Here is a 55,298-nt window from a genome sequence, read left to right on the forward strand (position 1 = left end):
GGCTATCCTTCCACCCCTGGTCGCTCCGGGCCATGCCCGGCGGACGGCACGTGCCGCTGCGCTCGCCGGGCATGGCCCGGCGCTACCGTTCGGGTTCCGGCTCGCCCGGCACGATCGCAGCTTCACCATCCTCGGCCCCCGGCGAACGCACGTCCGCCGTGCGCGCACGCGGCCCGCGCGGCATGTCCAGCTCGTCCTCGTGCTGCAGGCGCGCACGCACCTGTGGTAGCGACTGCGGATGTTCGCGGGCAAGGAAATCGAGCATCCGTTCGCGCACCAGGCAGCGCAGGTCGAACGCATCACCAGAACTGCGCGCACTGACCAGCAGGCGCACCTGGATCGCACGCTCGCTGGTGTCGGTCACCTGGGTCACGCACACGCGGCCATCCCACAGCGGCTCGCCCCGGCAGATCCGCTCCAGCTCGGCGCGGATGGCCGCGATGGGCGCGCGGTAATCCAGCCAGAAGAACGCGGTACCCAGCAGGTCAGCGCTGCGCCGCGTCCAGTTCTGGAACGGGTTTTCGATGAACCAGGTCAACGGCACCACCATCCGCCGCTCGTCCCAGATGCGCACCACCACGTAGCTGCTCCCGATCTCCTCGATGCGCCCCCACTCGCCCTCAACGATCACCACGTCATCCAGGCGGATCGGCTGGGTCACCGCGATCTGCAGGCCTGCAATGAGGTTGCCGAACACCGGCTTGGCGGCGATACCGGCGACGAGGCCGATCAGGCCCGCCGACGCCAGCAGCGCCGAACCGATCTTGGCCACCATGTCGAACTGCAGCAGCACCAGCGAGGCGCCGAGCACGATGATGCCGCCCATGATCACCCGGCTGAGCACACGGGTCTGGGTCTGGATGCGGCGCGCTTCCAGGTTGTCGGCCACGTCGATGGGATTGCTGCGCAGGATCGCGCGCTCGATGGCGCCGACACCACGTACCAGCAACCAGATGAAGCAGGCCACCAGGCTGATGTGCAGGATGCGCTGCAGATTGCCCAGCAGCGGATCCTGCAGCGGCGTCGCCTGCAATGCGGGGATCAGCAGCAGCAGCGGCAACGCCGTGGCCAGCGGCAGGCCAAGCACGCGACCGATGCGCGCACGGCGCCTGTCGCGCCCTTTCAGCCGGTGATAGACCCACAGGATCACCCATGCACCGATGCCGCCGATCACCAGCGCCAACCCCAACGGCCATGCATAGGCCTGCATGTGCTCCCAATGCACTCTTGCCACCTCCACTCGAACACGCGAGTGGACAGGGTCGCGCATGAGGCATGAGTGTGTTGTATGCAGGGCTGATGCCCTGCACCCGCAGAGGCAACGTCAACGTCAACGTCAACTTCAGGAGCCGGCTTTCCGTGGGATGGCGGGGTGGGCCCGGTTGAGGGGGACGCTGCAAGTACGTCCATGTAAGCTCGGTCGCCGCATCCATGCGGCTCACGCCCCCTCAACCGGACCCACCCCGCCTTCGACAGTTCCCTCGATCTGACGGTACGGCACGGGGTCGGAGCCCGTTGCTGCGCAACGGGCTCCGACCCCATTTTGAATATTGATATCTGACAGAAAAATCGTGTCGACCAACGGTCGACACCTACCAACAGCCGCGAGAAACAACCGTCGCCGTTACCAACAGCCGCGCGAACCTGTTGAAGGCGGGGCGGTGTCGGATTGCGGGGTGTCCGCGGCATGGATGCCGCGGCCAAGCCTACAAGGACGTACTTGCGGCGTCCCCGCAATCCGACACCGCCCCGCCATCCCACGGAATGCAGGCGTTTGACGTTGCTTCGGCAGGTGCAGGGCTGCAAGCCCTGCAGAAAAAACCTACCTCGCCTGCTCCTGCTTGCGCACGATCGCCATCGCAATCTCCAGCGACTGCTCATAGTTCAACCGCGGGTCCACCGTCGACCGGTACGCACGCTCCAGGTCACGCTCGGTCAACTCACGCGCACCGCCGGTGCATTCGGTCACGTCCTCACCGGTCAACTCCAGGTGCACGCCACCCAGCCGCGTGCCCGCCGCCGCATGCAGGTCGAAGGACATCTCCACTTCGCCGCGCACGTTGTCGAAGCGACGCGTCTTGAAGCCGTTCGCCGTGCTCTCGGTATTGCCGTGCATCGCATCGCACACCCACAGCACGCGGCGGCCATCGCGCTTCACCGCGTCCAGCAACGGCGGCAGCTTCTCGGCAATCTGCGCCGCACCCATGCGGTGAATGAAACTCAGGCGGCCGGGTTCATCGTCCGGGTTCAGCACGTCGATCAAGCGCAGCAGCTGGTCCGGCTGCACCGACGGGCCCACCTTGATCGCGATCGGATTGCGCACGCCACGCAGGTACTCCACGTGCGCGCCATCCAGCGCGGCCGTGCGCATGCCGATCCACGGGTAATGCGTGCTCAGGTTCAACCAGCCCTGCTGGCGCGGCACCTGCCGGGTCAGCGCCTGCTCGTACGGCAGCAGCAGCGCTTCGTGCGAGGTGTAGAAGTCGATGCGGTTGAGGTTGTGCACGCGGGCCCCGGCCAGGGTCTCCATGAAGTGCACCGCGTCGCCGATCGAGGCCACCATCTTCTGGTACTCGGCGGCCAGCGGCGAATGCCGCACCCACTCCAGGTTCCAGTATTCGGGGTGGTGCAGGTCGGCGAAGCCACCATCGATCAGCGCCCGCACGAAGTTCATCGTCATCGCCGAATGCGCGTGGGCCTGCAGCATCCGCTTCGGGTCCGGCAGGCGCGCGGCCTCGGTGAACGCCGGCGCATTGATCACATCGCCCCGGTAGCTCGGCAGCGTCACGCCATCGCGGGTCTCGGTATCGGCCGAGCGCGGCTTGGCGTACTGGCCGGCGAAACGGCCGACGCGGATCACCGGCTGGCGCAGGCCGTGCACCAGCACCAGGCTCATCTGCAGCAGCACCTTCAGCCGGTTGGAGATCGTGCCCGATTCGCAGTCGCTGAAATTTTCCGCGCAGTCACCGCCCTGCAGCAGGAAGCGCTTGCCTTCCTGCGCGTCGGCCAGCTGCTGCTTCAGCGCCAGGATCTCCCACGAGGTCACCAGCGGCGGCAGCCGCTTCAGCTCATGCAGGGCGGCATCCAGCGCGATGGGATCGGGATAGGTCGGCATCTGCAGGGCGGTCTTGCCACGCCAGCTCTCCGGCGACCAGCCAGCGCCGGCGGCGGTCGCAGCGGGATCGGAGACGGGCGGAACGGCGGACAGGCTCATTGCAGGATTCCGGGGTGGGGGGCAGTCATGGTCGCAGAGCCGGCCGCTGTCGCAAAGGCCCGGCCGCCGTCTGCACATGCCTGAACACCGGAGAAAGAGCAACGCGATCGGCCACAAACCGCATGACCACACCCGCCCGGACAGGCGCATGATTCGCCACGCAGTGTTACGAAGTAACAAACCCATCCCCTCTTCCGGCCCCTTCCACAGCCCATCCGCCATGAAGCCCTCCCTGCTCGCTACCGGCATCACCTTCGCCCTGGTCCTGGCCAGCCTGCCCTCCCTCGCCCTGGCCGCCGATGCCGCCACTGACGCCGCCCCGGTGAAGGACCTCGACACGGTCACTGTCAGCGCCCAGCTCGACCAGGCGCGCAACGCGCTGTCGCCCGACATCGGCAGCAGCCAGTACCAGATCACCGCCGAGGACATCCAGAAGCAGCCGCTGGGCGCGTCCGCGCCGCTCAGCCAGGTGCTGCTGCAGGCGCCGGGCGTGGTCCAGGATTCCTACGGTGGCGTGCACGTGCGCGGCGACCACGCCAACCTGCAGTACCGCATCAACGGCGTGCTGCTGCCCGAGTCGATCTCCGGCTTCGGCCAGACCCTGGACGCGCGCACGATCAAGAGCATCCGCCTGATGGACGGCGCGCTGCCGGCACAGTTCGGCGAGCGCACCGCCGCGGTGGTCGACATCACCACCCGCAGCGGCGCCGACCTTGGCAATGGCGGCAGCGTCGGCATCACCACCGGCTCGTTCGGCAAGGTCAATCCGAATGCCTCCTGGTGGGGCTCGCAGGGGTGCTGGAGCTGGTTCCTGACCGGAAACTACGACCAGAACGACGTCGGCCTGGAAAACCCGACCCGCTCGCGCAGGCCGGAACATGACGACACCCATCAGGGCAAGGCCTTCGCCGACCTGACCTACCTGGTCAACGACACCACGCGCCTGAGCGTGTTCGCCGGCTTCGCCAACAACCGCTTCCAGATTCCGGTCAACCCGGGCCAGACCCCGCAATTCGGCTACCTGGACACCACCACCTTCGATTCCAGCCAGCTGGATGAGACCCAGCGCGAGACCACCCGCTTCGGCATGCTGGTGCTGCAGGGCACGCTGGGCGAGACCGCGTACCAGGTCTCGGCCGGTCAGCGCTACAGCGATGTCGGCTTCAATCCCGACGTAGCCGGCGACCTGGTGTTCAGTGGCGTCGCCTCGCAGGTCCAGCGCAGCAACCGCGCCAACACGCTGCAGGCGGACTTCTCCACGCCGCTGGGCGACAACCACACCCTGCGCTATGGCGTGTACGGCAACCAGGAGCGTGCCCGCGCCAGCAACAACAGCTGGGTGTTCCCGGTCGACGACGACGGCGCACAGACCAGCACCACGCCGCTGCAGATTGCCGACAGCAGCGCGTTCAAGGCCACCACGATGGCGGTCTACGTGCAGGACGAGTGGAAGATCGGCGACGACTGGACGGTCAACTACGGCCTGCGCGGTGACCGCTACAAGGCCTTCGGCCAGACCGAGGGCCAGCTCAGCCCGCGCCTGGGCGTGGTCTGGACGGCCAGCGACAGCACCACCGTGCACGCCGGCTACTCGCGCTACTTCACCCCGCCGGCCAGCGAGCTGATCGCCACCAGCGACATCAGCCTGTATGACGGCACCACCAACGCGCAGCCGTCCGGTGGCAACAACATTCCGCTGGCCGAGCGCAGCGACTACTACGACATCGGCGTCTCCCAGCAGGTCGGCGAGCACCTGACCCTGGGCTTGGACGCCTATGACCGCCGCGTCTCGCGCCTGCAGGACGAAGGCCAGTTCGGCGCCGCCTACATCTACTCGACGTTCAACTACCGTCGCGGCCACATCCGCGGTCTGGAATTCAGCGCCGACTACAGCAACGGTCCGTTCAGTGCCTACTTCAACGCAGCCCTGAACAAGGCCATCGGTACCGACGTCATCACCAGCCAGTACAACCTCGACCCGGAGGCCCTGGCCTATGTGGCCGACCACTGGATCCACCTGGACCACGACCAGAAGCTGACCTCGTCGGGTGGCTTCAGCTACGCCTTCGCCGGCCACAACCGCATCGGTGCGACCTACGTGTTCGGCAGCGGCCTGCGCTCGGATACCGATACGGTGCCCAACGGTGGCGAGCTGCCGTCTTACCTGCAGGTGAACCTGAGTGCCGGCCACGACTTCAACGCCGACAGCGGGCATCCGCTGCACGTGCAGGTGGCGGTGATCAACGCACTGGATCGCAGCTACCAGCTGCGTGATGGCGGCGGTGTCGGCGTGTTCGCGCCGCAATGGGGCCCGCGCCGCGGTGCCTACCTGAGCCTGCAGCAGGACTTCTGAGAACGCTCGGCGTGTGGACCGGCAGGTAACCTGGGTAACCTGTAGAGCCGAGCCTACGCTCGGCTGAACTGTCGGACGCTTGGCGGAGCCGAGCATGGGCTCGGCGCTACAGCATCGGTTTCATGAAACGGGGTCGGACCCTTTGCCATGCAAAGGGATCCGGCCCCGTTCTGCTTTCAGCGCTTGACCTTGCGCAGCGACACCACCAGCGCCCACAGCGCCAGCAGCGCGAACCACACGCCGGACCACATCGGCATGGTCATGCCCAGCAAGGTCCAGTCGATGTTGCCGCAGTTGCCGGTACCGGTCAGCACGGTGCGGAAGACTTCCATCGGGCCCATCGTCTCGCTCAGGAAGGCCAGCGGCGGGCCACAGGTGGAGCCCATTTCCGGCGGCAGCATCTGCACGTACACGTGGCGCGCGGCAATGCCGAAGCCGACAGCGGCAGCGATGAAGGCGAGGATGCCGTAGGTCGCGCGACCCGGGCGGTTTGACGGGCCGTGCACGGCACCGATCAGGAACAACAGGCCGAGCGCGGCGAACGCCAGGCGCTGGAAGATGCACAACGGACAGGGCTCCAGGCCCATCTTCAGCTGCAGGAAGATGGCGAAGCCGAGCAGGCCCACGCAGATCAGGAAGCCCAACAGGAACTGGGCGCGGAAGGGCCAGCGCAAAGGATTCATCGTCAACGCTCGAACGGATCAGGCGCCAAGCGTAACCGAGAGCGCGCCCCGTTCGAACTGCCACACGGCACGCCTGTCGGAACGGTGTGGGTCAGATCCCTTTGTCGGTAGCGCCTGGCCACGCCCGGCGAGCGCAGCGGACATGGAAACGCCGGGCATGGCCCGGCGCTACCAGAACGCAAAAGCCCGGCAGAGGCCAGGCTTTCGCTGTGTCGCGTTGGAGCGGTCCGATTACTCGGCCACTTCCTCGGCTACGGCCGGACGGTCGACCAGCTCGACGTAGGCCATCGGAGCGTTGTCGCCGGCGCGGAAGCCGCACTTCAGCAGACGCAGGTAGCCGCCCGGACGGTTCGCGTAGCGCGGGCCCAGGATGGTGAACAGGTTGCCCACGGCTTCGTTGTCACGCAGACGGGCGAAGGCCAGACGGCGGTTGGCGACGGAGTCGACCTTGGCCAGGGTGATCAGCGGCTCGGCAACGCGGCGCAGTTCCTTGGCCTTCGGCAGGGTGGTCTTGATCAGCTCGTGCTTGAACAGCGAGGCGGCCATGTTCTTGAACATCGCTTCGCGGTGGGCGCTGGTGCGGTTGAACTTACGGCCAGACTTCATGTGACGCATGGTGATATTCCTTGGTTAATGATGAGGCTGTGTGGATCGTTGTCGCCATCCTGGCGTTGCTGCGCGGACTGCGGTTGGTCCTGGCCATCCGTCCTGGACGACCTGCCCGCGAACCTGCGGTTCGTCATGGCGATGTGTTGCTGCGTTGAAGGCCCCACCGCGAACGGTGGAGCCTCCACGCCTTACCGATATCAGCCCAGCATGCCGTGGCTGGCGACACCGGCCGGCGGCCAGTTCTCCAGCTTCATGCCGAGGGACAGGCCGCGCTGAGCCAGCACTTCCTTGATCTCGGTGAGCGACTTCTTGCCCAGGTTCGGGGTCTTCAGCAGCTCCACTTCGGTCTTCTGGATCAGATCGCCGATGTAGTAGATGCTTTCGGCCTTCAGGCAGTTGGCCGAACGCACGGTCAGCTCCAGATCGTCGATCGGGCGCAGCAGCACCGGATCCACGCCGTTGTTGGCCGGCTTGGCTGCACCGCGGTCGCGGTGGGTGAAGTCACCGAACACCGACAGCTGGTCGCTGAGGATGTCGGCGGCGGTGCGCACGGCTTCCTCGGCGTCGATGGTGCCGTTGGTCTCGATATCGATGACCAGCTTGTCCAGGTCGGTACGCTGTTCGACACGTGCCGCTTCCACGGCATAGGCGACGCGGCGGACCGGCGAGAACGAGGCATCCAGGACCAGGCGGCCGATGGCACGGGTTTCTTCGTCCGGACGACGACGCGCGGCAGCCGGCTGGTAGCCGAAACCACGTTCGATCTTCAGACGCATGTTGATCGCCGTATCCTTGGTCAGGTGGCAGATCACGTGATCGCTGTTCAGGATCTCCACATTGTGGTCGACCTTGATGTCAGCGGCAGTGACAACGCCCGGACCCTGCTTGGACAGGGACAGGGTGGCGCTGTCGCCGGAATGCATACGGATGGCCACGTCCTTCAGGTTCAGCAGGACTTCGAGCACGTCCTCCTGCAGACCTTCGACCGTGGTGTACTCGTGCAACACGCCGTCGATTTCGACTTCCGTGATGGCGAAGCCCGGGATGGACGACAGCAGCACGCGACGCAGGGCATTACCCAGCGTATGCCCGTAACCCCGCTCCAAAGGTTCGATAACGACCTTTGCACGGGTGTCGGTAAGGCGTTCGATCTGCGGACCGCGAGGACGCAGAACCTGGTTGGCGGTAACCGTCATGTTGCGGGTTCTCCTAGTGAACCCCCGGCCGTCGCCGGGGGCTCTCCAATGTGAATTACTTCGAATACAGCTCGACGATCAGCGCTTCGTTGATGTCCGCAGGCAGATCCGAACGATCCGGAACAGCCTTGAAGATGCCGGTGAACTTGCCGGAATCCACTTCCACCCACGACGGGCTCAGGTCATGCTGGGCGGCGACGGTCAGGGCTTCCTGGACGCGCAGCTGCTTGGCAGCCTTTTCAGACAGAGCGATGGCGTCGCCAGCCTTGACCTGGTACGAAGCCAGGTTGACCGACTTGCCATTCACGGTGACGCCGCGGTGCGACACCAGCTGACGGGCAGCCGGACGGGTCACGGCGAAGCCCATGCGGTAGACGACGTTGTCCAGGCGGGTTTCCAGCAGCTGCAGCAGGTTCTCGCCGGTGTTGCCCTTCTTGGTCGAGGCCTTCTTGTAGTAGTTGCGGAACTGACGCTCCAGCAGGCCGTAGATACGCTTGACCTTCTGCTTTTCACGCAGCTGGGTGGCGTAGTCGGACAGCTTGCCCTTGCGGGCAGTGGCGCCGTGCTGGCCGGGCTTCTGCTCCAGCTTGCACTTGGAGTCCAGCGCACGCGCCGGGCTCTTCAGGGACAGGTCGGCGCCTTCGCGACGGGCGAGCTTACAGGTAGGACCGATATAACGAGCCATTTCTTATCGCTCCCTTTAGACGCGACGCTTCTTCGGCGGACGGCACCCGTTGTGCGGGATAGGCGTCACGTCGATGATGTTGGTGATCTTGTAGCCGACGTTGTTCAACGAACGCACGGCCGACTCACGGCCCGGACCCGGACCCTTGATGCGGACTTCCAGCGACTTCACGCCGTAGTCCAGCGCAGCACGACCGGCCTTTTCAGCAGCCACCTGGGCAGCGAACGGGGTCGACTTGCGCGAGCCGCGGAAGCCAGCGCCACCGGAGGTCGCCCACGACAGAGCGTTGCCCTGGCGGTCGGTGATGGTCACGATGGTGTTGTTGAACGAAGCGTGGACGTGGGCAACGCCGTCGGTGACGACGCGCTTGATCTTCTTCTTGGTCTTAGCAGCAGGCTTAGCCATTTATAGGTCCCTTACTTCCTGATCGCCTTGCGCGGGCCCTTGCGGGTGCGGGCGTTGGTACGGGTGCGCTGGCCACGCAGCGGCAGGCCGCGACGGTGACGCAGGCCGCGGTAGCAGCCCAGGTCCATCAGGCGCTTGATCGCGATGCCGATTTCACGGCGCAGATCGCCTTCCACGATGTACTTGCCGACTTCGGCGCGCAGGCGCTCGATTTCCGGCTCCGACAGATCGCGGATCTTGGTGGTCGAAGCAACGCCTGCGACTTCGCAGACCTTCTTCGAACGGGTACGGCCGATGCCGTAAATGCTTTGCAACCCGACCCAGACGTGCTTCTGGGCTGGCAGGTTGACGCCTGCAATACGCGCCATGACGCGGTTCTCCAGCTGAGTGATGGCCGACAGCGCGCCTCGGGCACGCCAATCCGGCAGGATGGATCAAAAAAGTGAACTAGCGATACTAACAAGGTTCCGGTTTACATGGAAGCCCGTGAAACATTGAAGTTTCATGGACCCGGCCTGGGGAGTGTGCCCAGGCTCCGGCGCCGGACAAGGTTGGACCTGGGTTTCCCCGGGGCCGCCCGCGCTACTCCAGCGCAGGACCACCTCGCCACACCCCCACCCGGAACCGCTGCGGGGGCCGCCCTTCGTTTGTGTGGCCAGAGTCCGCGAAGCGGAGGACCATCACGTCAGGAAGACGAAAGTATAACAGGCTTATCAGCCGCGGGCAAAACCGCCGCGGTTGCCGCCCTTCAGGTTGGCCTTCTTCAGCAGGCTCTCGTACTGGTGGGACATCAGGTGCGCCTGCACCTGGGCGATGAAGTCCATCACCACCACCACGACGATCAGCAGCGAAGTGCCACCGAAGTAGAACGAGGCGTTCAGCTGCGTGCGCATCAGTTCCGGCAGCAGGCAGACGATCACCAGGTAGGCCGAACCGGCAGCGGTCAGGCGGGTCAGCACGCCGTCGATGTAGTCGGCGGTGGCCTTGCCCGGACGGATGCCCGGAATCAGCGCGCCCGACTTCTTCAGGTTGTCGGCGGTTTCCTGCGAGTTGAACACCAGCGCGGTATAGAAGAACGCGAAACCGGTGATCAGCGCAGCGAACACGATCATGTGCAGCGGCTCGCCCGGGCCCAGGGCGTTGGCGACCTTCTGCAGGGTCTGGCCGACGGCGCTCTGGTTGGCGGCCTGGCCGGACCACATGGCCAGGGTGGCCGGGAAGGCCAGCAGGCTCGAGGCGAAGATCGCCGGAATGACGCCGGCCATGTTCAGCTTCAGCGGCAGGAACGAGGTCTGGTTCATGTACGCGTTGCGACCGCCCTGGCGGCGCGCGTAGTTGACCGTGATCCGGCGCTGGCCGCGCTCGACGAACACCACGAAGAAGGTGAAGGCGAGGACGACGATGGCGATCAGCAGCAGCTGGATGAACTGGATGTTGCCGTCGCGGTAGGCATCGAAGGTGTGGATGACCGCACCCGGCAGGCCCGCCACGATACCGGCGAAGATGATCAGGGACACGCCGTTGCCGATGCCGCGCTCGGTGACCTGCTCACCGACCCACATCAGGAACATGGTGCCGGCGGTCAACGCAACCACGGCGGTGAGCACGAAGCCCATGCCCGGTGCGTAGACGACCGGAGCGCCCGACGGTGCCACCTGGTTCTGCAGCGCCAGGGCGATCGAACCGCCCTGCACCACCGCCAGCAGCACGGCGCCGATGCGCGAATACTGGGTGATCTTGCGACGGCCGGACTCACCTTCCTTCTGCATCGCCTTCAGGGCGGGGAAGATGTGGGTGGCCAGCTGCATCACGATCGATGCCGAGATGTACGGCATCACGTTGAGCGCGAAGATGCTCAAACGGTGCAGGGCGCCGCCCGAGAACATGTTGAACATGTCCACGATGCCGCCGCCCTGCTGTTGCATCATGGCAAGCATGGCATCGGGATTGACGCCCGGCACCGGCACATAACAGCCGATGCGATAGACGATCAAAGCCCCGACGACGAACAGCAAACGTTGGCGAAGTTCAGTGAACTTGCCCATTCCGCCCGCGAGGTTACCGATGCCAGCTTGCGCCATGATTTTCTTACTCCGTCACGCTGCCGCCGGCAGCTTCGATTGCAGCCTTGGCACCGGCCGTGGCAGCAATACCCTTCAGGGTGAACGCCTTGGTCAGTTCGCCCTTGAGGACGACCTTGGCCTTCTTTGCAGTGCTCGGGACCAGCTTGGCAGCACGCAGGGCGGCGAAGTCGATCTCACCGGCCGGCAGCTTGTCCAGCGCGTACAGCAGCACTTCAGCGGTGTCCTTGGCGATCGGCGAACGGAAGCCGATCTTCGGCAGACGACGCTGCATGGGGGTCTGGCCGCCTTCGAAGCCAGCCTTGATCTTGCCGCCACCCTTACGGGCGAACGAACCCTTGTGGCCGCGGCCGGCAGTCTTGCCCAGGCCCGAGCCGATACCACGACCGACGCGGGTACGCTCGGTGCGCGCGCCCGGTGCCGGGCTCAGTTCATTGAGACGCAGAGTCATGATCGATTACTCCTCAACCTTGACGAGGTAGTGAACGGTGTTGATCAGACCGCGAACCTGCGGGCTGTCCTTCAGTTCACGGACATCGTTGAGCTTGTTCAGGCCCAGGGCACGCACCGACAGGCGGTGACGCGACTGGGTACCACGCAGGCCGCGCACCAGGCGCACCTTCACAGTCTTGTTGGACTCATTAGCCATGGTTGAGTTCCTCCACCTTCTTGCCGCGCTTGGCCGCGATGCGCGCCGGCGACTGCGCAGCAGACAGGCCCTTCACGGTGGCACGCACCAGGTTGATCGGGTTGCGCGAACCGGTGGCCTTGGCCAGCACGTTCTTCACGCCAACCGCTTCCAGCACGGCGCGCATGGCACCGCCGGCGATGACGCCGGTACCTTCGGAAGCCGGCTGCATGAACACGCGGGCTGCGCCGTGACCATCCTTGATGGTGTGCCACAGGGTGCCGTTGTTCAGGTCAACGCTGACCAGGTTCTTGCGAGCCTGTTCCATCGACTTCTGGATGGCGACCGGCACTTCGCGCGCCTTGCCATAACCGAAACCGACCTTGCCTTCGCCGTCGCCGACCACGGTCAGGGCGGTGAAGGTGAACTGGCGGCCACCCTTGACGGTCTTGCTGACGCGGTTGACCGCGACCAGCTTTTCGATCATGCCGTCGTCGACTTTCTCTTCGCGGTTACGGTCGCGATCGCGACCCCGCTGCTGACGTTCTTCTGCCATCTTGATTCCTTGGTAGTTTGGGTATGTACGGCTCGAGGCCGCTTATGGTTGTGGAGTACCGCGTTGGTGCGGTGGGCCGCTGCAGAAGAGCGGCGCCGCCCCGCCTCACTCAGGCGGGCGAGCAGGCGGACAGGGGACGCGAGGTCCCCTGCCCTTATCCCTTAGAACTGCAGGCCGGCTTCGCGGGCGGCTTCTGCCAGGGCCTTGATGCGGCCGTGGTAGCGGTAGCCCGAACGATCGAAGGCAACCTTCTCGACGCCGGCGGCCTTGGCGCGCTCAGCAACGATACGGCCAACCTTGGCGGCGGCATCGGCGTTCTTGCCGTTCTTCAGGCCTTCCATGACGTCGGTCTGGGTGGTGTTGGCGGCAGCCAGCACCTTGGAACCGTCGGCGGTGAAGACCTGGGCGTACAGGTGCTGGCCGGTGCGCAGCACCGACAGGCGGGCGACGCCGAGCTCACGGATGTGGGCGCGGGTCGACTTGGCACGACGCAGGCGGGCGATGTTCTTGTTCATTTTGATTGTTCCTTGAAAGCTGAAGGAGAGGCTTTTCCCTGAGGAGTCCGCACAGGGATGTGCGGGCTCTTGCGAGGGACTCGCACTTACGCCTTCTTGGCTTCCTTACGGATGATGACTTCGTCGGAGTACTTCACGCCCTTGCCCTTGTACGGTTCCGGCTTGCGGAACGCACGGATCTTGGCGGCGACTTCACCGACGACCTGCTTGTCAGCGCCCTGCACCAGAATTTCGGTCTGGGTCGGGGTGGTGATGGTGATGCCTTCCGGCGCCACGAACACGATCGGGTGCGAGTAACCGAGCGACAGGCTCAGGTCCTTGCCCTGCATGGCAGCACGGTAACCCACGCCGACCAGCTCCAGCTTGCGCTCGAAGCCTTCGGACACACCCTTGACCATGTTGGCCAGGATCGCGCGGACGGTGCCGGTCAGCGGGACCAGGTCAGCGTTCTCGGTGCTCAGGGTGGCAACGCCGTTGTCGACGTTGATGGCAATGCCGGCCGGCTTCGGCAGCGACAGGGTGCCCTTCGGGCCCTTGACGGTGACGGAATCGGCCTGGACGTTCAGTTCAGTCTTACCCAGGGTGACGGGCTTCTTGGCTACGCGGGACATAGTATTACTCCTTTCGCCTTAGGCCACGAAGCACAGGACTTCGCCGCCGACGCCCAGCTGGCGCGCCTGCGCATCAGTCATGATGCCCTTGGAGGTGGAAATGATGGAGATGCCCAGGCCGTTCATGACCTTCGGCAGCTCGCTCTTGCCGCGGTACTGGCGCAGGCCCGAACGCGAGAAGCGCTTCAGGGTCGCGATGACCGGCTTGCCTTCGAAATACTTCAGCACGATTTCCAGCTCGGACTTGTTGTTTTCCAGCTGGGTCACGCGCAGGTCGGTGATGTAACCCTCGTCCTTCAGGACCTGGGCGATCGCAACCTTGATCTTGGACGACGGGGCTTTCACCGTCTGCTTGCCAACTGCGGCCGCATTCTTGATGCGGACCAGCAGGTCGGCGATGGGATCAGTCATGCTCATATGAGTACCTTTGAGTGCACCGATATCCGCTTTCGCGAAAATCTGTTGTCTCCTGGAAACGGGCCAGGTCCCTTGTTGCGGCAGGCCACTGGCCTGCCCTGCTACCCCGTTTGCACAGAGCAAGACGCGGGAGTATACGCCAAAAGAGCCCGGCTTGCGCCGGGCTCCCTGGTTTTTTTGCGTCGGGGAAGCTGAATGCCTCCCCTGCCCGGTTCAGGAACCCCCGAAGGGGCTCCTGATCACAGGGCCGGCTGGGATTACCAGCTGGCCTTGCGCAGACCCGGGACGTCGCCACGCATGGTGGCTTCGCGCAGCTTGTTACGGCCCAGGCCGAACTTGCTGTAGACGCCACGCGGACGACCCGACAGTTCGCAACGGTTGCGGTGGCGGCTCGGCGACGAATCGCGCGGCAGCTTGGCCAGCTTGGTTGCGGCGTCGATCTTCTCTTCGTAGGTCGCGTCCACGGAGGACACGATCTTCTTCAGAGCCGCACGCTTTTCAGCGTACTTCTTTGCCAGCTTTTCCCGCTTGATGTCGCGGTTGACCATGGAGGTCTTTGCCATTTCGGATTCCTCGACGGATCAGTTACGGAACGGGAACTTGAACGCTGCCAGCAGCGCCTTCGCTTCCGCATCGGTCTTCGCAGTGGTGGTGATGGCGATATCCATGCCGCGGATCGCGTCGACAGCGTCGAAGTCGATTTCCGGGAAGATGATCTGTTCCTTCACACCCATGTTGAAGTTGCCGCGACCGTCGAAGGAACGACCGGACACACCACGGAAGTCGCGCACGCGCGGCAGCGAGATGTTGATCAGGCGATCCAGGAACTCGTACATCTTGTGGCGACGCAGCGTGGTCTTGCAGCCGATCGGCCAACCATCACGGATCTTGAACGACGCAACCGACACACGCGACTTGGTGACAACCGGCTTCTGGCCGGAAATCTTGGTCATGTCGCCGACGGCGTTTTCCAGGATCTTCTTGTTGGTGGCCGCTTCGCCGACACCCATGTTCAGGGTGACCTTGACAAGCTTCGGCACTTCCATCGGATTGGTGTAACCGAACTGCTTCATCAGCGCCGGTACCACTTCTTCCTTGTAGAACTTTTCGAGACGGGAACTCATCTTCTCATTCCTCAGGCGTCAAGCGCCTCACCGCTGGAGCGGAACACACGCAGTTTGCGTCCATCCTCCAGCACCTTGAAGCCAACGCGTTCGCCCTTGCCCGAAGCCGGGTTCAGCACATTCACGTTGGAGATATGGATCGAAGCTTCGCGCTCGACCACGCCGCCGGCAACACCTGCCTGCGGGTTCGGCTTGGTGTGGCGCTTGACGATGTTCACGTTGCCGACGACCACGCGGTCGCCGTCGACGCGGACGACTTCGCCCTGCTTGCCCTTGTCCTTGCCAGCGTTGACGACAACCTGGTCGCCCTTCTTGATACGGTTAGCCATGATTATCTCCTGTCGCTCACAGCACTTCGGGAGCGAGCGAGACGATCTTCATGAACTTCTCCGAACGAAGTTCACGAGTCACCGGCCCGAAGATACGGGTGCCGATCGGCTCCTGCTTGTTGTTCAGCAGGACGGCAGCGTTGCCGTCGAAGCGGATCAGCGAACCGTCGGCGCGACGCACACCCTTGCGGGTACGCACCACGACGGCGTCATACACTTCACCCTTCTTGACCTTGCCGCGCGGAATCGCATCCTTCACGGTGACCTTGATGATGTCGCCGATGCCGGCGTAACGGCGCTTGGAACCACCCAGCACCTTGAAGCACATCACCTGCTTGGCACCCGAATTGTCCGCGACGTCAAGGTAGCTCTGCATCTGGATCATGATTCAGCTCCTTATTCAGCCGCGCGCGTGATGACTTCCACCACGCGCCAGTTCTTGGTCTTGGACATCGGAGCAATCTCGGTCACGCGGACGACATCGCCTTCCTTGCAGGCGTTGTCGGCATCGTGGGCGTGCAGCTTCGTCGAGCGCTTGATGTACTTGCCGTACAGCGCGTGCTTGACCTGACGCTCAACCAGGACGGTAACCGTCTTGTCCATCTTGTTGCTGACGACACGGCCTTCGACCGTGCGCAGCGCTTTGTTTTCGATATTGTCGCTCATAGCGGCCGTCCTTACTTCGTGCTGCCGAGCAGCGTCTTGACGCGAGCGATCTCGCGACGGACGCGGCGGATATCGTGAGTCTTCGGCAGCTGGCCGGTGACCTGCTGCATACGGACAGAGAACTGTTCCTTACGCAGGTCGATCAGGTGGGCCTTCAGTTCGTCAGCCGACTTTTCACGGAGAGTTTTCAGTTCCATCAGCGCACCGTCCGGGTCACGAAAGTGGTGGTGACCGAGAGCTTGGCGGCGGCCAGGCGGAACGCCTCGCGTGCCACTTCCTCCGAGACACCCTCGATTTCATAGATCATGCGGCCGGGCTGGATCTGGGCCACCCAGTATTCCACGTTGCCTTTACCCGAACCCATTCGAACTTCGATGGGCTTCTTGGTGATGGGCTTGTCGGGGAACACACGGATCCACATCTTGCCGCCGCGCTTGACGTAGCGGCTGATCGAGCGGCGGGCCGCTTCGATCTGACGCGCGGTCAGCTGACCGTGGGCGGTTGCCTTGAGGCCGTATTCGCCGAAGCTGACAGCGTTGGCGCTCCAGCTCAGGCCGTCGTTACGGCCCTTGTGCACCTTGCGGTACTTGGTTCGCTTGGGTTGCAACATTGTCGTTACCTCGCTTCACGAGCCGGGCGCTGACGGTCACCGCGGTCGCCGCGATCGTGACGATCGTTGCGCGACGGGGTGTCGTCCTGCTTTTCCTGGCCAACCTGGGAGAAATCGAAGACCTCGCCCTTGTAGATCCAGACCTTGATGCCGATGATGCCGTAGGTCGTCTTGGCTTCAGCGAAGCCATAGTCGATGTCGGCACGCAGGGTGTGCAGCGGCACGCGGCCTTCGCGGTACCACTCCGAACGGGCGATTTCTGCACCGTTGAGGCGGCCACCCACGTTGACCTTGATGCCCAGGGCACCCAGGCGCATCGCGTTGCCGACCGAGCGCTTCATGGCGCGGCGGAACATGATGCGGCGCTCCAGCTGCTGGGCGATCGACTCGGCAACGAGCTGAGCGTCCAGTTCCGGCTTGCGCACTTCGGTGACGTTGATGTGCGCCGGGACGCCCATCATCTCGCTCACTTCCTTGCGCAGCTTCTCGATGTCCTCACCGCGCTTGCCGATCACCACGCCCGGACGGGCGGTGTGGATCGTCACGCGAGCGGTCTTGGCCGGACGCTCGATCAGGATCTTGCTGATGCCGGCCTGAGCCAGCTTCTTGCGCAGCATTTCGCGCACTTTCAGGTCGGCTGCCAGGTAACCAGCGAACTCGGCCTTGTTGGCGTACCACTTGGAGTTCCAGTCCTTGGAAATGCCGAGGCGGATACCAATCGGATGAACTTTATGACCCATGGTCTTTTCCTTATCCGCTTACTTGGCGGCGCCCACAACCACAGTGATGTGGCTGGTGCGCTTGAGGATGCGGGTACCGCGGCCTTTCGCCCGCGCCATGAAACGCTTCAGGGTCGGACCTTCATCAACCATGATGGTCTGAACCTTCAGCTCGTCGACGTCGGCGCCCTGGTTGTTCTCGGCATTTGCAATAGCCGACTCCACCACCTTCTTGATCAGGTGGGCAGCCTTCTTGTCCGAGAACTTCAGCAGGTTGACCGCACGTTCGGCCGGCAGACCGCGCACCTGGTCAGCGACCAGACGAGCCTTCTGCGGGGAGATGCGCGCAGTGCGCAGGATGGCTTTCGCTTCCATTGTCATCTCTCCTTACTTGCCCGACTTCTTGTCACCACCGTGACCCTTGAAGGTCCGGGTGATGGCAAATTCGCCGAGCTTGTGGCCGACCATGTTCTCGTTGACGAGAACCGGGATGTGGTTCTTGCCGTTATGCACGGCAATGGTGACGCCTACCATGTCAGGCAGGATCATCGAACGACGCGACCAGGTCTTGACCGGACGCTTGCTACCCGCAGCGGCAGCCACCTTAGCAACCAGGTGGTGATCGACAAACGGGCCCTTCTTGAGTGAACGTGCCATGGTCGATTAGCCCCTACGATCGCGGACGATGAACTGCTGAGTGCGCTTGTTATGGCGCGTCTTGTAACCCTTGGTCGGGACACCCCACGGGGTGACCGGATGCGGATTACCCTGGCCGGCCTTGGCCTCACCACCACCGTGCGGGTGGTCAACCGGGTTCATGGCAGCACCACGAACGGTCGGGCGGACGCCGCGCCAACGCTTGGCACCGGCCTTGCCCAGCTTTTCCAGGCTGTGCTCGTCGTTGCCGACTTCACCGATGGTGGCGCAGCACTCGACCGGAACCTTACGCATTTCACCCGAGCGCAGGCGCAGGGTGGCGTAGATGCCTTCGCGGGCAACCAGCTGCACGGCCGCACCAGCGGCGCGGGCGATCTGAGCGCCCTTGCCGGGCTTCAGTTCGATGCAGTGGATGGTGGTACCGACCGGGATGTTGCGCAGCGGCAGGGTGTTGCCCGCCTTGATCGGGGCATCCGAACCAGCGATCACCTGATCACCAGCCTTCAGGCCCTTCGGGGCGATGATGTAGCGACGCTCGCCGTCGACGTAGCACAGCAGGGCAATGTGGGCGGTGCGGTTCGGATCGTATTCGATGCGTTCCACGCGCGCCGGGATGCCCAGCTTGTTGCGCTTGAAGTCGATGATGCGGTAGTGCTGCTTGGCACCACCACCGACGTGACGCACGGTGATGCGGCCATGGTGGTTACGACCACCCGAGCGGCTCTGCGACTCGACCAGTGCGGCGTGCGGAGCACCCTTGTGCAGGTCGGGGGTAACCACGCGCACGGCCGAACGGCGGCCGGGGGAAGTGGGCTTGAATTTCATCAATGGCATGGGATGTACCTCAGGCCTTGGCCGTTACATCGATCGACTGGCCGTCGGCCAGGCGAACGTACGCCTTACGCCAATCGCCGCGGCGGCCAGCACGGTTACGGAAGGACTTGTTCTTGCCCTTGACGTTGACCACGTTGACAGCCTCGACCTTGACGCCGAACAGCTGCTCGACCGCGGCCTTTACATCGGCTTTGGTGGCTTCGTTCGAAACTTCGAAGGCATACTGGTTGGAAAGTTCCTGAATGCGAGCGGTCTTTTCGGAGACACGCGGGGCACGCAGCACGCTGAAGATTTTTTCGTTGCTGTTCATGCCAGCCACTCCTCGACCTTCTTGACCGCATCAGCGGTGATGACGACCGTGTCGGCACCGACCAGCGACACCGGGTCCAGACCCTGGACGTCACGCACCTGCACGTACGGCAGATTGCGAGCGGACAGGTACAGGTGCTCGGAGGCTTCTTCAGTGACGATCAGCGGGCGCTTGCCCACTTCCAGGCCGGCCAGCTTGGCGATCAGACCCTTCGTGTTGGTCACTTCGACATCGAAGGACTCCACGATGGTCAGACGGCCCTGACGGTTCAGCTCGGACAGGATCGCGCACATGGCGGCACGGTACTGCTTACGATTGACCTTCTGCTCGAAGCTGCGCGGCTTTGCCGCGAAGGTGACACCGCCGCCGACGAAGATCGGAGCCGTCAGTGCGCCATGACGCGCGCCGCCGCCCTTCTGCTTCTTCGACTTCTTGGTGGTACCTGCCACTTCGGAGCGAGTCTTCTGCGCCTTGGTGCCGGCGCGACCGGCGTTGCGGTAAGCAACGACGACCTGGTGGACCAGATCTTCGCTGAAATCGCGACCGAACACGGCGTCGGAGACCGAGACCTTGTTGTTGCTACCCGTGATAACGAGTTCCATCGTCATCTCTCCTTATGCCTTGCTCGCCGGACGGACGATCACGTCGCCACCCGCCGCACCCGGAACGGCGCCGCGAACCGCGATCAGACCGCGCTCCACGTCGACCTTGACCACTTCCAGGTTCTGCGTGCTCTGCTGCACTGCGCCCATGTGGCCCGACATCTTCTTGCCCGGGAAAACGCGACCCGGGGTCTGGCGCTGGCCCAAGGAACCCGGCGCGCGATGCGACAGCGAGTTACCGTGGGTTGCATCGCCCATACGGAAGTTGTAGCGCTTGATGGTGCCCTGGAAGCCCTTACCCTTGGTGACACCCTGGACGTCGACGATCTGGCCGACTTCGAAGATGTCCGCCTTGACTTCGCCGCCAACGGCGAAATCGCCGAGCTGCGCGTCTTCAACGCGGAATTCCCACAGGCCACGACCCGCTTCCACCTTCGCCTTGGCGAAGTGGCCGGCTTCCGGCTTGTTGACCAGGGCAGCGCGACGAGCGCCGACGGTCACCTGCACGGCGCTGTAGCCGTCGGTTTCGACGGTCTTGATCTGCGCGATGCGGTTGGGGGTTGCTTCGATCAGGGTCACCGGGATGGAGCGGCCATCTTCGGTGAACACGCGGCTCATGCCAGCCTTGCGGCCCACGAAGCCCAACGAATACTTCTTCGTCATGGTCGTAGTCCTCAGGTCAGCTTGATCTGAACGTCGACGCCGGCAGCCAGTTCGAGCTTCATCAGCGCGTCCACGGTCTTGTCATTCGGGTCAACGATATCGAGCACGCGCTTGTGCGTGCGGGTCTCGTACTGGTCACGCGCGTCTTTGTCAACGTGCGGGGAGACGAGGATGGTGTAACGCTCGATCTTGGTCGGCAGCGGGATCGGGCCACGCACTTGCGCGCCGGTCCGCTTGGCCGTCTCAACGATCTCGCTGGCCGAACGATCGATCAGACGATGATCGAACGCTTTCAGCCGGATCCGGATCTTTTGGTCCGCCATGGCGGTAGGTTCCTTCGTTAAAAGAGCGACAGACAAAGCCTCTGGGTTGCTTTGTCCCATGAAATCCCTGAATACGGACGGCCCGCACTCCTGCAGGCCGACAAGGTCAATCCGTAGACCTCAAAAACGTAGGCAGACCTAGAAACAGGCCTGCCCAGACGACGAAGCATAATGGCACACAAGGCAGCTGTCAACAGCTTCCTGTTGACGCCGCCTGAATGGCATTGACCCTTCCTGGTCCGGGGAACACAAGGCACATCCTGTGCCTACTTTCCCGTTTGATACGCCCCGATGCCCTACCCAGGCAACATCGGGGCGCAGAGTGTAGCAGATTACTCGAGGATGCTGGCAACCACGCCGGCGCCGACGGTACGACCACCTTCGCGGATTGCGAAGCGCAGGCCGGCGTCCATTGCGACCGGGTTGATCAGGGTGACAACCATCTTGATGTTGTCGCCCGGCATCACCATCTCGACGCCTTCCGGCAGCTCAACCGCACCGGTGATGTCGGTGGTACGGAAGTAGAACTGCGGACGGTAGCCCTTGAAGAACGGGGTGTGACGGCCACCTTCATCCTTCGACAGCACGTAGACTTCGGCGTCGAACTTGGTGTGCGGCTTGATCGAACCCGGCTTGGCCAGGACCTGGCCACGCTCGACGTCGTCACGCTTGGTGCCGCGCAGCAGCAGACCGGCGTTGTCGCCTGCCTGGCCCTGGTCCAGCAGCTTGCGGAACATTTCGACGCCGGTCACGGTGGTCTTCTGCACCGGACGGATGCCGACGATTTCGATTTCTTCGCCGACCTTGATCACGCCGCGCTCGATACGACCGGTCACCACGGTGCCGCGGCCCGAGATCGAGAACACGTCTTCCACCGGCATCAGGAACGGCTTGTCGACGTCACGCTCCGGGGTCGGGATCCAGCTGTCGAGAGCTTCGACCAGCTTGATCACGGCCGGCACGCCGATGTCGCTCTGGTCGCCTTCCAGCGCCAGGCGGGCCGAACCCGAGATGATCGGGGTGTCGTCGCCCGGGAAGTCGTACTTGCTCAGCAGCTCGCGGACTTCCATTTCGACCAGTTCCAGCAGCTCGGCATCGTCAACCATGTCGGCCTTGTTCAGGAACACGACGATGTACGGCACGCCGACCTGACGCGACAGCAGGATGTGCTCGCGGGTCTGCGGCATCGGGCCGTCAGCGGCCGAGCACACCAGGATCGCGCCGTCCATCTGGGCAGCACCGGTGATCATGTTCTTGACGTAGTCAGCGTGGCCCGGGCAATCGACGTGGGCGTAGTGACGGGTGGTGGATTCGTATTCGACGTGCGCGGTCGAGATCGTGATACCACGAGCCTTCTCTTCCGGAGCGGCGTCGATTGCCGAGTAATCCTTGAATTCGCCACCGAAGCGCTCGGCGCCGATCTTGGTCAGCGCGGCGGTCAGCGTGGTCTTGCCGTGATCGACGTGACCGATGGTGCCGACGTTGACGTGCGGCTTGGTGCGCTCGAACTTACCCTTTGCCATTGTTGTATCCCTTGATTGTCGTAAGTGGTTTCACGAGAGGCTGAGCGAGGCTCAGCCCTTCTTCATGACGGCTTCGGCGATGTTGTTCGGCGCCGGCTCGTAATGGTCGAATTCCATGGTGAAGGTGGCGCGGCCCTGGGTCTGCGAACGCAGAGCCGTGGCGTAACCGAACATTTCACCCAGCGGGATCATCGCGTTGATGATCGAAGCGGAGCCGTCACCGGTGGTGTCAGAACCCTGCAGCACGCCGCGACGACGGCTCACGTCGCCCATCACGTCACCCTGGTAATCCTCCGGGGTCACGATCTCGACCTTCATGATCGGCTCCAGCAGAACCGGCTTGGCCTTGGCGAAGCCCTGCTTGAAGGCCATCGACGATGCCAGCTTGAACGCCATTTCCGAGGAGTCGACGTCGTGGTACGAACCGAAGACCAGCTTGACCTTCACGTCCACCACCGGGAAGCCAGCCAGCGGACCGCTGGTGATGGTTTCGCGCAGGCCCTTTTCGATCGAAGGAATGAATTCCTTCGGAATCACGCCGCCGGTGATGTCATTGACGAACAGGAAGTCGTCCTTGATGTTGGCCGACAGCTTGGCATCGGCACGGTCTTCAGCGGTCAGCGGCGACAGCTCGATCACGACGTGACCGTATTGACCCTTACCACCGGACTGCTTGGCGTGCTTGTAGTCCGACTTGACGTCGGCCAGGGTGATGGTTTCGCGGTAGGCAACCTGCGGCGCGCCGACGTTGGCTTCAACGTTGAACTCGCGCTTCAGGCGGTCGACGATGATGTCCAGGTGCAGCTCGCCCATGCCCGAGATGATGGTCTGGCCGGATTCTTCGTCGGTCTTGACGCGGAACGACGGATCTTCCTGCGCCAGGCGGCCCAGGGCCAGACCCATCTTTTCCTGGTCCGACTTGGTCTTCGGCTCGACAGCCATCGAGATCACCGGCTCCGGGAACGTCATGCGCTCCAGGATGATCGGCTGGTCGACCGAGCACAGGGTGTCACCGGTGGTGGTGTCCTTCAGGCCCACGGCAGCGGCGATGTCACCCGCCAGAACTTCCTTGATTTCTTCGCGGTTGTTCGAATGCATCTGCAGGATGCGGCCGATGCGCTCCTTCTTGCCCTTCACCGAGTTCAGGACGGTGTCGCCACCGTTCAGGGTGCCCGAGTAGACACGGAAGAAGGTCAGCGCGCCGACGAACGGGTCGGTGATGATCTTGAAGGCCAGCGACGAGAACGGAGCCTTGTCGTCGGACTTGCGGCTCATGGCGACGTTTTCGTCATCCACGTCGGTACCGGTCACGTCCGGCACGTCGACCGGCGACGGCAGCAGCTGGATCACGCCGTCGAGCATGGCCTGCACGCCCTTGTTCTTGAACGCCGAACCGCAGTACATCGGGACGATTTCGGTGGCCAGGGTACGGGTACGCAGCGCGTTGATGATTTCGGACTCGGCCAGCTCTTCGCCGCCCAGGTACTTTTCCATCAGCTCTTCACTGGCTTCAGCCGCCGCTTCGATCATGAAGGTACGGGCTTCTTCAGCCTTTTCCTGCAGGTCGGCCGGGATGTCGCCGTATTCGAACTTCATGCCCTGCGAGGCTTCATCCCAATGGATGGCCTTCATCTTCAGCAGGTCGACGACGCCCTTGAAGCCGTCCTCGGCACCGATCGGCAGCTGCATCGGCACGGCGACAGCGCCGAGCTTGGCCTTCAGCTGGTCACGGACCTTGTAGAAGTTGGCGCCGGTGCGGTCCATCTTGTTGACGAACGCAATGCGCGGCACCTTGTAACGGTTGGCCTGGCGCCACACGGTTTCCGACTGCGGCTGCACGCCACCGACGGCACACAGCACGAACACCGCACCGTCGAGCACGCGCAGCGAACGCTCGACTTCGATGGTGAAGTCGACGTGCCCGGGGGTGTCGATGATGTTGAAGCGGTGCTCCGGCAGGGACTTGTCCATGCCCTTCCAGAACGCGGTGGTGGCAGCGGACTGGATCGTGATGCCACGCTCCTGCTCCTGCTCCATCCAGTCCATGGTGGCGGCGCCGTCGTGCACTTCACCGATCTTGTGGCTCTTGCCGGTGTAGAACAGGATGCGCTCGGACGTGGTGGTCTTGCCGGCATCGATGTGAGCCATGATGCCGAAGTTACGGTAACGCTCGATGGGAGTGGAACGGGCCACGGGGAGCCTCTCAGATTTCTTGGATTTCGGATGGCCGAACGCCGCCTTGCGGCGGCCTTCGGATTGGCGCAGCCCTTCCGGGGCCGCGAGGCAGCACCGATGTGGTGCTGCCCTGCCTGTTTTACAAGGCCGTCAAACTCACCAGCGGTAGTGGGCGAAGGCCTTGTTGGCTTCGGCCATGCGGTGGGTTTCTTCGCGCTTCTTGATGGCGCCGCCACGGTTTTCCGAGGCGTCGATCAGTTCAGCAGCCAGCTTCTTCGGCATGGTGTTCTCACCACGCTTGCGCGCGGAGTCGATCAGCCAGCGCATGGCCAGAGCCATCTTGCGCGATGCACGCACTTCGACCGGCACCTGGTAGGTGGCACCACCGACACGGCGCGACTTCACTTCGACCGACGGAGCGACGTTGTCCAGAGCCTTCTGCACCAGCTCGATCGAGTTGGCGTTCTTCTCGGAGATGACGTCCATGGCACCGTACACGATCTTTTCAGCGACGGACTTCTTGCCGCTCAGCATGACCATGTTGATGAAACGGGCGATGGTTTCGCTTCCGTGCTTCGGATCCGGCAGGACGGAACGCTGCGGAGTATTACCCTTACGCGACATAGTGGTCTCTCCTTATGCCTTCGGACGCTTGGCGCCGTACTTGGAACGGGCCTGGCGACGCTTGGCAACGCCGGCGGCGTCGAGCGAGCCACGAACGGTGTGGTAACGCACACCCGGCAGATCCTTGACGCGACCGCCACGGATCAGGACCACGGAGTGCTCCTGCAGGTTGTGGCCTTCGCCGCCGATGTAGGAAATGACTTCTTCCTGGTTGGTCAGGCGGACCTTGGCAACCTTGCGGAGAGCCGAGTTCGGCTTCTTCGGGGTGGTGGTGTAAACGCGCGTGCAGACGCCACGGCGCTGCGGGCACTTGTCGAGCGCCGGCGAGGCACTCTTGTACGTGGTAGCTTGCCGCGGCTTGCGGACCAGCTGGTTGATCGTCGCCATCAGTAGGTTCTTCTGATTGGTGGCCGGAAATCCGGCCAGAGATGCGGAAATGTTAAAGCAGGCCAAAATTCTGGCCTGCTGAGACAGACGATTGTAGCAACCTGTCAGGAAAGCAGTCAAACGCCTCCTGTCAAGCCCGTTCCTGATCCTGGAGCGTTACTGGGGAGCCTCCGTGCACCCCGTTCAGGTTGGTCGGGTGGATCGCGGACGATCCCCCCTGCCCTTTCCCAAAGGCCGACCGGTGCAGTCGAGCAAGCTCGACTCTACCGACCGGACCTGATACCTCATTCTTCGCCAGACGCCGGTTCAGCTTCGGCTTCGACGGCCGGGGCTTCGACGGCTGCCGGGGTGCCGGTCAGGGCCTGCATCTCCGAGTCGGTGAGACCCGAAGCGCCGCGGCGGCGGCTGCTGTGGTACGACAGACCGGTACCGGCCGGGATCAGGCGGCCGACGATGACGTTTTCCTTCAGGCCGCGCAGGTTGTCCTTGGTGCCGCGGACGGCAGCTTCGGTCAGCACGCGGGTGGTTTCCTGGAAGGAAGCGGCCGAGATGAACGATTCGGTCGCCAGCGATGCCTTGGTGATACCCAGCAGGACCGGATCGAAGCGCGCCGGCAGCTCGTTACGGGTCGACAGGCGCGCATTCTCCTCGATTACGCGCTGGCGCTCCACCTGTTCGCCGTTCAGGAACTTGCTGCTGCCCTGGTCGGTGATCTCGACCTTGCGCAGCATCTGGCGGGTGATGACCTCGATGTGCTTGTCGTTGATCTTCACGCCCTGCAGGCGGTACACGTCCTGGATTTCCTTGACCAGGTAGGCAGCCAGCGGTTCGACACCCAGCAGGCGCAGGATGTCCTGCGGGCTCGGCTCGCCGTCCACGATGGTTTCACCCTTGGTGACATGCTCGCCTTCGAACACGATGACCTGGCGGTACTTCGGGATCAGCTCTTCGTGTTCCGAACCATCGGTGTCCTTGATGATCAGGCGCTGCTTGCCCTTGGTGTCCTTGCCGAAGCTGATGATGCCCGAACGCTCGGCCAGCACCGCCGGATCCTTCGGCTTGCGGGCTTCGAACAGATCGGCCACGCGCGGCAGACCACCGGTGATGTCGCGGGTCTTCGACGCTTCCTGCGGGATCTTGGCGACGACGTCGCCCACGCCCACTGCGGCGCCGTCCTGCAGGTTGACGATCGAACGCGGCGGCAACAGGTACTGTGCCGGCAGATCGGTGCCCGGGATGGTCAGGTCGTTGCCCTTGGCGTCGACGATGCGCACGATCGGGCGCAGGTCCTTGGCCTGGGTACCACGACGCTTCGGATCGGTGATTTCGCGCGACGCCAGGCCGGTCAGCTCATCGGTCTTCTCGATGACGGTGATGCCGTCGACGAAGTCGATGAAGCGGATGAAGCCGGCAACTTCCGACACGATCGGGTGGTTATGCGGATCCCAGTTGGCCACGGTCTGGCCAGCCTTCACTGCATCGCCATCCTTGGAGGCGATCATCGAACCGTACGGCAGCTTGTAACGCTCACGCTCACGGCCGTGGGCATCGAGCACCGAGATTTCGCCCGAGCGCGACACTGCCACCAGCGAGCCATTGGCGTGCTCGACCGACTTGAGGTTGCTGAACTTGACCGAACCGGTGGTCTTGACGGTGATGTTGTCGACCGCAGCAGCTCGCGACGCCGCACCACCGATGTGGAACGTACGCATGGTCAGCTGGGTACCCGGCTCACCGATGGACTGGGCGGCGATGACGCCGACCGCTTCACCGATGTTGACGATGTGGCCACGGGCCAGATCGCGGCCGTAGCAGCGACCGCAGACACCGAAGGCCGATTCGCAGGAGATGGTCGAACGGACCTTGATGGTCTGCACGCCGGCATCTTCCAGCTTGGCCACCCAGGCTTCGTCGAGCAGGGTGTTGCGGGTGACGATCGGATCTTCGTCGTTGCCCGGCAGGAACACGTCCTCGGCAACCACGCGACCCAGCACGCGATCCTTCAGCGGCTCGACCACGTCGCCGCCTTCCACGATCGGGGTCATGATCAGGCCTTCGGTGGTACCGCAATCCACCTCGGTGATGACCACGTCCTGCGCGACGTCGACCAGACGACGGGTCAGGTAACCCGAGTTCGCGGTCTTCAGTGCGGTATCGGCCAGACCCTTACGGGCACCGTGGGTGGAGTTGAAGTACTCCTGCACGTTCAGGCCTTCGCGGAAGTTCGCCTTGATGGGCGTCTCGATGATCGAGCCGTCCGGACGCGCCATCAGGCCTCGCATGCCGGCCAGCTGACGGATCTGCGCCTGCGAACCACGCGCACCGGAGTCAGCCATGATGTACAGCGAGTTCATCGACTTCTGGTCGATGGTCTCGCCCTTGGCATTGACGACCTTCTCGGTACCGATGGTGTCCATCATCGCCTTGGCGATGCGCTCATTGGTGCGCGACCAGATGTCGACCACCTTGTTGTAGCGCTCGCCGGCGGTGACCAGGCCCGACTGGTACTGCTCCTGGATTTCCAGCACTTCGGCTTCGGCCTCGGTGAGGATGCCCTTCTTCTCGTCCGGGATCAGCATGTCGTCGATGCCGATGGAGACGCCGGCGCGGGTCGCGTAAGCGAAGCCGGTGTACATCAGCTTGTCGGCGAACACGACCGTGTCCTTCAGGCCCAGCTGGCGGTAGCTGGAGTTGATCAGGCGGCTGATGTTCTTCTTGGTCAGCTCGGTGTTGGCCAGCGCGAACGGCAGGCCTTCCGGCAGGATTTCAGCCAGCAGGGCGCGACCGATCGTGGTGTCCACGATCGAGGTCTTGTTCTGCTTGTTGCCTTCTTCGTCGGTCACCACTTCGGTGATGCGGACCTTGACGCGTGCGTGCAGTTCCACCACGCGGTTGTCGTAGGCGCGCTTGACTTCGGCGATGTTGGCGAAGGCCATGCCCTCGCCCTTCTTGTTTTCCAGCGAGCGGGTCATGTAGTACAGACCCAGCACGACGTCCTGCGACGGCACGATGATCGGCTCGCCGTTGGCCGGCGACAGGATGTTGTTGGTCGACATCATCAGCGCACGCGCTTCCAGCTGGGCTTCCAGCGAGAGCGGCACGTGGACGGCCATCTGGTCACCGTCGAAGTCGGCGTTGAACGCGGTGCAGACCAGCGGGTGCAGCTGGATGGCCTTGCCTTCGATCAGCACCGGCTCGAACGCCTGGATGCCCAGGCGGTGCAGGGTCGGCGCACGGTTCAGCATGACCGGGTGTTCGCGGATGACCTCTTCCAGGATGTCCCAGACTTCGGCTTCTTCGCGCTCGACCAGCTTCTTGGCGGCCTTGATGGTGGTGGCCAGGCCACGACGCTGCAGCTTGGCGAAGACGAACGGCTTGAACAGCTCGAGCGCCATCTTCTTCGGCAGGCCGCACTGGTGCAGGCGCAGGTACGGGCCGACCACGATGACCGAACGGCCCGAGTAGTCGACGCGCTTGCCCAGCAGGTTCTGGCGGAAGCGGCCCTGCTTGCCCTTGATCATGTCGGCCAGCGACTTCAGCGGGCGCTTGTTGGTGCCGGTGATGGCACGGCCGCGACGGCCGTTGTCCAGCAGCGCATCGACCGATTCCTGCAGCATGCGCTTTTCATTGCGCACGATGATGTCCGGCGCGCTCAGTTCGAGCAGGCGGCGCAGGCGGTTGTTGCGGTTGATGACGCGGCGGTACAGGTCGTTCAGATCGGAGGTCGCGAAGCGGCCGCCATCCAGCGGGACCAGCGGACGCAGGTCCGGCGGCAGCACCGGCAGCACGGTCATGACCATCCATTCCGGACGGTTGCCCGATTCCAGGAAGGCTTCGATCAGCTTGATGCGCTTGGTGAGGCGCTTCAGCTTGGTTTCCGAACCGGTAGCGGCGATTTCCTCGCGCAGGCGGGTCATTTCCGACTGCAGGTCGATGGTGCGCAGCAGTTCGTACACGGCCTCGGCGCCCATGGCGGCGTCGAAGTCGTCACCGTGTTCCTGGCGGGCGGTCAGGTATTGTTCTTCGGTCAGCAGCTGGCGGCGCTCCAGGGCGGTCAGGCCCGGCTCGGTCACCACGTAGGCTTCGAAGTACAGCACGCGCTCGATGTCACGCAGGGTCATGTCCAGCATCAGGCCGATGCGCGACGGCAGCGACTTGAGGAACCAGATGTGCGCGACCGGCGAGGCCAGATCGATATGGCCCATGCGCTCGCGGCGCACCTTGGCCAGGGTCACCTCGGTGCCGCACTTCTCGCAGACCACGCCGCGGTGCTTCATGCGCTTGTACTTGCCGCACAGGCACTCGTAGTCCTTGACCGGCCCGAAGATGGCGGCGCAGAACAGGCCGTCACGCTCCGGCTTGAAGGTACGGTAGTTGATGGTTTCCGGCTTCTTCACTTCGCCGAAGGACCACGAACGGATCAGGTCCGGCGAGGCCAGCGCGATCTTGATCGCGTCGAAGTCCAGCGTCTGGCGCTGCTGGTTGAAGAGGTTGAGCAGGTCTTTCATGGTGTTCTCCAGAAGGAGGAATGCTGTGTCGATGGGCTTTCAGTTGACTGCCAGCGGCGCGGCGGCGGACCGCCGCGCCGGCATGGATCAGTTGTCTTCCAGTTCCATGTTGATGGCCAGCGAGCGGATTTCCTTCACCAGCACGTTGAAGGATTCCGGCATGCCCGCGACCATCTCGTGCTCACCGTCGACGATGTTCTTGTACATCTGGTTGCGGCCCTGCACGTCATCGGACTTCACCGTCAGCATTTCCTGCAGGGTGTAGGCCGCGCCGTAGGCTTCCAGCGCCCAGACTTCCATTTCACCGAAGCGCTGGCCGCCGAACTGCGCCTTGCCGCCCAGCGGCTGCTGGGTGACGAGCGAGTACGGACCGGTCGAACGGGCGTGCATCTTGTCGTCGACCAGGTGGTTCAGCTTCAGGTAGTGCATGTAACCGACGGTGGTGTGGCGGTCGAAGGCTTCACCGGTGCGGCCGTCGTACAGCTGGGTCTGGCCACTGCTCGGCAGGTCGGCCAGTTCCAGCATGCGCTTGATTTCCGCTTCGGTGGCGCCGTCGAACACCGGGGTGGCCATCGGCACGCCGTCGGTGAGGTTACGGGCCAGGCGCAGCAGTTCCTCGTCGCTGAACTGCGAGAGGTCGACACGGTTGGCCACGTTGGTGTCGTCGTGGTTGTAGATGTCGTCCAGGAACTTGCGCAGGTCGGCAACCGCAGCCTGGGCTTCCATCATCGCCTGGATCTTGCGACCCAGGCCCTTGGCTGCCCAGCCCAGGTGCACTTCCAGGATCTGGCCGATGTTCATGCGCGACGGCACGCCCAGCGGGTTCAGCACGATGTCCACGGTTTCACCCGAGGCCATGTACGGCATGTCCTCGACCGGCACCACGTTGGAGACCACACCCTTGTTGCCGTGGCGGCCTGCCATCTTGTCGCCCGGCTGGATGCGCCGCTTCACGGCCAGGAACACCTTGACCATCTTCAGCACGCCCGGGGCGAGGTCGTCGCCGGCGGTGATCTTGCCGCGCTTGTCGGCGAAGCGACGCTCGAATTCCTTCTCGTGCGCCTGGATCTGCTTCTGGGCGCGCTCGATGGCTTCCGAAGCGTCCTCGTCCTTCATGCGCAGGGCGAACCAGTCAGCCTTCTTCAGGCCGTCCAGGTAGGCGTCGGAGATGACGTCGCCCTTCTTCAGGCCTGCACCACCGTTGACCACCTTGCCCACGATCTGCGAACGCAGACGCATGTAGATGGCGGCTTCCAGGATGCGGAACTGGTCGTCGAAGTCCTTCTTGACGCGCTTGATTTCAGACTCTTCGATCTGGCGGGCGCGCTTGTCCTTCTCGATGCCGTCGCGGGTGAAGACCTGCACGTCGATGACGGTGCCGTCCATGCCCGGCGGAACGCGCAGCGAACTGTCCTTAACGTCCGAAGCCTTCTCGCCGAAGATCGCGCGCAGCAGCTTCTCTTCCGGGGTCAGCTGGCTTTCGCCCTTCGGGGTGACCTTGCCGACCATGATGTCGCCGGCGCGGACTTCCGCACCGATGTACACCACGCCGCTTTCGTCCAGGCGGTTCAGCGCCTGCTCGGAAACGTTCGGGATGTCGGCGGAGATTTCCTCCGGCCCCAGCTTGGTGTCACGCGCGACGCAGGTCAGCTCTTCGATGTGGATCGTGGTGTAGCGATCCTCTTCCACCACGCGCTCGGAGAGCAGGATGGAGTCTTCGAAGTTGTAGCCGTTCCACGGCATGAACGCGATCAGCATGTTCTGGCCCAGGGCCAGTTCGCCGATGTCGGTGGACGGACCGTCGGCCAGCACGTCGCCGCGGGCGATGACGTCACCCACCTGGACCAGCGGACGCTGGTTGATGCAGGTGTTCTGGTTCGAACGGGTGTACTTGACCAGGTTGTAGATGTCGACGCCGGCGTCGGTGGCACCGACGATTTCTTCCTCGACCACCTTGACCACGATGCGCGCGGCGTCGATCTGCACGATCTCGCCACCACGACGGGCGTTGACGGTCACACCGGAGTCACGCGCCACGGCGCGCTCGATGCCGGTACCGACCAGCGGCTTCTGCGCACGCAGGGTCGGCACGGCCTGACGCTGCATGTTCGCGCCCATCAGTGCGCGGTTTGCGTCATCGTGCTCCAGGAACGGAACCAGCGCGGCCGCGATCGATACGGTCTGCATCGGCGAGACGTCCATGAAGTGGACTTCCGCCGGCGGCTTCAGCAGCGATTCGCCCTGGAAACGGCAGGGAACGAACTGCTCGGTCAGCACGCTGTCGGCATTGGTCAGGGCGTTGGCCTGCGCAATGACGTACTCGTTTTCTTCGATGGCCGACAGGAACTCGACTTCGTCGAAGACCTTGCCGTCCACGACCTTGCGGTACGGGGTTTCGAGGAAACCGTACTTATTGGTGCGGGCATACACGGCCAGCGAGTTGATCAGGCCGATGTTCGGGCCTTCCGGCGTTTCGATGGTGCAGACGCGGCCGTAATGGGTCGGGTGCACGTCGCGCACTTCGAAGCCGGCGCGCTCGCGGGTCAGGCCGCCCGGGCCCAGGGCCGAGACGCGACGCTTGTGGGTCACTTCCGACAGCGGGTTGTTCTGATCCATGAACTGCGACAGCTGCGAGGAGCCGAAGAACTCCTTGATGGCAGCGGCAACCGGCTTGGCGTTGATCAGCTCCTGCGGGGTCAGGCCTTCCGACTCGGCCATCGACAGGCGCTCCTTGACCGCGCGCTCGACGCGGACCAGGCCGACGCGGAACACGTTCTCGGCCATTTCGCCGACCGAACGCACGCGACGGTTGCCCAGGTGATCGATGTCATCGACCACGCCGCGACCGTTGCGGATCTCGGTCAGGACCTTGATCACGTCCAGGATGTCGGAGCTGTCGCCGTGGGCACCGACCAGGCGCTTGGACTCTTCGTCGTTGCGCTCGCCGAAGTACTTGCTGTCATACAGCACGGCTTCGCCGGTGGTTTCCTTGCGGCCCACGCGACGGTTGAACTTCATCCGGCCGACCGCGGACAGGTCGTAGCGCTCGAAGGTGAAGAACAGGTTGTGGAACAGGTTCTGCGCGGCATCCTTGGTCGGCGGCTCGCCCGGACGCATCATGCGGTAGATCTCGACCAGGGCTTCCAGCTGGGTCTTGGTCGGATCGATGCGCAGGGTGTTGGACAGGTACGGGCCACGATCCAGGTCGTTCACCCACAGGGTGCCCACCGCATCGACGCCGGCCTTGCGGAAGTTCTGCAGCTGCTCGTCGCTGATCTCGTCGTTGGCCTGGGCCAGCAGTTCGCCGGTCGAGGCATCGACCACGTCGTGCGACAGGATGCGGCCGACGATGTAGTCGTCCGGCACGGCCAGGGCGGCAATGCCCGAGGCTTCCAGCTGCTTGATGTGACGCGCGGTGATGCGCTTGCCGGCTTCCACGATGACCTTGTCGCCGTCGGCGAGGTCGAAGCCCAGGGTTTCGCCACGCAGGCGCTCCGGCACCAGCTCCAGCTGGACGCCTTCATCCGGGTTGATGTGGAAGGTGTTGATCTCGAAGAACTCGGCCAGCATCTCTTCGTTGCTGTAGCCAAGCGCGCGCAGCAGGATCGACACCGGCAGCTTGCGGCGACGGTCGATACGGGTGAACAGCGCGTCCTTCGGGTCGAACTCGAAGTCCAGCCAGGAACCGCGGTAAGGAATGATGCGGGCGCTGTACAGCAGCTTGCCCGAGCTGTGGGTCTTGCCACGGTCGTGGTCGAAGAACACGCCCGGCGAACGGTGCAGCTGCGAGACGATGACGCGCTCGGTGCCGTTGACGATGAAGGTGCCGTTCTCGGTCATCAGCGGGATTTCGCCCAGATAGACCTCCTGCTCCTTCACGTACTTGATGGCCTTGGTCGACGACTCGCGGTCGTAGATGACCAGGCGCACGGTCACGCGCAGCGGCGCACCGTAGCTCATGCCACGCTGACGGCACTCACGCTCGTCGAAGACCGGCTCGCCCAGCTTGTAGCCGACGTATTCCAGGGCGGCATTGCCGCTGTAGCTGGCGATCGGGAAGACCGACTTCAGCGCAGCGTGCAGGCCGTAATCGGCGCGCTTGGCCGGATCGATGTTTTCCTGCAGGAAATCACGGTAGGAGTCCACCTGGATGGCCAGCAGGAACGGCACTTCGAGGATCGAGCGCTGCTTGCCGAAATCCTTGCGGATACGCTTTTTTTCGGTGAACGAATAGGACGTCATGAGGTCTTCCACCTTGTTGTGCGGGCCGTGCGCCCACGACCCGAAGGAAACTTGAAATTGTCAGTTGGAAGTCGCTGGTATTGCCGGCACCAGCACGCCTTCTCTTGCTACTTCCAACTGCCAACTCGTCTGCATCTACTGCCCTGCTGCCGCGCGAGGCGCTGGCTGGCGAGGTTGTGACCGCAGCCCGTGTTGGGCTTTTTTCCGCATTTACATCGTGTATTGCATGAAACGACCAAAGGCCGGGGGCTTACGCCCCCAGCCTTGGCTGCATCGCCGTGAATCGATGACGATGCAAGGGAAGTGCTTACTTGACTTCGACAGTCGCGCCAGCAGCTTCCAGGTCCTTCTTCATCTTCTCGGCTTCGTCCTTCGAAGCGTTGTCCTTCAGGACGCCGCCGGCTTCGGCCAGGTCCTTCGCTTCCTTCAGGCCCAGGCCGGTGATGGCGCGGACGGCCTTGATGACTTCAACCTTCTTGTCGCCAGCGGACTTCAGGGTGACGACGAATTCGGTCTGCTCTTCAACGACGGCAGCCGGGCCAGCCACAGCGGCGGCAACCGGAGCAGCGGCGGAGACGCCGAACTTCTCTTCGATGGCCTTGACCAGCTCCATCACTTCCATCAGGGACTTCTCGGCGATGGCGTCGACGATCTGTTCGTTGGTAAGGGACATGATAATTACCTTTGGATGATTTTCTGGGATGAGGTTCCGCGAGGAACCACTAAATAGTCGAAACTCAGGCGGTCTCGGCGGCCGGTTCAGCAGCTTCAGCGGCTTCGCCACCGTTCTGCTTGTCACCGATGGCCTTGATGGCGCGGGCGAACATCGTGACCGGTTCGGTCAGGACGCGTGCCAGCATTGCCAGGGCCTGGTCACGGGTCGGCAGCGAGGCCAACACGTCGACGTGGCTTGCCGGGAACACTTCACCACCGATGGCGACGACTTTAGCCTTCAGCTTGTCGTTGCCCTTGGCGGCGTCCTTGATCAGGCGACCGGCTGCACCGGGCTCCTCGAGCGAGAACGCGTACAGCAGCGGACCAACCATCTGGTCCTGTGCGACTGCGAACTCGGTGCCTTCAACGGCACGCGAAGCCAGGGTGTTCTTGACAACTTTCAAGAAAACGCCGGTTTCACGAGCCTGCTTGCGCATCGCGGTCATCTGGGCGACCGTGGTGCCAGCGTATTCGGCTGCGATCAAGGAGTGTGCCTTGCCAGCAACTTCTGCCAGCTCCGCGACTACTTCTTGCTTCTGGGACAGATTGAGAGCCATTGCACTCCTCCAATTGAACTCCGCTTACGGCTCCTGCCGTGCGCGGTCCTGTGCGGCATCCGTCCTGGACGCCGGGAACATCGGAATGATGTTCCGGGGGGTGGGCCGTTCCAGACCTGGATGGCAATCAGGGAAAATCCCGGAAATGCGTGAACCAGAAAAACTCCAGAAGGGCACCATCTACGCAGGTTGATTCCGAAGAATCGATTAAGCGGTCATTGCTGCTCCGGCGGCGACTCCCTGCCATATCGAGCTTCCGTGCCCGTCGCCGGTATTGCCACGACCGCGCCTGCGGTCTTTGACGGCTACCGCCAGCAGCGAACTGCCGGCGATGCCTTCAAATGTCACGGTCACGGTGCCCGAGGGTACCGTGACCGCTTGAAACAATTACTTCAGGGTCAGCGACGACTGGTCGACGGTGACGCCCGGGCCCATCGTCGAGCTGACCGAAACCTTCTGCAGGTAGGTGCCCTTCGAGGTCGCCGGCTTGGCCTTGATCAGGTCCAGCAGCAGCGCGGTCAGGTTCGACTTCAGCGCGTCTTCGGCGAAGTCGGCCTTGCCGATGGTGCAGTGGATGATACCGGCCTTGTCGGTGCGGTAACGGACCTGGCCCGACTTGGCGTTCTTCACGGCTTCACCCGGATTCGGGGAAACGGTGCCGACCTTCGGGTTCGGCATCAGGCCGCGCGGGCCCAGCACGGTGCCCAGCTTACCGACGACGCGCATGGCGTCCGGGGTCGCGATGACGACGTCGTAGTTCAGATCGCCGGCCTGCATCTTCTCGGCCAGATCGTCCATACCGACGGCTTCGGCGCCAGCGGCCAGGGCTTCGTCAGCCTTGGCACCGGCCGGAGCGAAGACGGCGACGCGGACCGACTTGCCGGTACCAGCCGGCAGCACGGTGGAGCCACGGACCTGCTGGTCGGACTTCTTGGCATCGACGCCCAGGCGCACGGCGACATCGATCGACTCGACGAACTTGGCCTTGGTGGCGGTCTTCAGGATGTTGATCGCGTCTTCGAAGGCGTACGACTTGCCCGGGACAACGGCGGCCTTGATGGCCTTTTCGCGCTTGTTCTGTGCCATCTGATTAACCCTCCACCACGAGGCCCATGGAACGGGCAGAGCCAGCGATGGTACGCACGGCGGCGTCCAGATCGGCGGCAGTCAGATCCGGCTCCTTCGCCTTGGCGATCTCTTCCAGCTGCTTACGGGTGACCTTGCCGACCTTCTCGGTGTTCGGGCGCTTGGAGCCCGACGAGATGCCAGCGGCCTTCTTCAGCAGGGTGGTGGCCGGGGTGCTCTTGGTGATGAAGGTGAACGTACGGTCCGAATAGGCCGTGATGATCACCGGAACCGGCAGACCCGGCTCGAGCTTCTGCGTGGCAGCGTTGAACGCCTTGCAGAATTCCATGATGTTCAGGCCGCGCTGACCCAGCGCAGGACCGACCGGCGGCGAGGGGTTGGCCTGACCGGCCTTCACCTGCAGCTTGATGTAACCGACAACTTTCTTTGCCATGAGTATGCTCTCCGGGTGCTAGCGCCTTGCGACAACAGGCTCCCCATCGGACCGGGAATCACGCGTCCCGGCATCGCGTTTTGAAATCATGCTGAAGGCCACCTTGCGGCGGCCTCGTCCTGCTGGCTTCCCAGCGGGGAGCCGCGCACTATAACAGGTTTTTTCTTCACATGCCTGAAGCGACACGTAAAAGAACGAAACCGGGCGATGCCCGGTTCCTGGTTGCGTAGAGTCGAGCTTGCTCGACTGATCAGCAAAGTCGAGCAAGCTCGACTCTACGGACAGATCAGACGGCCTTTTCGACCTGGCCGAATTCGAGCTCGACCGGAGTGGCACGACCGAAGATCAGCACCGAGACGCGCAGACGGCTCTTCTCGTAGTTGACTTCTTCGACGACGCCATTGAAATCGTTGAACGGGCCGTCGGTGACGCGGACCATCTGGCCCGGCTCGAACAGCACCTTCGGACGCGGCTTCTCGACACCTTCCTGAACGCGGTTCAGGATGGCCTCGGCCTCGGAATCGGCGATCGGCAGCGGACGATCGGCGGTGCCGCCGATGAAGCCCATGACGCGCGGGGTTTCCTTGACGAGGTGCCAGCTTTCATTGTCGATGCGCGGGATGCCGGCTTCTTCGTGGGTCTCGATCTGGACCAGCACGTAACCCGGGAAGAACTTGCGCTCGGAACGGCGCTTCTGGCCAGCGCGCATCTCGACCACTTCTTCGGTCGGGACCAGTACATCGCCGAAGCGCTCTTCCATGCCATCACGGACGATGCGATCACGCAGGGCCTGCGCAACCGACTTCTCGAAGCTCGAATAGGCGTGAACGACGTACCAACGCTTCATGCAAATCTCCTTAGCGGGTCAGGAACAGCTGGACCAGCCGCTGAATGACGTAATCGAATCCACCCAGCAGCAGACTGAGGATGATCACCACAACCATCACGACCCAGGTCATGCGGGTGGCTTCCTGGCGCGTCGGCCAGACCACCTTGCGCAGCTCGAAGCGCGACTCGGAGAGGAACTCGCGGGTATCACGACCCTTGCCGGTCAGCAGGAACACACCAATACCACCGGCCAGACCCACGACAACGGCCAACGCACGCAGCTGACCCGTCCACGCGCCCAGCTGGGCAGCGCGACCGGAGTCAGCGGAGAACCAGAACCAGACGAACAGACCAGCCAGCACCAGCAGCGTGGCGAGGGCGTACTTGACGATATCCCCACCCTGGGTGGAGGTGTCCTTGGAGTGTTCGATCTTGCTATTCATCAGGCTATGTCTGCTTTAGCGGCCGAACCGCTGGATAAGGTGGGCAGATGGCACGCCAGGAGGGACTCGAACCCCCAACCTGCGGTTTTGGAGACCGCTGCTCTGCCAATTGAGCTACTGGCGTACAGATTGAAACTTGCCTTCCCTTAGACGGCGAAGGCGGACCGAGGTTCCCGGCCCGCCACTCGCCCGACCGGCAGCGCTATGCAACCGCCGGCTTTGCAGGCTTACTCGAGGATGCTGGCGACGACGCCGGCACCGACGGTACGACCACCTTCGCGGATTGCGAAGCGCAGGCCGGCGTCCATTGCGACCGGGTTGATCAGGGTGACAACCATCTTGATGTTGTCGCCCGGCATCACCATCTCGACGCCTTCCGGCAGCTCAACCGCACCGGTGATGTCGGTGGTACGGAAGTAGAACTGCGGACGGTAGCCCTTGAAGAACGGGGTGTGACGGCCACCTTCATCCTTCGACAGCACGTAGACTTCGGCGTCGAACTTGGTGTGCGGCTTGATCGAACCCGGCTTGGCCAGGACCTGGCCACGCTCGACGTCGTCACGCTTGGTGCCGCGCAGCAGCAGACCGGCGTTGTCGCCTGCCTGGCCCTGGTCCAGCAGCTTGCGGAACATTTCGACGCCGGTCACGGTGGTCTTCTGCACCGGACGGATGCCGACGATTTCGATTTCTTCGCCGACCTTGATCACGCCGCGCTCGATACGACCGGTCACCACGGTGCCGCGGCCCGAGATCGAGAACACGTCTTCCACCGGCATCAGGAACGGCTTGTCGACGTCACGCTCCGGGGTCGGGATCCAGCTGTCGAGAGCTTCGACCAGCTTGATCACGGCCGGCACGCCGATGTCGCTCTGGTCGCCTTCCAGCGCCAGGCGGGCCGAACCCGAGATGATCGGGGTGTCGTCGCCCGGGAAGTCGTACTTGCTCAGCAGCTCGCGGACTTCCATTTCGACCAGTTCCAGCAGCTCGGCATCGTCAACCATGTCGGCCTTGTTCAGGAACACGACGATGTACGGCACGCCGACCTGACGCGACAGCAGGATGTGCTCGCGGGTCTGCGGCATCGGGCCGTCAGCGGCCGAGCACACCAGGATCGCGCCGTCCATCTGGGCAGCACCGGTGATCATGTTCTTGACGTAGTCAGCGTGGCCCGGGCAATCGACGTGGGCGTAGTGACGGGTGGTGGATTCGTATTCGACGTGCGCGGTCGAGATCGTGATACCACGAGCCTTCTCTTCCGGAGCGGCGTCAATGGCCGAGTAGTCCTTGAACTCGCCGCCGAAACGCTCGGCGCCGATCTTGGTCAGTGCGGCGGTCAGCGTGGTCTTGCCGTGGTCGACGTGACCGATGGTGCCGACGTTGACGTGCGGCTTGGTGCGCTCGAACTTACCCTTGGCCATGGCTGCTTATCTCGAATTCGTCTGGTGTGGTGCTTAAGATGGTGCTCACAAAAGGAATCGAACCTTCGACCTCTTCCTTACCAAGGAAGTGCTCTACCGACTGAGCTATGTGAGCGAGTTGTGCATTATGGCATGAACTCGATAATATTCAAAGTTCATTCAATGGAGCGGGAGACGGGAATCGAACCCGCACCATCAGCTTGGAAGGCTGAGGTTCTACCATTGAACTACTCCCGCACCGGGAATGTGCCACAACGTGAATCTGGTGGAGGGAGGTGGATTCGAACCACCGAAGGCGTAAGCCAGCAGATTTACAGTCTGCCCCCGTTGGCCGCTTGGGTATCCCTCCTTACCACCCCATCCCGTTGCCGCCGAAGCGTTGCGGTGCGTGGTGGTGAGCCGCTTATTCTGCTGATGGAACGGGGGGCTGTCAACGCTTTTTTCGGTTTTTTTCACACGCTGTCGCAAACCCATTGATACGCAAGGTTATTGCCCCGGCAGCACCAGGGTCTCGCTGGCGAAAATTGCGACATGGGGCACTCCGTCGGCGCCAATCCAGCCCCGATACATGCCCTGCGTGTTGAACGGCGTGGCTGCTTTTCCATCTGCGGACAGCACGATGGCGCCGCCATCGCCACCCATCTGCGGGATGGCGTCGTTGATGACGCCCTTGCCGGCCTGCTCCGGCGTCTGCCCCTGGTAGCGCATGCGCGCACAGATCTCGTGCGCCGCTGCGGTGCGGATGTAGTACTCGCCCCAACCGGTGCCGGACACCGCGCAGCGCGCATCGGCCCAGGTGCCGGCACCGATGATCGGTGAGTCACCCACGCGCCCGTAGCGCTTGTTGGTCATGCCGCCGGTGGACGTGCCTGCTGCAAGATGCCCCTGTGCATCCAGCGCGACGGCACCGACGGTGCCGAAATGCTTGGCGGTTTCGAGATCGGCATGGGCCTGGCCGCCGGCCTCTTCCCTCAGTGCGCGCTGCAGCTGCTGCCAGCGCTTGTCGGTGCGGAAATACGAGGGATCCACCAGGCTGACACCCTGCTCCACCGCGAACGCCTCGGCGCCCTGCCCGACCATCATCACGTGCGGCGATTTCTGCATGACCCGCTGCGCCAGCTGGATCGGGTTGCGCACGCGCTGCACGCCCGCGACCGCACCGGCTGCCTGGGTGGCGCCATCCATCAGCGAAGCGTCCAGTTCGTTGTGGCCGTCATGGGTGAACACCGCGCCCTTGCCTGCATTGAAGGTGGGATCGTCCTCGAGCACGGTGATCGCCGCGGTGACCGCCGCCAGCGCCGGACGACCCGCCGCCAGTTCCGCATGCCCCTTCAACAGCGCCGCCTTCAGCGCCGCGCGCGCAGCCTTCTCCTCGGCCGGCGACAGATCCTTGCGCTCGACCCCTGCCCCGCCATGGATGACCAGCAGCGGCGAGGTGGACGGCGCTGCCTGCGCGAGCAGGGGCATGGACAACAGGGCAGACAGCGCCAGGCGCATTTTCATCGGGTACGTCTCCAAGGAGTGTAGTTCGGTAGCGCCGGGCCACGCCCGACGGAAAGAGCGATGCGGCAAGGCCGCCGGGCATGGTCCGGCACTACCGGCGCGTGATTTCGATCTCGCCGTCGGTGATGTCGGCCATGGCGTGGTAGTCGACGTCGGCCTGGAAGTCATCCAGGCGCAGGCGGCCACCGCTGGCGACCACGGTGACCGGCACGGCATGGAACTGCAATGGCTCGCCTTCGACCATCCGGTCGGCGTCGCGGCCGGGGCTGACCACCCAGACCTTGCCCTGGCCATCGGCGCTGTAGACCTGGGCCTGGCCGTCGGGCTCCACGCACAGCGCGGTGTCCTCGTCCACGCCGATGCCGACCATGTCCGGATCACCACTTTCCTGCGCGGCGCGGGCCACGAACACGATCAGGCGTCCGAGCCGGTCGCGCTTGTCGAAGTGGGTATCGGTAACCACGCGCTGCAGGTAGGGCATGTGCAGGAAGCCGCTGTCCAGGGTGACCGCGCTGCCCATCGGGTCGGCCAGCGCGCCGGCCGAGGTGATGCTGCCGCCATCGAGCGCGCCGTAGGCATAGCCGCCAAGGATCGCCAGCCCGGCGCTGGTGCCGGCAATCGGCTTGCCGGCGCGGACATGCGCATTGAGCGCACGGTTGAGCGCCGTGCCCTTCCAGAAGCGGATGTAGCGTGACTGGTCACCGCCGGCGATGAAGATGGCATCGGCGGCGGCAACCACGCGCAGCACGGCCGGATCGTCGGCACCGCGGCGGTTGTCGAACACCAGGGTCTGCACGGCGGTGGTGCCGCCGATATCGCGGTACAGGCGTTCCTGCAGTTCATCGGCACCGGATGCGCGCAGGATCAGCACGCGGCCGTTGCCGGCCTGCCGCAGCCACCACTGGAAGGCCTCGGGCACCCACTCGCCGCCGCCCATCAGCATCATCGCTGGGGCGCGTGGACCGGGACGGGGTGCATCCAGGTCGCCAATCTCGTAATAATCGAAACCGGAGGAATGCAGGTCGCGGGAGTCCCGCGCCGACGCCAGCGGGGCCATCACGGCCAGCACCAGCCCCAGCACGAGGCTTGACCAGAATCGGCGGACAAGGGAACTCATCGTAGATCTCCCTGAACAGAATTGGCTTGCAACCGTTTTCACTCTTTGCCAGATGAAAGACCTGTAGTCAAGAGCATGAAAAAAGCGTTAAATGCGCGCGCCCATTCCGGATTGTGAATGGGGGACAGGGCCCCTCCTCTGCGGGCCGGCTTCATTCCCGAGATATTTCTCATGCGTAGACAGGCGATGGCGTGGTCGATCCAGCTGGCGTTGATGGGTGTTGCTGCCTCGGCAGCGGCCCAGGGCCCCGGCTCCTCTTCGGTGCAGCAACTTGATGCAGTCCAGGTAACCGGTTCGCGCATCCCGCGCGCGCAGGTGGAAGGCCCGGCACCGATCACGGTGATCAATGCCGAGGAGATCCGCTCCAGCGGCTTCACCACGGTGCCTGACGTGCTGCGTGCGATGACCCAGAACGGCGGCGAGACCCAGAGCCAGCAGTCCTCCAGCGGCGCCGACTTCTCGCCGGGCGCACAGCAGGTCGACCTGCGCGGGCTGGGCCCGAACCACACCCTGGTGCTGGTCAACGGCCGCCGCATCGCCGATTTCCCGATGCCCTTCCAGGGCCGCAGCAACTTCACCGACGTGTCCAACATCCCGCTGGGCATGATCGACCGCATCGAAGTGCTGACCGGCAGCGCCTCGGCCATCTACGGCTCGGATGCGATCGCCGGCGTGGTCAACTTCATCCTGAAGAAGAAGGCCGACGGCACCACCGTCGACGTGCGCATGGGCACCACCAGCGAAGGCGGCGGCGAGTCGTTCGACATGAGCCTGTCCAGCGGCTTCAGCAAGGGCAACTTCAATGCGGTCTACAGCGTGGAGCTGCAGTCGCAGACGCCACTGTGGGCCTATGAGCGCGACATCCAGGATTCGACCCAGGACGGGCCGACCGAAGGCTCGCGCATCGCACGCCGCTCCTACCTGCGCACCGACTACAACGATGACTACCTGGACCCGGGCGCGGCCACCTGCGAAGCGCTGGCCGGGCAGAACCAGGGCAGCACCTACCACGCCTTCCGCCCGCGCTATGGCTACTACTGCGGCAGCGACGCGTCGATTGGCTACGGCACCATCCTCAGCAAGCGCCGCGGCGCCAACGGCTATGCCTCGCTGAGCTACGACTTCGACAACGGCCAGCAGTGGTTTGCCGACGTGCAGATGGGATACCACACGCTGGCGCTGATGCGCGACGTCACCTCGTGGGGACGCATGGCGGCCGATGGCGATGAGTCGGGCTACTTCAACAACGAGGCCACCGGCGAGATCGAATTCTGGCAGCGCCAGTTCTCGCCCGAGGAAATGGGGGGCCTGCGCAACGCCATGGTGCGCAGCACGCAGAAGACCTTCAGCGTGACCACCGGCTTCAAGGGCAACCTGGCGGGCAACTGGGATTACGAAGCGGCGCTGAGCCATTCGCAGTACCAGTCGCGGATCAGCTGGCCGCAGATCATTGCCGCCAAGGCCAACGACCTGTTCCTGGGGCCGCAGCTGGGCGAGGACGATGATGGCTTCCCGATCTACAACGCCGACCCGTCGCGCCTGTACCGGCCGCTGACCCGCGCCGAGTACGAGTCGATCGCCGCGCGCACGACCTACACGCCGAAATCGCGCACCGAGACGGCGGCGCTGACCCTGACCAACGGTGCGCTGTTCGGCCTGCCCGGCGGCGATGCGGGCTTCGCCGCGACTGTGGAAGTGGGCCAGCAGGCCTACGCGTTGAATCCCGATCCGCTGGCGACCGAGTACTACTATTACAGCTGGAAGGATTCGGACGGCAAGGGGTCGCGCAACCGCTGGGCGACCGCCGCCGAGCTGCGCCTGCCGCTGCACGACACGCTGAACCTGAGCGTGGCCGGCCGTTACGACCAGTACCGCTACTCCGGCCATACCATCGGCAAGGCGACCTGGAGCGGCGGCCTGGAGTGGCGTCCAGTGGACAGCCTGCTGGTGCGCGGCTCCTACGGCACCGCGTTCCGTGCGCCGGACCTGCACTATGTGTTCGCCGGCCCGGGCAACGACGAGACCACGGCCGAAGATCTGTACAGCTGCCGTGCCGACGACGCCGATGACTGCTCCGACTACGAGCGCAACGTGATCCGCAGCCGCAGCGGCAACCGCGAGCTCGACCCGGAAACCAGCACCTCGTGGAGCGCAGGCTTCGTATGGTCGCCGGCCGCCGGCCTGGACCTGTCGGTGGACTGGTTCGACATCGACATGCGCAAGCAGGTGCAGGACATGGACGTGCGCACGATCCTGGCCAGCGAAGCGAACTGCCGCCTGGGCGACGCCGACATCACCTCGCCGACCTGCGTGGACGCGCTGGCGCGGGTGACCCGCAACGCCGACGGCCGCCTGTACGGCGTGTACGTCAACCCGATCAACGTGGCGCGCGAGTCGACCTCGGGCATCGACGTGGGCCTGCGCTACCGCCTGCAGACCGGTGCCGGTGACTTCATCTTCAACGGCACCCACACCTGGGTGAAGGAGCATGATTTCCAGCGCTACCCGGGCGACCCCATCGAAGACCAGTTCGCGGTGAACAGCGGCTTCGACATCCCGCGCACCAAGACCAGCGTCAGCGTGACCTGGGAGAAGGATGCGTGGTCGGCCACCGTGTACGGCTCGCGCCTGGGCAAGCTGCCGAACTCGGACAGCTACGACCAGGTGTTCGACCCGGACAGCGGCGACAGCCCGTACATCAAGGCCACCTACCGTTACAACGCGTCGGTGCAGTATCGCTTCGACGACCACTCGCGCCTGTCGCTGTCGGTGGTCAACGTGTTCAACAAGATGCCGCCGAAGGACGCCACCTACACGGCCTACCCGTACTACGACGTGTCCTGGTTCGACAGCGTCGGCCGCACGATCAACCTGCAGTACACCCACAAGTTCGGCGGCAGCGCGTTGTAAGCGCGTTTTCGCAGGACGTGGACGACACGGCCCGCCATTGGCGGGCCTTGTTGTTTATGCACACCGCTTTGGTAGATGCCCACCTTGGTGGGCTCCGCTTCGCCGCGCGCCCACCAAGGTGGGCGACTACCAGTGCACAAGAGGCGATGGGAACCTGGCCTTGGTAGATGAGCACCAGAGCGGGCGGCGCCATGTTTTCCACACGACGCGTGGAAAGCGATGGGAACTTGGTGTGGACAAGTGGGCGCGAGCATTGCGCCGCAGGCGTTTCCGGGCATGGTGATTTTTTGTCCACGGCGCCAGCGGTTTTCCACACGGTACGTGGAGAGCGATGGGAACTTGATGTGGACAAGTGGGTGCGAGCGTTACGCCGCAGGCGTTTTCAGGCATGGTGAAATTTTGTCCACAGTGCGCGCAAGCTTCTGTAGAACCGAGCCGATGCTCGGCTCCGGCTGGCATCAGCCGAGCATGGGCTCGGCTCTACAGCGACACGCTGGGTTTTCCACACCGCGCGTGGAAAGCGGTGGGGGTTTGGTGTGGACAAGTGGGTGCGAACATTGCGCTGCAGGCGTTTCAGAGCATGGTCATTTTTTGTCCAGCGCAGAAACCGATGCCGGAAACGCGGACGCCCCGCTCGAGGCGGGGCGTCCGGGGTCGATCCGATGCGGCTGGATCAGACGTTGAAGCGGAAGTGCAGCACGTCGCCTTCCTGCACGCGGTATTCCTTGCCTTCCAGGCGCAGGCGACCGGCTTCCTTGGCGCCGGCTTCGCCCTTGTACTTGATGAAGTCGTCATACGCGATGGTTTCGGCGCGGATGAAGCCCTTCTCGAAGTCGGTGTGGATGACCGCGGCGGCCTGCGGGGCGGTGGCGCCCTTGCGCACGGTCCACGCGCGGACTTCCTTCACGCCAGCGGTGAAGTAGGTTTGCAGGCCCAGCAGGCTGTAGGCCGCGTTGATCACGCGGTTCAGGCCCGGCTCGCTCAGGCCGAGGTCGGCCAGGAAGGTGTCGCGATCTTCGTCGTCGAGCTGGGACAGCTCTTCTTCGATCGCGGCCGACACCGGCACCACCTGCGCGCCTTCGGCGGCGGCGTGGGCGCGCACGGCGTCCAGGTGCGGGTTGTTCTCGAAGCCGTCTTCCAGCACGTTGGCGATGTACATCACCGGCTTCAGGGTCAGCAGGAAAAGGTCACGGACCAGCGCCTTCTCTTCCTCTTCCAGGCCGACCGAACGACCGGACTTGCCGTCGGCCAGGGCGGCCTGCAGCTTGGCCAGCACCGGCTTGCGCGCGGCCGCTTCCTTGTCGCCACCCTTTGCCGCGCGCTCGGCACGGTTCAGTGCCTTCTCGACGCTGTCCAGGTCGGCCAGGGCCAGTTCGGTATCGATGGTTTCGATGTCCGAGATCGGGTCGACCTTGTTGTTGACGTGGATGACGTCGGCGTTCTCGAAGCAGCGCACCACGTGGGTGATCGCATCGACTTCGCGGATGTGCGCCAGGAACTTGTTGCCCAGGCCTTCGCCGCTTGCCGCACCTGCGACCAGGCCGGCGATGTCGACGAACTCGACCGCGGTCGGGATGACCTTCTGCGGGTTGATGATCGCCGCCAGCTCACCCAGGCGCGGGTCCGGCACCGGCACGATGCCGACGTTCGGTTCGATGGTGCAGAACGGGAAGTTCGCCGCGGCGATGCCCGCCTTGGTCAGCGCGTTGAACAGGGTCGACTTACCGACGTTGGGCAGGCCGACGATGCCGCATTTGATACCCATGGGTGACAGCTCTCTGGGGTGAAAGTGATTGGGGAAGCAGCGAGGTGGGCGCTGCTTTTCCAATCATTCTCCGTACCGACCAACGGTCGGTACCTACCGGCCTGGTTGATTCCGTACCGACCAACGTTCGGTACCTACCGGTCTGGTTGATTCCGTACCGACCAACGGTCGGTACCTACCGGCCTGGTTGATTCCGTACCGACCAACGGTCGGTACCTACCGATCTGGACGACCAACGGTCGGTACCGGACCGGTTACTTCGGGGTGTGCAGCCGCTTCATTGCTTCGTTGAAATCGCCCTGTACCGCCAGCGGCAGCACGTCGATCGCATCGTCGATGGCGCGTGCGATCAGCACGTCGTCGTCGCTGGACGGACGGCCGAGCACCCAGCCCACCACGCGGTCCTTGTGGCCGGGATGGCCGATGCCCACGCGCAGGCGGTGGAACTTGCCGTGGCCGAGCAGGCGCATGGTGTCACGCAGGCCGTTCTGGCCGCCGTGGCCGCCGTCGAACTTCAGCCGAACCGCGCCGGGCGGCAGGTCCAGTTCGTCGTGGGCCAGCAGGGTTTCCTCCGGCTCGATCTTCCAGAACCGCTGTGCGGCGGTGACCGACTTGCCGCTGAGGTTCATGAAGGTGGCCGGCTTCAGCAGCCACACGGTCTGCCCGGCGATCTCGACCTTGGCGGTCTCGCCGAACAGCTTACTGTCCACATTCCAGCGTGCACCGGCTTTTTCGGCCAGGGCCTCAACGAAATGAAACCCGGCATTGTGCCGGGTCCGGGCGTGTTCCGATCCGGGATTGCCCAGACCGACGATCAGTCGCAGTCCTGCCATGGTTCCTTCCAGAACGGTGCCTGCCCGGAGGCAGGCACCGCTACGGTATTACTCGGCAGCCGGAGCTTCAGCGTCGGCAGCGTCTTCCTTGCCGTGCTTGGCGGTGACGATGGCGTCGTCGTGGTCCTTGCCCAGCGCCAGGGCCGGGATTTCCACGCCCTTCGGCAGCTTGATGTTGGACAGGTACACCACGTCGCCAGCGTTCAGATCGGCCAGGTCGACCTCGATCGACTCCGGCAGGTCCTTCGGCAGGCAGCTGATGGTGACTTCCTTCAGTTCGTGGGTGACCACGACGTCGGCAGCCTTGCCAGCCGGCGAGGTGTCTTCGTTGATGAAGTGCAGCGGAACCGAAGCGGTCAGGGCTTCGTTCTCGTTCACGCGCAGGAAGTCCAGGTGCATGATCAGCTGCTTGTACGGGTGGCGCTGCATATCACGCAGCAGCACGCGCTCGACCTTGCCATCCAGGTTCAGGTCCAGGATGGAGGCGTAGAACCACTCGTTCTGCTGGGCCAGCCAGATTTCGTTGTGGTCCAGGCTGATGGCGACCGGCTCGGCGGTGCCGCCGTACACGATGGCCGGGATCACACCAGCGTGACGCAGGCGGCGGCTCGCACCCTTACGCTGCAGTTCACGCTTGGTGACCTTGATTTCATGGGTCTTCGACATTTTCGACTACTCAGGTTGTTGCCTTGCCTTGCGGCTCGGCGATTGAAGATGCTTCCGCGACCAGAAGCACCCGGGGGGTGTCCCCACCGTTGCCGGCGGGGACGAAAATCAATCGACGTACAGCGAGCTGACCGACTCGCCGAAGGCGATGCGGCGCATCGTTTCGGCCAGCATTTCCGCCACGCTGAGCTGGCGGATCTTGCTGCACACCCGCGCTGCATCCTTCAGCGGGATGGTATCGGTCACCACCAGTTCGTCGAGCTGGGAATTGGTGATGTTGTCCACCGCCGGGCCCGACAGCACCGCGTGGGTGCAGTAGGCGGCGACCTTGAGCGCACCGCGCGCCTTGAGGGCAGCGGCAGCGGCGCACAGGGTGCCGGCGGTATCGACGATGTCATCGACCATGACGCAGGTCTTGCCTTCGACGTCACCGATGATGTTCATCACGGTGGAGACGTTGGCGCGCGGGCGGCGCTTGTCGATGATCGCCAGGTCGGCGTCATCCAGGCGCTTGGCCACCGCACGGGCGCGGACCACGCCGCCCACGTCCGGCGAGACGACGATCAGGTTCTCGGTGCCGTAGGCGCGCCAGATATCGGCCAGCAGCAGCGGGGACGCATACACGTTGTCCACCGGGATATCGAAGAAGCCCTGGATCTGGTCGGCGTGCAGGTCGACGGTCAGCACGCGATCAGCGCCAGCGGTGCTGAACATCTTGGCCGCCAGCTTGGCGGTGATCGGCACGCGCGAGGAACGCATGCGGCGATCCTGGCGCGAGTAGCCGAAGTACGGCACCACGGCGGTCACGCTGGCCACCGATGCGCGCTTGAGCGCGTCGATCAGTACCAGCAGTTCCATCAGGTTCTCCGCGCTCGGCGCCGAGGTCGGCTGGATCACGAAGACGTCCTGCTTGCGGACGTTTTCTTCGATCTCGACCTGCACTTCACCATCGGAGAAGTGCGAGACCAGTGCCTTGCCCGGGCGGACTCCCAGTTCCTTGCAGATGTTCTGCGCCAGCCGTTTGTTGGCGTTGCCGGAAAATACCAGCAGGTTCGGGGACTCTTGCATCATGATTGTCTCGGGCGGGGACGAGTGGCGGGGATCCGGTAGCGGCAAGGACCGCTGCGGCCCCTGCTGCTTACAACACCGCGGCTGTTTCCACGTCCCGCGCAGTGATGCGCTGGATGGCGCGGACGCAGCCGCATTGGCAGGGGCGGGAGGATTCGAACCTCCGAATGCCAGGATCAAAACCTGGTGCCTTGGGCCTCTTGGCGACGCCCCTGCATTGATGAATCAGTGTTGCTCGAGTGCATCCAGCAGTGGCGAACGTGCAACGCCCGCGGCCACCCTTGCCCGCAACTCCTTCGGCAACTCCGCTCGCCCCTGCTCTGCGGCAGCCTGCGAATCGAACTCGACGAAACAACCACTTCCGGACCCGGTCAAACGTGCCTGGCCTATGCTGCTCAACGCGGCAAGCACCGCCTCGACGGCAGGCTCGCGACGGCGCAGCACCGGCTCGAACACGTTTCCGACCAGAGCGCCGGAAGCGAAGTCGCCTATTTTCGCCTGTGGGCAGTCGCGCGTCAAATCCGGGTCAGCGAACAGGGCCGGGGTCGGAACATGAACGCCCGGTTCGACGATCACGTACCAGGCCGGCGGCAGGGCCACCGGCTGCAGGCGCTCGCCCACGCCCTCGGCCCAGGCGTTGTGGCCGCGCACGAAGACCGGCACATCTGCGCCCAAGCGCAGGCCAAGTGCAGCCAGCGCATCCTCGTCCAGGCCGGCCTGCCAGAGCCGGTTCAGGACCACCAGCACGGTGGCCGCATCGGACGAGCCGCCACCGAAGCCACCACCCGCCGGAACACGCTTTTCAACGACAATATCAGCGCCTTGGACGATGTTGGCGGCCGATTGCAGCAACCTGGCCGCACGCACCGCCAGATCATCGGCCTCGGCAACACCGGCCAGGCCCTCGCCCTGCCGTCGCACCTGGCCATCGTCGCGCAGGCGCAGGCCGATGCGGTCGCCCCAGTCCAGCAGGCGGAACACGGTCTGCAGCTCATGGTAGCCATCGGCGCGGCGGCCGGTGATGTGCAGGAACAGGTTCAGCTTGGCCGGGGCCGGCCACCAGGACCAGCCATCGGCGTCAATCTGCGCGGTCATGGCGCGTCGATGCCCCACTGGTCGACCAGCAGGCGCACCTTGGAGTCCTCACGGCTGGCCTCGATGCGCCGCGGCAGGGCCGGGCTTCCTTCCTGGGCCGGATACCAGTCCAGGTACTGGATCAGCCAGCCAGCCTGCTGCATGCGCCGCGGGCGGCCCTCGGCATCGCGCTCCACGCTGCTCTCGCCGGAACCGCGCAGCACCAGGCCACGGGTCCAGTCGGACATTTCATTGACCGGGATATCCCAGCCGGTGGCATCGAGCAGCAGCTGGCGGGCGTCATCGCCGGCACGCGGGCCGTCGCCGAGCCCTTCCAGGCGTGCCCCGCCCTGCACCGAATCCCCCTGCAGGGTCCAGCTCTGGCGGGTGACCGGCGCACTCAGCTGGATGCGGTATTCGCTACCCTGCTGGACCCAGTCGATGCGTCCGCTGCCCCCGTTTTTTCCTTTGCTGACCGCGACCCGGCCCTGGAAGCTGTAAGCGGGCTGCGCGCGCAGGGCCTGCACGCGGGCCTCCTCGGCGCGCTCGGCGGCCGGCGACACGGTATAGACCACGTCCGGAGCAGGCGTCTTCTGCGTGCCCACGCTGGTACAGGCGCTTACCCCCAGGGTCACGGCCACCAGCAGCATCGGCCGGATCATGGAAACACTCATGGATTGAATTTCTCGCGGGCGCGCAGCAGCGCGCGGTTTTCAGGGTCGAGCTTGGCCGCCTCCTCGAAGAAGTGGCGGGCCTCGTCGTGCTTGCCGAGCACCCACAGCACCTCGCCCACGTGGGCGGCGATCTCCGGGTCGCGGGACAGCGTCCAGGCCCGGCGCAGCTGCACCAGGGCTTCGTCGTTGCGGCCCAGGCGATACAGCACCCAGCCGTAGCTGTCGACGATGGCCGGGTTGTCCGGCTCGGCCACGCGCGCGCGGTCGATCAGTTCCAGGGCTTCCTGGTAGCGCTTGGTGCGGTCGGCCAGGGTGTAGCCCAGCGCGTTCAGCGCCGGCACGTTTTCCGGGTCGGTCACCAGCACCTTGCGCAGGTCGGCTTCGGCGCGGGCGATGTCATCGCGCCGCTCCCAGGCCAGGGCGCGGGCGTACAGCAGGCCGTTCTCGTCCGGATAGGCGGCCAGGCCACGGGCCAGCGCATCCAGTTCGCCCGGCAGGTCGTCGGCGCGCTGGCGCAGCTCGGCTTCCAGCAGGTAGGCATCGCGGCGCACGTCATCATCGACCATGGCATCGGACTGGATGGCATGCACCTCGTCCAGCGCCAGCGCCTGCCGGCCGGCCAGGCCCTGCGCATTGGCCGCGCGCAGGCGCGCCTCGTTCAGTTCGTCGCCGCCCGGCACGCTGTGGTACCAGTTCACCGCCTCGGGGTAGCGCTTGAGGTATTCGGCGATCTTGCCCAGCAGCAGGCGCTGCGCCGGGTCCGGCTTGGCAGCCTGCCGCGAGAGCTCGTTGTAGAGGCCCGACAGCGCGACGGTGTCGCCCTGCTTGGCCAGCAGCGAAGCGCGCATGCCCCAGGTCTGCACGTTCTGCGGGCCGACGGCCAGCACCCGCTCGGCGGCGGCCGGCTGGCCCAGGCTGTCATAGGCGATGGCCACGGCGTTGCGCAGCTCCGGGTCCTGCCGGGTCTTCGGCTCGACCCCCTGCAGCAGCGCCAGCGCCTGCGCGATCTGCCCGGCCTGCTGCAGCTGGCTGGCACGCAGCAGGGCCACCCGCGGCTCGTCCGGGAAGCGCTTGACCACTTCGTCGATCATGCGCCGGGCCAGCTCGGGCTTTTCCATGCGCAGGGCCAGCCGGCCGAATTCCTGCCAGGCCTCGATCTTCGGCGGAATGGCATTGGCATCGACCAGCTCGCCCAGCACCTGCGCCGGCACGGCCGGGTCGCGGCCACCGCCGATCAGGGCGGCCAGCGCGAACTTCCAGCCGCGATCGTCGGGGTCGGCCAGCAGGGCCTGCAGCTCGGTGCGCGCGGCCTTCACGTTGCCCTGGCGCATCGCCAGCGCACCGGCGGCACTGCGCATGGACAGCGAGCTGGGGGCGCGCTTCTCCCACAGGGCCAGGCCCTTGGCGGCGCTGGCGTCATCGTTGGCCAGCATGGAGATGCGGGTGGCCCGTTCGGCCAGCCCGGCATCGCCGGCGGTCTGCTCGGCCGCCTGCAGGTACCCGTGCGCGGCGTCGGCCAGCTTGCCGGCCTGCAGGGCGAATTCACCGGCCATCACCGGTTCCAGGGCCAGTTCTTCGCTGGCCGGGCCCCGTGCAGGGGCCTTGGCCGGCGCCGCCGCCAGCACCTGGCTGAAGGCCAGGGACAGCAGCAGAACACTGGGGATGCGAATCAATGCGGGCATCGTCGGCATCGGGGCCTTAAAATGTCGTCCAATGGCCAGCAGCTTATCGCAAGCAACTGAACAATGACCCTGTGGGTGCTCGGACTGAATCACCAGACCGCACCGGTAGAGCTGCGCGAACGCGCGGCCTTCGCCGGTGACGCGCTGCCGCGCGCGCTCGGTTCGCTGCGCGATACACCGCAGATCGCCGAGGCGGTCCTGCTTTCCACCTGCAACCGCACCGAGCTGTACGCGGTGGCCGAGTCGCCGCAGGCGCTGGACCACTGGCTGCACAGCCAGGCCGGCGACCTGCAGGGCTACCTGTACCAGCATGCCGACGCCGATGCGGTGCGCCACCTGTTCCGGGTCGCCACCGGCCTGGATTCGATGGTGCTGGGCGAGCCGCAGATCCTGGGCCAGGTGAAGGATGCCTGGTCCACCGCGCGCGATCACGGCCTGCTCGGGCAGCGCCTGGACCGGCTGTTCCAGCAGACCTTCTCGGTGGCCAAGCGTGCGCGCACCGATACCCAGGTGGGCGCCAATCCGGTCTCGGTCGCCTCGGCCGCGGTGCGCCTGGCACAGAACGCGTTCGCCCGCCTGGATGATTCCACGGTACTGCTGGTCGGCGCCGGCGAGACCATCGAGCTGGCTGCACGGCACCTGAGCGAAGGCAAGGTGCGCCGCCTGCTGATCGCCAACCGCACCCTGGCCCATGCGCAGGAGCTGGCCACCCGCCATGGCGGCGTGGCGCTGCCGCTGACCGAACTGGAACGCCACCTGGCCGAGGCCGACGTGGTGTTCTCGGCCACCGCCGCGCGCGAGCCGGTCATCCACCGCGAGATGGTGGCCAAGGCCCTGCGCGCACGCCGGCACAAGCCGATGCTGCTGTTCGACCTGGCCGTGCCGCGCGACATCGAGGCCGAGGTCGGCACGCTCAACGATGCCTTCCTGTACACCGTGGACGACCTTGAGCGCGCGGTGGAAGACAACCGCCGCGGCCGTCGCGAGGCGGCCGCCGAGGCCGAGGCGATCATCGACCTGCAGGTCTCGCGCTTCGTCGAAACCCTGCAGGCCAGCGCCCACCAGGCACCGCTGCGGCAGCTGCGCGCCTTCGGCGAGGCCACCCGCGCCGAATTGCTGGAACGTGCGCGGCAGCAGCTGGCCAATGGCAAGCCGGCCGACGAAGTGCTGGAACTGCTGGCCCATGGCCTGACCAACCGCCTGCTGCACCCGCCGACCGCCGCCCTGCGCGCGGCTGCGCTCAGTGGCGATGCCGACCTGACCCGCGCCGCCGAGCGCCTGTTCCCGGCCACGCCGGGCTACCGCCACCCACCCGTGAGACCCGATGACGCCGACCCTGCGCCGTAAGCTGGAAGCGCTGGCCGAGCGCCGCGAAGAACTGGAACGCCTGCTCGCCGAACCCGACGTGGTCGCCGACAACAACCGTTTCCGCGATCTTTCGCGCGAATTCGCCCAACTTGAACCGGTCGCCACCGCCCTGGCCGACGAAGCCCGTGCCAAGGCCGACCTCGCCGCCGCCGAAGGCATGCACGCCGACCCCGACCTGCGCGAGCTGGCCGACGAGGAAATCGCTGCCGCCCAGGCCCGCCTGCAGGAGCTGGAGCAGGAACTGGCCCTCCTGCTGGTGCCGCGCGACCCGCGCGACGAGGGCAACCTGTTCCTGGAAGTGCGTGCCGGTACCGGCGGCGACGAAGCGGCGATCTTCGCCGGCGACCTGTTCCGCATGTACGCCCGCTATGCCGAGCGCCAGGGCTGGAAGGTCGAGATCGAATCGGACAGCCCCGGCGAACACGGCGGCTACAAGGAAGTGGTGGCACGCGTGGTGGGTCGCGGCGCGTTCTCGCGCCTGAAGTTCGAATCGGGCACGCACCGCGTGCAGCGCGTGCCGGCCACCGAATCGCAGGGTCGCATCCACACCTCGGCGGCGACCGTGGCGATCATTCCCGAGGCCGACGAGGTCGATGACATCGTCATCAACCCGGCCGACCTCAGGGTGGATACCTATCGCTCGTCCGGCGCCGGCGGCCAGCACGTCAACAAGACCGAATCGGCCATCCGCATCACCCACGTGCCGACCGGCGTGGTGGTGGAGTGCCAGACCGAGCGCAGCCAGCACGCGAACCGCGACAAGGCGATGAAGCGGCTGAAGGCGCAGCTGCTGGATGCCGAGCGCCAGCGCCAGGACGCGGCGCAGGCCGAATCGCGGCGCCTGCAGGTGGGCAGCGGGGACCGCAGCCAGCGCATCCGCACCTACAACTTCCCGCAGGGCCGGATCACC

Annotated in this window: 56 protein-coding genes and 5 tRNA genes (1 of these 61 running past the window's edge); 4 read left to right on the top strand and 57 right to left on the bottom strand. The window is 64.5% G+C overall.

Features of this window, described 5'->3' with window-relative positions; genetic code table 11:
• Positions 1-82 precede the first annotated feature (82 nt).
• Both FJU31_RS02160 and FJU31_RS02170 read right to left on the bottom strand, forming a co-directional pair.
• Complete coding sequence (locus FJU31_RS02160; RefSeq protein ID WP_188115433.1) at positions 83-1,270, bottom strand: mechanosensitive ion channel family protein; 1,188 nt, start codon at positions 1,268-1,270, stop codon at positions 83-85.
• Positions 1,271-1,822: 552 nt separating this feature from the next.
• Complete coding sequence (locus tag FJU31_RS02170; RefSeq protein WP_079220766.1) at positions 1,823-3,214, bottom strand: class II 3-deoxy-7-phosphoheptulonate synthase; 1,392 nt, start codon at positions 3,212-3,214, stop codon at positions 1,823-1,825.
• A gap of 220 nt (positions 3,215-3,434) precedes the next feature.
• On the opposite strand from FJU31_RS02170, the gene FJU31_RS02175 reads away from it, so the two are divergent.
• Positions 3,435-5,567 (top strand): TonB-dependent receptor, encoded by a 2,133-nt coding sequence (locus tag FJU31_RS02175; RefSeq protein ID WP_150453311.1) that lies wholly within the window; start codon positions 3,435-3,437, stop codon positions 5,565-5,567.
• A 176-nt stretch (positions 5,568-5,743) separates the two neighbouring features.
• On the opposite strand, the gene FJU31_RS02180 is transcribed toward FJU31_RS02175, so the two are convergent.
• The 47 genes from FJU31_RS02180 to FJU31_RS02415 form a co-directional block, all read right to left on the bottom strand.
• Complete coding sequence (locus FJU31_RS02180) at positions 5,744-6,250, bottom strand: disulfide bond formation protein B (protein ID WP_150453312.1); 507 nt, start codon at positions 6,248-6,250, stop codon at positions 5,744-5,746.
• A gap of 231 nt (positions 6,251-6,481) precedes the next feature.
• Positions 6,482-6,865, bottom strand: coding sequence for a 50S ribosomal protein L17 (gene rplQ, locus FJU31_RS02185; protein WP_079220763.1), 384 nt, complete (start codon positions 6,863-6,865; stop codon positions 6,482-6,484).
• Between the two features lie 191 nt (positions 6,866-7,056).
• Positions 7,057-8,055: a DNA-directed RNA polymerase subunit alpha gene (locus FJU31_RS02190; RefSeq protein ID WP_079220762.1), complete on the bottom strand. Its 999-nt coding sequence runs from the start codon at positions 8,053-8,055 to the stop codon at positions 7,057-7,059.
• Between the two features lie 55 nt (positions 8,056-8,110).
• The gene (gene rpsD / locus FJU31_RS02195) at positions 8,111-8,740 is read right to left on the bottom strand and encodes a 30S ribosomal protein S4 (RefSeq protein WP_004145446.1); all 630 of its coding nucleotides are present in this window, start codon (positions 8,738-8,740) and stop codon (positions 8,111-8,113) included.
• Positions 8,741-8,755: 15 nt separating this feature from the next.
• Positions 8,756-9,145, bottom strand: coding sequence for a 30S ribosomal protein S11 (rpsK, locus tag FJU31_RS02200; RefSeq protein ID WP_004145443.1), 390 nt, complete (start codon positions 9,143-9,145; stop codon positions 8,756-8,758).
• Between the two features lie 11 nt (positions 9,146-9,156).
• Positions 9,157-9,513 carry a 30S ribosomal protein S13 gene (gene rpsM / locus FJU31_RS02205; RefSeq protein WP_004145437.1) on the bottom strand — a complete coding sequence of 119 codons (357 nt, stop codon included), beginning with the start codon at positions 9,511-9,513 and terminating at the stop codon, positions 9,157-9,159.
• Between the two features lie 345 nt (positions 9,514-9,858).
• Positions 9,859-11,226: a preprotein translocase subunit SecY gene (secY, locus tag FJU31_RS02210; RefSeq protein ID WP_079220761.1), complete on the bottom strand. Its 1,368-nt coding sequence runs from the start codon at positions 11,224-11,226 to the stop codon at positions 9,859-9,861.
• Positions 11,227-11,233: 7 nt separating this feature from the next.
• Entirely contained in the window at positions 11,234-11,677 is a 444-nt protein-coding gene (gene rplO, locus FJU31_RS02215) for a 50S ribosomal protein L15 (protein WP_108758325.1), read from the bottom strand.
• Between the two features lie 6 nt (positions 11,678-11,683).
• Complete coding sequence (gene rpmD / locus FJU31_RS02220) at positions 11,684-11,875, bottom strand: 50S ribosomal protein L30 (protein WP_004154497.1); 192 nt, start codon at positions 11,873-11,875, stop codon at positions 11,684-11,686.
• Entirely contained in the window at positions 11,868-12,410 is a 543-nt protein-coding gene (gene rpsE, locus FJU31_RS02225) for a 30S ribosomal protein S5 (RefSeq protein WP_004145411.1), read from the bottom strand. Before rpsE ends, rpmD begins: the two co-directional genes overlap by 8 nt.
• Positions 12,411-12,571: 161 nt before the next feature.
• Complete coding sequence (gene rplR, locus FJU31_RS02230; protein WP_024957318.1) at positions 12,572-12,931, bottom strand: 50S ribosomal protein L18; 360 nt, start codon at positions 12,929-12,931, stop codon at positions 12,572-12,574.
• Between the two features lie 80 nt (positions 12,932-13,011).
• Entirely contained in the window at positions 13,012-13,536 is a 525-nt protein-coding gene (rplF, locus tag FJU31_RS02235; RefSeq protein ID WP_108767852.1) for a 50S ribosomal protein L6, read from the bottom strand.
• Between the two features lie 18 nt (positions 13,537-13,554).
• Positions 13,555-13,953: a 30S ribosomal protein S8 gene (gene rpsH / locus FJU31_RS02240; RefSeq protein WP_005408210.1), complete on the bottom strand. Its 399-nt coding sequence runs from the start codon at positions 13,951-13,953 to the stop codon at positions 13,555-13,557.
• A 257-nt stretch (positions 13,954-14,210) separates the two neighbouring features.
• On the bottom strand, positions 14,211-14,516 hold the full coding sequence (gene rpsN, locus FJU31_RS02245) for a 30S ribosomal protein S14 (protein WP_079220758.1): 306 nt from the start codon (positions 14,514-14,516) through the stop codon (positions 14,211-14,213).
• A gap of 18 nt (positions 14,517-14,534) precedes the next feature.
• Complete coding sequence (rplE, locus tag FJU31_RS02250) at positions 14,535-15,077, bottom strand: 50S ribosomal protein L5 (protein ID WP_079220757.1); 543 nt, start codon at positions 15,075-15,077, stop codon at positions 14,535-14,537.
• A gap of 11 nt (positions 15,078-15,088) precedes the next feature.
• Positions 15,089-15,406, bottom strand: coding sequence for a 50S ribosomal protein L24 (rplX, locus tag FJU31_RS02255; RefSeq protein ID WP_079220756.1), 318 nt, complete (start codon positions 15,404-15,406; stop codon positions 15,089-15,091).
• A gap of 16 nt (positions 15,407-15,422) precedes the next feature.
• Positions 15,423-15,791: a 50S ribosomal protein L14 gene (gene rplN, locus FJU31_RS02260; RefSeq protein WP_010483978.1), complete on the bottom strand. Its 369-nt coding sequence runs from the start codon at positions 15,789-15,791 to the stop codon at positions 15,423-15,425.
• 11 nt (positions 15,792-15,802) lie between these two features.
• Positions 15,803-16,072, bottom strand: a complete 270-nt coding sequence (gene rpsQ / locus FJU31_RS02265) for a 30S ribosomal protein S17 (protein ID WP_079220755.1) — start codon at positions 16,070-16,072, stop codon at positions 15,803-15,805.
• Positions 16,073-16,083: 11 nt separating this feature from the next.
• The gene (gene rpmC / locus FJU31_RS02270; RefSeq protein WP_004145353.1) at positions 16,084-16,269 is read right to left on the bottom strand and encodes a 50S ribosomal protein L29; all 186 of its coding nucleotides are present in this window, start codon (positions 16,267-16,269) and stop codon (positions 16,084-16,086) included.
• Entirely contained in the window at positions 16,269-16,682 is a 414-nt protein-coding gene (rplP, locus tag FJU31_RS02275) for a 50S ribosomal protein L16 (RefSeq protein WP_004154486.1), read from the bottom strand. Before rplP ends, rpmC begins: the two co-directional genes overlap by 1 nt.
• A gap of 5 nt (positions 16,683-16,687) precedes the next feature.
• On the bottom strand, positions 16,688-17,422 hold the full coding sequence (rpsC, locus tag FJU31_RS02280) for a 30S ribosomal protein S3 (RefSeq protein WP_004145350.1): 735 nt from the start codon (positions 17,420-17,422) through the stop codon (positions 16,688-16,690).
• 18 nt (positions 17,423-17,440) lie between these two features.
• Positions 17,441-17,776 carry a 50S ribosomal protein L22 gene (rplV, locus tag FJU31_RS02285; RefSeq protein ID WP_004145348.1) on the bottom strand — a complete coding sequence of 112 codons (336 nt, stop codon included), beginning with the start codon at positions 17,774-17,776 and terminating at the stop codon, positions 17,441-17,443.
• 12 nt (positions 17,777-17,788) lie between these two features.
• The gene (rpsS, locus tag FJU31_RS02290) at positions 17,789-18,058 is read right to left on the bottom strand and encodes a 30S ribosomal protein S19 (RefSeq protein ID WP_108767850.1); all 270 of its coding nucleotides are present in this window, start codon (positions 18,056-18,058) and stop codon (positions 17,789-17,791) included.
• Between the two features lie 6 nt (positions 18,059-18,064).
• A complete protein-coding gene (rplB, locus tag FJU31_RS02295) occupies positions 18,065-18,892 on the bottom strand; it encodes a 50S ribosomal protein L2 (protein WP_004145339.1) in 828 nt (275 codons plus the stop codon).
• 10 nt (positions 18,893-18,902) lie between these two features.
• Positions 18,903-19,202: a 50S ribosomal protein L23 gene (rplW, locus tag FJU31_RS02300; protein ID WP_079220754.1), complete on the bottom strand. Its 300-nt coding sequence runs from the start codon at positions 19,200-19,202 to the stop codon at positions 18,903-18,905.
• Entirely contained in the window at positions 19,199-19,804 is a 606-nt protein-coding gene (gene rplD, locus FJU31_RS02305; RefSeq protein WP_004145337.1) for a 50S ribosomal protein L4, read from the bottom strand. The genes rplW and rplD overlap by 4 nt, the downstream gene beginning before the upstream one ends.
• Positions 19,805-19,816: 12 nt before the next feature.
• Complete coding sequence (gene rplC / locus FJU31_RS02310) at positions 19,817-20,467, bottom strand: 50S ribosomal protein L3 (protein ID WP_025879301.1); 651 nt, start codon at positions 20,465-20,467, stop codon at positions 19,817-19,819.
• Positions 20,468-20,478: 11 nt separating this feature from the next.
• Positions 20,479-20,790: a 30S ribosomal protein S10 gene (gene rpsJ, locus FJU31_RS02315; protein ID WP_010341589.1), complete on the bottom strand. Its 312-nt coding sequence runs from the start codon at positions 20,788-20,790 to the stop codon at positions 20,479-20,481.
• Positions 20,791-21,122: 332 nt separating this feature from the next.
• The gene (gene tuf, locus FJU31_RS02320; protein ID WP_079220753.1) at positions 21,123-22,313 is read right to left on the bottom strand and encodes an elongation factor Tu; all 1,191 of its coding nucleotides are present in this window, start codon (positions 22,311-22,313) and stop codon (positions 21,123-21,125) included.
• Between the two features lie 51 nt (positions 22,314-22,364).
• On the bottom strand, positions 22,365-24,506 hold the full coding sequence (gene fusA / locus FJU31_RS02325) for an elongation factor G (RefSeq protein ID WP_150453313.1): 2,142 nt from the start codon (positions 24,504-24,506) through the stop codon (positions 22,365-22,367).
• 138 nt (positions 24,507-24,644) lie between these two features.
• On the bottom strand, positions 24,645-25,112 hold the full coding sequence (gene rpsG / locus FJU31_RS02330) for a 30S ribosomal protein S7 (RefSeq protein ID WP_150453314.1): 468 nt from the start codon (positions 25,110-25,112) through the stop codon (positions 24,645-24,647).
• Positions 25,113-25,124: 12 nt separating this feature from the next.
• Positions 25,125-25,499, bottom strand: a complete 375-nt coding sequence (gene rpsL, locus FJU31_RS02335) for a 30S ribosomal protein S12 (RefSeq protein ID WP_004145320.1) — start codon at positions 25,497-25,499, stop codon at positions 25,125-25,127.
• 284 nt (positions 25,500-25,783) lie between these two features.
• Positions 25,784-30,007 carry a DNA-directed RNA polymerase subunit beta' gene (gene rpoC / locus FJU31_RS02340; protein WP_150453315.1) on the bottom strand — a complete coding sequence of 1,408 codons (4,224 nt, stop codon included), beginning with the start codon at positions 30,005-30,007 and terminating at the stop codon, positions 25,784-25,786.
• 87 nt (positions 30,008-30,094) lie between these two features.
• Entirely contained in the window at positions 30,095-34,249 is a 4,155-nt protein-coding gene (gene rpoB / locus FJU31_RS02345) for a DNA-directed RNA polymerase subunit beta (RefSeq protein WP_108758330.1), read from the bottom strand.
• Between the two features lie 307 nt (positions 34,250-34,556).
• Positions 34,557-34,922, bottom strand: coding sequence for a 50S ribosomal protein L7/L12 (gene rplL / locus FJU31_RS02350; RefSeq protein WP_108767846.1), 366 nt, complete (start codon positions 34,920-34,922; stop codon positions 34,557-34,559).
• Positions 34,923-34,986: 64 nt separating this feature from the next.
• Positions 34,987-35,520 (bottom strand): 50S ribosomal protein L10, encoded by a 534-nt coding sequence (rplJ, locus tag FJU31_RS02355; RefSeq protein WP_150453316.1) that lies wholly within the window; start codon positions 35,518-35,520, stop codon positions 34,987-34,989.
• A 387-nt stretch (positions 35,521-35,907) separates the two neighbouring features.
• Positions 35,908-36,606, bottom strand: a complete 699-nt coding sequence (gene rplA / locus FJU31_RS02365; RefSeq protein ID WP_079220747.1) for a 50S ribosomal protein L1 — start codon at positions 36,604-36,606, stop codon at positions 35,908-35,910.
• Between the two features lie 4 nt (positions 36,607-36,610).
• Positions 36,611-37,039, bottom strand: coding sequence for a 50S ribosomal protein L11 (rplK, locus tag FJU31_RS02370; RefSeq protein WP_004145248.1), 429 nt, complete (start codon positions 37,037-37,039; stop codon positions 36,611-36,613).
• Between the two features lie 286 nt (positions 37,040-37,325).
• Complete coding sequence (gene nusG / locus FJU31_RS02375; RefSeq protein ID WP_150453317.1) at positions 37,326-37,886, bottom strand: transcription termination/antitermination protein NusG; 561 nt, start codon at positions 37,884-37,886, stop codon at positions 37,326-37,328.
• Positions 37,887-37,896: 10 nt separating this feature from the next.
• Positions 37,897-38,310 carry a preprotein translocase subunit SecE gene (gene secE / locus FJU31_RS02380; RefSeq protein WP_079220746.1) on the bottom strand — a complete coding sequence of 138 codons (414 nt, stop codon included), beginning with the start codon at positions 38,308-38,310 and terminating at the stop codon, positions 37,897-37,899.
• 48 nt (positions 38,311-38,358) lie between these two features.
• Positions 38,359-38,434 (bottom strand) — tRNA-Trp (locus FJU31_RS02385).
• A 103-nt stretch (positions 38,435-38,537) separates the two neighbouring features.
• On the bottom strand, positions 38,538-39,728 hold the full coding sequence (gene tuf, locus FJU31_RS02390) for an elongation factor Tu (RefSeq protein WP_079220753.1): 1,191 nt from the start codon (positions 39,726-39,728) through the stop codon (positions 38,538-38,540).
• Positions 39,729-39,767: 39 nt separating this feature from the next.
• Positions 39,768-39,843: transfer RNA gene (locus tag FJU31_RS02395), tRNA-Thr, on the bottom strand.
• A gap of 48 nt (positions 39,844-39,891) precedes the next feature.
• Positions 39,892-39,965 (bottom strand) — tRNA-Gly (locus FJU31_RS02400).
• Positions 39,966-39,991: 26 nt separating this feature from the next.
• A tRNA-Tyr gene (locus FJU31_RS02405) sits at positions 39,992-40,077 on the bottom strand.
• 137 nt (positions 40,078-40,214) lie between these two features.
• A complete protein-coding gene (locus FJU31_RS02410) occupies positions 40,215-41,231 on the bottom strand; it encodes an isoaspartyl peptidase/L-asparaginase family protein (protein ID WP_150453318.1) in 1,017 nt (338 codons plus the stop codon).
• A 91-nt stretch (positions 41,232-41,322) separates the two neighbouring features.
• On the bottom strand, positions 41,323-42,348 hold the full coding sequence (locus FJU31_RS02415) for a cyanophycinase (RefSeq protein WP_150453319.1): 1,026 nt from the start codon (positions 42,346-42,348) through the stop codon (positions 41,323-41,325).
• Between the two features lie 171 nt (positions 42,349-42,519).
• Between FJU31_RS02415 and FJU31_RS02420 the strand changes: the two genes are divergently transcribed.
• Positions 42,520-45,258, top strand: coding sequence for a TonB-dependent receptor plug domain-containing protein (locus FJU31_RS02420; protein ID WP_150453320.1), 2,739 nt, complete (start codon positions 42,520-42,522; stop codon positions 45,256-45,258).
• Between the two features lie 673 nt (positions 45,259-45,931).
• Here FJU31_RS02420 and ychF read toward each other — a convergent pair.
• From ychF to FJU31_RS02460, 8 genes are all read right to left on the bottom strand, one after another.
• Positions 45,932-47,023 carry a redox-regulated ATPase YchF gene (gene ychF / locus FJU31_RS02425; protein WP_150453321.1) on the bottom strand — a complete coding sequence of 364 codons (1,092 nt, stop codon included), beginning with the start codon at positions 47,021-47,023 and terminating at the stop codon, positions 45,932-45,934.
• Positions 47,024-47,277: 254 nt separating this feature from the next.
• On the bottom strand, positions 47,278-47,856 hold the full coding sequence (gene pth / locus FJU31_RS02430; RefSeq protein ID WP_150453322.1) for an aminoacyl-tRNA hydrolase: 579 nt from the start codon (positions 47,854-47,856) through the stop codon (positions 47,278-47,280).
• Positions 47,857-47,904: 48 nt separating this feature from the next.
• A complete protein-coding gene (locus tag FJU31_RS02435) occupies positions 47,905-48,522 on the bottom strand; it encodes a 50S ribosomal protein L25/general stress protein Ctc (protein WP_150453323.1) in 618 nt (205 codons plus the stop codon).
• 108 nt (positions 48,523-48,630) lie between these two features.
• On the bottom strand, positions 48,631-49,590 hold the full coding sequence (locus FJU31_RS02440; RefSeq protein ID WP_025879147.1) for a ribose-phosphate diphosphokinase: 960 nt from the start codon (positions 49,588-49,590) through the stop codon (positions 48,631-48,633).
• 137 nt (positions 49,591-49,727) lie between these two features.
• Positions 49,728-49,804: transfer RNA gene (locus FJU31_RS02445), tRNA-Gln, on the bottom strand.
• Between the two features lie 11 nt (positions 49,805-49,815).
• A complete protein-coding gene (gene ispE, locus FJU31_RS02450) occupies positions 49,816-50,685 on the bottom strand; it encodes a 4-(cytidine 5'-diphospho)-2-C-methyl-D-erythritol kinase (RefSeq protein ID WP_150453324.1) in 870 nt (289 codons plus the stop codon).
• Positions 50,682-51,338 (bottom strand): lipoprotein insertase outer membrane protein LolB, encoded by a 657-nt coding sequence (gene lolB / locus FJU31_RS02455; RefSeq protein ID WP_150453325.1) that lies wholly within the window; start codon positions 51,336-51,338, stop codon positions 50,682-50,684. The genes ispE and lolB overlap by 4 nt, the downstream gene beginning before the upstream one ends.
• Positions 51,335-53,020: a tetratricopeptide repeat protein gene (locus FJU31_RS02460; RefSeq protein WP_188115434.1), complete on the bottom strand. Its 1,686-nt coding sequence runs from the start codon at positions 53,018-53,020 to the stop codon at positions 51,335-51,337. The genes lolB and FJU31_RS02460 overlap by 4 nt, the downstream gene beginning before the upstream one ends.
• Positions 53,021-53,083: 63 nt before the next feature.
• On the opposite strand from FJU31_RS02460, the gene hemA reads away from it, so the two are divergent.
• Positions 53,084-54,367: a glutamyl-tRNA reductase gene (gene hemA, locus FJU31_RS02465; protein ID WP_150453327.1), complete on the top strand. Its 1,284-nt coding sequence runs from the start codon at positions 53,084-53,086 to the stop codon at positions 54,365-54,367.
• A protein-coding gene (gene prfA / locus FJU31_RS02470) for a peptide chain release factor 1 (RefSeq protein ID WP_150453328.1) crosses the window boundary here: on the top strand, positions 54,345-55,298 show its 5' portion. It continues 129 nt past the right edge of the window; 954 of the gene's 1,083 nt are visible here — the first part of the coding sequence; the start codon lies at positions 54,345-54,347; the stop codon falls past the right edge of the window. The genes hemA and prfA overlap by 23 nt, the downstream gene beginning before the upstream one ends.

It is taken from the genome of Stenotrophomonas cyclobalanopsidis (genome assembly GCF_008710035.1).
In the GTDB taxonomy this organism is placed as follows: Bacteria; Pseudomonadota; Gammaproteobacteria; order Xanthomonadales; family Xanthomonadaceae; genus Stenotrophomonas; species Stenotrophomonas cyclobalanopsidis.

Excerpts from the sequence above, each read along its gene's own strand:
- FJU31_RS02180 (WP_150453312.1), bottom strand. The coding sequence starts at position 6,250 with ATGAATCCTTTGCGCTGGCCCTTCCGCGCCCAGTTCCTGTTGGGCTTC.
- rpoB (WP_108758330.1), bottom strand. The coding sequence starts at position 34,249 with ATGACGTCCTATTCGTTCACCGAAAAAAAGCGTATCCGCAAGGATTTC.
- secE (WP_079220746.1), bottom strand. The coding sequence starts at position 38,310 with ATGAATAGCAAGATCGAACACTCCAAGGACACCTCCACCCAGGGTGGG.
- rpsJ (WP_010341589.1), bottom strand. The coding sequence starts at position 20,790 with ATGGCGGACCAAAAGATCCGGATCCGGCTGAAAGCGTTCGATCATCGT.
- secY (WP_079220761.1), bottom strand. The coding sequence starts at position 11,226 with ATGGCGCAAGCTGGCATCGGTAACCTCGCGGGCGGAATGGGCAAGTTC.
- rplN (WP_010483978.1), bottom strand. The coding sequence starts at position 15,791 with ATGATCCAGATGCAGAGCTACCTTGACGTCGCGGACAATTCGGGTGCC.
- rpsG (WP_150453314.1), bottom strand. The coding sequence starts at position 25,112 with ATGTCGCGTAAGGGTAATACTCCGCAGCGTTCCGTCCTGCCGGATCCG.
- FJU31_RS02175 (WP_150453311.1), top strand. The coding sequence starts at position 3,435 with ATGAAGCCCTCCCTGCTCGCTACCGGCATCACCTTCGCCCTGGTCCTG.
- rpsL (WP_004145320.1), bottom strand. The coding sequence starts at position 25,499 with ATGGCGACGATCAACCAGCTGGTCCGCAAGCCGCGGCAAGCTACCACG.
- rplC (WP_025879301.1), bottom strand. The coding sequence starts at position 20,467 with ATGACGAAGAAGTATTCGTTGGGCTTCGTGGGCCGCAAGGCTGGCATG.
- hemA (WP_150453327.1), top strand. The coding sequence starts at position 53,084 with ATGACCCTGTGGGTGCTCGGACTGAATCACCAGACCGCACCGGTAGAG.
- ychF (WP_150453321.1), bottom strand. The coding sequence starts at position 47,023 with ATGGGTATCAAATGCGGCATCGTCGGCCTGCCCAACGTCGGTAAGTCG.
- rplA (WP_079220747.1), bottom strand. The coding sequence starts at position 36,606 with ATGGCACAGAACAAGCGCGAAAAGGCCATCAAGGCCGCCGTTGTCCCG.
- rplF (WP_108767852.1), bottom strand. The coding sequence starts at position 13,536 with ATGTCCCGCGTAGCCAAGAAGCCCGTCACCCTGGGTAAGACTGAACTG.
- rplO (WP_108758325.1), bottom strand. The coding sequence starts at position 11,677 with ATGACTCTGCGTCTCAATGAACTGAGCCCGGCACCGGGCGCGCGCACC.
- ispE (WP_150453324.1), bottom strand. The coding sequence starts at position 50,685 with ATGACCGCGCAGATTGACGCCGATGGCTGGTCCTGGTGGCCGGCCCCG.
- rplX (WP_079220756.1), bottom strand. The coding sequence starts at position 15,406 with ATGGCTAACCGTATCAAGAAGGGCGACCAGGTTGTCGTCAACGCTGGC.
- FJU31_RS02190 (WP_079220762.1), bottom strand. The coding sequence starts at position 8,055 with ATGACGGTTACCGCCAACCAGGTTCTGCGTCCTCGCGGTCCGCAGATC.
- rpsQ (WP_079220755.1), bottom strand. The coding sequence starts at position 16,072 with ATGAGCGACAATATCGAAAACAAAGCGCTGCGCACGGTCGAAGGCCGT.
- rplJ (WP_150453316.1), bottom strand. The coding sequence starts at position 35,520 with ATGGCTCTCAATCTGTCCCAGAAGCAAGAAGTAGTCGCGGAGCTGGCA.
- FJU31_RS02160 (WP_188115433.1), bottom strand. The coding sequence starts at position 1,270 with ATGCGCGACCCTGTCCACTCGCGTGTTCGAGTGGAGGTGGCAAGAGTG.
- pth (WP_150453322.1), bottom strand. The coding sequence starts at position 47,856 with ATGGCAGGACTGCGACTGATCGTCGGTCTGGGCAATCCCGGATCGGAA.
- tuf (WP_079220753.1), bottom strand. The coding sequence starts at position 22,313 with ATGGCAAAGGGTAAGTTCGAGCGCACCAAGCCGCACGTCAACGTCGGC.
- rplB (WP_004145339.1), bottom strand. The coding sequence starts at position 18,892 with ATGCCATTGATGAAATTCAAGCCCACTTCCCCCGGCCGCCGTTCGGCC.
- rplP (WP_004154486.1), bottom strand. The coding sequence starts at position 16,682 with ATGTTGCAACCCAAGCGAACCAAGTACCGCAAGGTGCACAAGGGCCGT.
- rpsS (WP_108767850.1), bottom strand. The coding sequence starts at position 18,058 with ATGGCACGTTCACTCAAGAAGGGCCCGTTTGTCGATCACCACCTGGTT.
- rplL (WP_108767846.1), bottom strand. The coding sequence starts at position 34,922 with ATGTCCCTTACCAACGAACAGATCGTCGACGCCATCGCCGAGAAGTCC.
- lolB (WP_150453325.1), bottom strand. The coding sequence starts at position 51,338 with ATGAGTGTTTCCATGATCCGGCCGATGCTGCTGGTGGCCGTGACCCTG.
- FJU31_RS02415 (WP_150453319.1), bottom strand. The coding sequence starts at position 42,348 with ATGAGTTCCCTTGTCCGCCGATTCTGGTCAAGCCTCGTGCTGGGGCTG.
- rpsE (WP_004145411.1), bottom strand. The coding sequence starts at position 12,410 with ATGGCAGAAGAACGTCAGCAGCGGGGTCGCGATCGCGACCGTAACCGC.
- rplK (WP_004145248.1), bottom strand. The coding sequence starts at position 37,039 with ATGGCAAAGAAAGTTGTCGGTTACATCAAGCTGCAGGTGAAGGCCGGT.
- FJU31_RS02420 (WP_150453320.1), top strand. The coding sequence starts at position 42,520 with ATGCGTAGACAGGCGATGGCGTGGTCGATCCAGCTGGCGTTGATGGGT.
- FJU31_RS02170 (WP_079220766.1), bottom strand. The coding sequence starts at position 3,214 with ATGAGCCTGTCCGCCGTTCCGCCCGTCTCCGATCCCGCTGCGACCGCC.
- rpsC (WP_004145350.1), bottom strand. The coding sequence starts at position 17,422 with ATGGGTCATAAAGTTCATCCGATTGGTATCCGCCTCGGCATTTCCAAG.
- FJU31_RS02435 (WP_150453323.1), bottom strand. The coding sequence starts at position 48,522 with ATGTCGAAGACCCATGAAATCAAGGTCACCAAGCGTGAACTGCAGCGT.
- rpsH (WP_005408210.1), bottom strand. The coding sequence starts at position 13,953 with ATGAGCATGACTGATCCCATCGCCGACCTGCTGGTCCGCATCAAGAAT.
- FJU31_RS02410 (WP_150453318.1), bottom strand. The coding sequence starts at position 41,231 with ATGAAAATGCGCCTGGCGCTGTCTGCCCTGTTGTCCATGCCCCTGCTC.
- rplE (WP_079220757.1), bottom strand. The coding sequence starts at position 15,077 with ATGAGTTCCCGTCTCGAAAAGTTCTACAAGGAAGAAGTGGTACCGGCG.
- rplW (WP_079220754.1), bottom strand. The coding sequence starts at position 19,202 with ATGAACAGCAACGAAAAAATCTTCAGCGTGCTGCGTGCCCCGCGTGTC.
- rplV (WP_004145348.1), bottom strand. The coding sequence starts at position 17,776 with ATGGAAGCGAAAGCCATCCTGCGCACTGCGCGCATCTCCCCGCAGAAG.
- rpoC (WP_150453315.1), bottom strand. The coding sequence starts at position 30,007 with ATGAAAGACCTGCTCAACCTCTTCAACCAGCAGCGCCAGACGCTGGAC.
- rpsN (WP_079220758.1), bottom strand. The coding sequence starts at position 14,516 with ATGGCAAAGACCTCCATGGTCAACCGCGACATCAAGCGGGAAAAGCTG.
- nusG (WP_150453317.1), bottom strand. The coding sequence starts at position 37,886 with ATGAAGCGTTGGTACGTCGTTCACGCCTATTCGAGCTTCGAGAAGTCG.
- FJU31_RS02460 (WP_188115434.1), bottom strand. The coding sequence starts at position 53,020 with ATGCCCGCATTGATTCGCATCCCCAGTGTTCTGCTGCTGTCCCTGGCC.
- rplD (WP_004145337.1), bottom strand. The coding sequence starts at position 19,804 with ATGGAACTCGTTATCACGGGTAGCAACAACAAGGTCTCGGTCTCCGAC.
- FJU31_RS02440 (WP_025879147.1), bottom strand. The coding sequence starts at position 49,590 with ATGCAAGAGTCCCCGAACCTGCTGGTATTTTCCGGCAACGCCAACAAA.
- rpsK (WP_004145443.1), bottom strand. The coding sequence starts at position 9,145 with ATGGCTAAGCCTGCTGCTAAGACCAAGAAGAAGATCAAGCGCGTCGTC.
- rpmC (WP_004145353.1), bottom strand. The coding sequence starts at position 16,269 with ATGGAACTGAAAACTCTCCGTGAAAAGTCGGCTGACGAACTGAAGGCC.
- rpsM (WP_004145437.1), bottom strand. The coding sequence starts at position 9,513 with ATGGCGCGTATTGCAGGCGTCAACCTGCCAGCCCAGAAGCACGTCTGG.
- rpsD (WP_004145446.1), bottom strand. The coding sequence starts at position 8,740 with ATGGCTCGTTATATCGGTCCTACCTGTAAGCTCGCCCGTCGCGAAGGC.
- tuf (WP_079220753.1), bottom strand. The coding sequence starts at position 39,728 with ATGGCCAAGGGTAAGTTCGAGCGCACCAAGCCGCACGTCAACGTCGGC.
- rplQ (WP_079220763.1), bottom strand. The coding sequence starts at position 6,865 with ATGCGTCACATGAAGTCTGGCCGTAAGTTCAACCGCACCAGCGCCCAC.
- rpmD (WP_004154497.1), bottom strand. The coding sequence starts at position 11,875 with ATGGCTAATGAGTCCAACAAGACTGTGAAGGTGCGCCTGGTGCGCGGC.